We start from the raw sequence: 57,671 nt of genomic DNA on the forward strand, positions 1-57,671 counted from the left end.
CCCGGAGCAGCCGCCACCGACCCCACCAACGTCACCAAATGCCCCGCCAACCGCTCCACCGACACCCGATCGAACAAATCCGTCCGATACTCCAGGACAGCGCGCAGCCCGTCCGCCGACTCGACCGCCGTGAGCGTCAGGTCGAACTTGGCGACTCCGCGCTCGATCTCGACCGGTTCGGTCCGTGTGCCCGCCAGCTCCCATTCCTGGCCGTCCGCGCTTCCGGGCGCCTGAAGGACGAACATCGTCTGGAAGAGGGGGTTGCGGGAGAGGTCGCGGTCGGGGGCGAGTTCCTCCACGAGGCGTTCGAAGGGCAGGTCCTGGTGGTCGTACGCACCGAGCGCGGTCTCCTTCACCCGGCCCAGCAACTCGACGAAGGTCGGGTCCCCGGCGAGATCCGTCCGCAGCACCAGCGTGTTCACGAAGAAACCGATCAACTCCTCCGTCTCCGCCCGGTTCCGACCGGCGACCGGGGTGCCCACCGCGATGTCGTCCTGCCGGCAGTAACGGGCCAGAACGATCTGGAAGACCGCCAGCAACGCCATGAACAGGCTCGCACCCTGCCCACGCGCCGTCACCCGCAGCGCCTCCACCACCTCCGGCGGCACCGAGAAGGTGACCACGTCACCGCTGCCGCTCGGCTCCGTCGGACGCTGGTGGTCGGTGGGGAGTTCGAGCGGTGCCACATGGGCGAGGCGGCCGCGCCAGTACGCGAGCTGCCGCTCCAGGAAGTCCCCGCTGAGCTGCTCCCGCTGCCAGGCGGCGAAGTCCGCGTATTGAAGGGACAGTTCGGGAAGCGACGCCTCACGCCCCGCCACGGCGGCCGCGTACAGCTCACGCAGCTCACGGGCCAGGATCCCGGAGGACCATCCGTCCGACACGATGTGATGGATGGTCAGAAGAAGGAAGTGGTCGTCCTCCGCGAGCCTCACCACGTCGGCCCTCAGCAGCCGTCCGGTCTCCAGATCGAACGGGCGCGTCGCCTCCCGGCGCAGCACCTCGCCCGCGCGGGTCTCCGCGTCCGGCTCGGCCCGCAGGTCGTGGACGGTGACCTCCACGGGCCAGGGGGCACCGATCGCCTGTCGCGGGGCGCCGTCGCCGTCCGCCGGGAAGGCCGTGCGCAGCACCTCGTGCCGGGCCACCAGGCCCGAGAGTGCCGTGCCGAGCGCGGGTACGTCGAGTGCGCCGCGTACCCGGAGCACCGTCGGCACCAGGTACTCCGCGCTGTCCGGCGTCAGCCGGTCCAGGAACCAGAGTCGCTGCTGCGCGAACGACAGCGGCAGCGGTCCGTCCTCCCGGTCGGCCCGTACGATACGGGCCGCTTCCGCGCTCCGCTTCATACGGGACAGCAGCCGTGCCTCGACCGAGCTCTCGCCCATGATGTTCCGTCCTCTTCGTCGTGTCGCGTGGGGAGTGGGGCCGCTGTTCAGGAATGCTGTTCCTGCGCGTCGAACAGTTCGATGAGCTGTTGTTTGATGCCGGTGACGGTCGGCGACTGGAAGAGACGTCGCAGTCCGATGCGGACTCCGGTCGCCGACTCGATCTGGTTGACGAGCTGGAGGGCGAGCAGGGAGTGTCCGCCGGCGTCGAAGAATCTCTCGTGGACGCCTACGCGTTCCACGCCGAGCACAGCGGCCATGATCCCGGCGATCTCCGCCTCGATCTCGTCGCGTGGCGCGGTGTAGCCGGCCGTGCTGTCGCCGGTGTTCCCGGGAGCGGGCAGTGCGGCGTGGTCGACCTTGCCGTTCCGGTTGAGCGGCAGTTCCGGCAGGATCGCGATCCCGGACGGCACCATGGCGCGGGGCAGGCGTTCGGCGGCCCATTCGCGCAGCACGCCGGCGTCCGCCGTGGCGTCGGGCGCGGGCACGCAGTAGGCGACCAGACGTTTGTCGCCCGGGGTGTCCTCCCGGACCACCACCGCGCAGGCTCCGACCGTGCCGTGGGTGAGGAGCGTCGCCTCGATCTCGCCGAGTTCGACCCGGACGCCGCGGAGTTTCACCTGCCGGTCCATCCGTCCCAGCAGGTCCAGTTCGCCGTCCGCGGTGAACCGGCCGAGATCGCCGGTACGGTACATCCGGCCGCCCCGGAACGGGTCGGCGACGAAGCGTCCGGCGGTGAGGTCGGGCCGCTGGTGGTAGCCGCGGCAGACACTGTCGCCGCCGAGGTACACCTCGCCCAGGATGCCCGCGGGCACGGGCCGGAGGTCCGGGTCCAGGACGTACACGGTCTGGTTGACCATGGGGCGGCCCGCGAGGACCGGTGCGGCGGGGTCGGTGCGCGAGGCCCGCCAGTACGTGGTGTCGACCGAGACCTCGGTGGCGCCGTACAGGTTGATCAGGTCGCCGGGGAAGCGTTCGGCGAACCGGCTCACCAGCGTGGGCTGGAGCGGCTCGCCGCTGGCGAAGGCGTACCGCAGGTGGGTGCAGTCCTCGGGCCGTACCCCGGAGACGAACAGGTCCAGCAGGCTCGGCACGAAGTGCAGGCCGACCACGCGGTGGGCGCGCATCAGGCGGGACACCTCGGCCATGTCGAGCCGGTCGGATCCCGGCACCAGCACGACCGTGCCGCCCTGCCACAGGGGCCAGAAGATCTCGTACGCCGACACGTCGAAGGAGAGCGGTGTGGCCTGGAGGAAGCCCTCGCCCGGTGCGATCGGGAACGGGTGCTGCATGCCGGCCAGGTAGTTGACCACGCCGCGGTGTTCGGCGCGGACGCCCTTGGGGCGGCCCGTGGAGCCGCTGGTGTAGATCAAGTAGCAGAGGTCGCCGGGGGTCGCGAGGGGTTCCGGCGCGTCCGTGAGCAGGGTGTCCGGCAGATCGGCCGGGCGGTCCACGATCAGCAGGTCCGGGCCGTCCGGCAGCAGTTCGGCGTGGGCGGTGTCGGTGACGATCAGCGGCGTGCCGGAGTCCGCCACCAGGTACGCCAGCCGTTCCGCCGGGTGCTCCGGGTCGAGTGGTACGTACGCGGCCCCGGCCTTCAGGATGCCGAGCAGGGTCCACACCATGGCGGGAGACCGTTCCAGGCAGACACCCACGGGTACGTCCGGACCGATGCCGGGCACGGCGCGCAGGCGGTGGGCCAGTTGGTTGGCCCTCTCGTCGAGTCGGCGGTACGTCAGGGTCTCGGTGCCGCAGACGACCGCGACCGCGTCCGGGGCCTGTGCCGCGCGCTGCTCGAAGAGCTGGTGCAGTGTCGTCGCCGGTACGGGTGCGGCGGTGTCGTTCCACTCCGCGAGGACGCGGTGCCGCTCCGCCGCGTCCATCATCTCCACCTCGGACAGCGCACAGTGCGGGCGGTTCGTGGCCGCCGCCAGCAGGTGGGTGAAGTGGCCGACGAGGCGGCGCGCGGTGTCGTCGGCGAAGAGGTCGTCCGCGTAGACGAGAGCACCGTCCAATGTGCCGTCCGCGGCCTCGGCGAGGTACATCGCCAGGTCGAACTTGGCGTCCCGGGCGGGGAGCTCGACGGGCTCCGCCGTGAGGCCCGGGAGGTTCCAGGCATCCGCGCCCGGCGTGTTCTGGAGCGCGAACAGGGTCTGGAAGAGGGGGTTGCGGGAGAGGTCGCGGTCGGGGGCGAGTTCCTCCACGAGGCGTTCGAAGGGCAGGTCCTGGTGGTCGTACGCACCGAGCGCGGTCTCCTTCACCCGGCCCAGCAACTCGACGAAGGTCGGGTCCCCGGCGAGATCCGTCCGCAGCACCAGCGTGTTCACGAAGAAACCGATCAGCTCCTCCGTCTCCGCCCGGTTCCGACCGGCGACCGGGCTTCCCACCGCGATGTCCCGCTGCCCGCTGTAGCGGGACAGCAGGAGCTGGAAGACGGCCAGCAGGGTCATGAAGAGGCTCGCGCCGCTCTCCGCGGACACCGCTCGGGCGCGGGCGGCGACCTCGGCGGGGACGGAGAACCGGACCATCTCGCCGCGTCCGCCGCGTTCCGCCGGCCGGGGGTGGTCGGTCGGCAGTTCCAGCGGCTCCAGCTCTTCCATCTGGTTCCGCCAGTAGGAGAGTTGCCGCTCCAGCGGCGCGCCGTCGAGCCAGGCGCGCTGCCACACGGCGTAGTCGGCGTACTGCACGGGCAGCGGGTCCGGGCCGGGTGCGCCGGAGCCGTGCGGGAGGGCTTCCGCGTACCGGGCGGACAGCTCGCGTACCAGCACCCCCACCGACCAGCCGTCGAAGGCGATGTGGTGCACGGTGACCGCCAGGACGTGCTCCTCGTCGGCCAGCCGCACCAGCAGTGCGCGCAGCATGGGCCCGGTGCCGAGGTCGATCGGTCGCAGTCCGTCCTCACCCAGTGCCTTCGCGAGGGCGTCCTCGCGGGTGGTCGCGTCGCCCGTCCGGCGCAGGTCCCGGACCAGCATCCGCACCGGCCGCGGCGGGTCGATGAGCTGTGCCGGGGAGCCCGTCGCATCCGTGACGAACCGGGTACGCAGGACCTCGTGGCGTGCCACCACCGCGGTGAACGCGGCGTTCAGGGCGTCGATGTCGAGCGGACCGTGGACCCGGAGAGCGAAGGGAAGCAGATACTCGGCGCGGCCCGGCTCCAACTGGTCGAGGAACCAGAGGCGTTGCTGGGCGAAGCTGAGAGGCGGCGGGCCGTCGTGGCGCGGTGCCGCCGGAATGCGGTCGGCTCCCGTGCCGTCGAGTCCGGTCACGGCGGCGGCCAGCAGTGCCGGGGTCGGTGCGCCGAACAGGGTACGCACCGGCACGTCGGCGCCCAGTCGTCGGCGCAGCCGCGACGCGACCTGGGTGGCCAGCAGCGAATGCCCGCCCAGGGCGAAGAAGTCGTCGTGCACGCCGATCCGGTCGACCCCCAGCACCTCGGACCACACCTCGGTCACCGTGCGCTCGGTGTCCGTGCGCGGCTCGGTGTACGCGGCGTCCAGCCCGGACCGGTCGGAGGCGGGGGCGGGGAGGGCCCGGCGGTCGGTCTTGCCGTTCGGGGTGAGCGGGATGCGCTCCAGCGGCACGAACGCCGTGGGCACCATGTAGTCCGGCAGGTCGCGCTGGAGGTGGGCGCGGAGCGCGCTCGCGTCGAGGGGGCCCACGGGCACCACGTACGCCACGAGCCTCTGCACGCCGGGGACGTCCTCCCGCAGGACGACGGTGGCGCCGTTGACCGTGGGGTGGGTGAGCAGCGCCGCTTCGATCTCGCCCGGTTCGACGCGGTAGCCGCGCAGCTTGACCTGGTTGTCGGAGCGGCCGACGAACTCCAGCCGCCCGTCCGGCATCCACCGGGCGAGGTCGCCGGTGCGGTAGACACGTCGCGGTGTGCCGTCCACGTCCACGACGGTGAACTTCTCGTCGGTCAGCTCGGGCCGGTTCAGGTAGCCGCGGGCCAGCCCGGGGCAGCCGATCCACATCTCGCCCGGGACGCCCACCGGAACCGGCCGGCCGTGGGGGTCGACGACGAACACCTTCGCGTTGGCGACCGGCCGGCCGATCGGGACCCGGTCGACGGGGCCGTCGATCCTGGCGGTCGTCGCCTCCTGTGCGGCCTCCGAGGGGCCGTAGCCGTTGACCAGGGGCACCGCGCAGTGCCGGAACCACTGCCGGACCTGCTCCCGCTGGAGCGCCTCGCCGCCGAGCCGGACCAGCCGCAGCTCCGGGCCCAGCGCCTCCGGTCCGTCCAGGTCGGCGGCGAGCGCCCCGAAAGCCGACGGGGTGAGCCAGGCCACCGTGACCCGGTGCTCGCGCAGCGCCCCCGCCAGCCGGCCCGGGTCCCAGGTGTCGTCACGCAGGACGAGGCCCGCCCCGGAGACGAGCGGGGCGAACATCTGGCCCACCGACGAGTCGAACGCGATCGAGGCGAACTGGAGGACCCGGTCCTCGGGGGTGAACCCCAGCTCGCGGCAGGTCTCCCGCATCCGCGCGCGCAGCGCGCCGTGGGTGATCTGCACGCCCTTGGGGCGGCCGGTGGAACCGCTGGTGTAGATCACGTAGGCCACGTCGTCCGGACCGGCCTGGACCACCGGACCCGCGAAGGTCTCCGGGCCGGGCGGAGCGGTGTCCGGCCGGTCCCCGTCCAGCAGCAGCGTCGGGACGCCGGAGGGCAGGCGGCCGGTGTGCGTGGTCTGGGTGACGATCAGCGGGGCGCCGCTGTCCTCGACCATGTAGGCGAGCCGGTCCGTGGGGTAGTCCGGGTCCAGCGGCAGGTAGGCCGCCCCGGCCCGGTGGATGCCGAGCAGCGCGCACACCATGTCCGTGCCCCGGTCCAGGCAGACCGCGACCAGGGTGCCCGGTCCGGCGCCGCGCTCGCGCAGCCGGTCGGCTATCCACCCGGCCCGCTCGTCGAGACGGTGGTAGGTCAGCCGTTCGGTTCCGCAGATCACGGCTGTGGCGTCGGGCCGCCGGGCGGCCTGCTCCTCGATCAGCCGGGGCACGGTCACCGTGTCCGGGGCGTCGGTGTCGGCGCCGTTCCACTCGCCGAGGATCGTCCGGCGTTCGGCGGCGGTCAGCATCGTGAGCTCGGAAAGCCGGGCGTCCGGGGTGGCGCAGGCGGATTCCAGCAGCGTCCCGAAGTGCCCGGCAAGGCGCTCCATCGTGGCTTCGTCGAACAGGTCGGTGGCATACACGATGGTGCCGTCCAGGGCGCCGTCGGCGGCCTCGGAGGTGTAGAAGGTGAAGTCGAACTTGGAGTCCTGGGCCGATACGTCGAGCTGCCGTACGGTCAGGCCCGGCAGGTCCCAGGACCGGCTGTCGGGGGTGTTCTGGAGGACGAACATCGTCTGGAAGAGCGGATTGCGCGACAGGTCCCGTCGTGGAGCCAGCTCCTCCACCAGGCGCTCGAAGGGCAGGTCCTGGTGGTCGTAGGCGCCGAGCGCGGTCTCCTTGACCCGGTCCAGCAGCTCGGCGAAGGTCGGGTCGCCGGACAGGTCGGTGCGCATGACCAGCGTGTTCACGAAGAAACCGATCATGTTCTCGATCTCGGCGCGGTTGCGGCCCGCGATCGGGGTGCCCACCGCGATGTCCTCCTGGCCGCTGTAGCGCGACAGCACCGTCTGGAAGACCGCCAGCAGGGTCATGAACAGGCTCGCACCGGTCTCCTTGGAGACCCTGCGGGCGCCGTCGGCGGTCCGTGCCGGTACGCGGAAGGTGAGCATGGCGCCGTTGCCGCTGCGCCGCGCGGGGCGGCGGCGGTCGGTGGGCAGTTCCAGCGGCTCGGTGCCGGTCAGCCGGGCGCGCCAGTAGTCCAGCTGTTCCGCCAGCACCTCGCCGGTGAACCACTCGCGCTGCCAGACCGCGAAGTCGGCGTACTGGAGGGGAGGTTCGGGGAGGTCGGCGTCGGTGCCCGTGGTCCGCGCGCCGTAGAGGGCGGACAGCTCCCGGGACAGCACCCCCACCGACCAGCCGTCGAAAGCAATGTGATGCACCGTCAGAGCAAGCAGGTGCTCCTCGTCGGCCAGCCGGATCAGCAGCGCACGCACCATCGGTCCGGTGCCGAGATCCATCGGCCGGAAGCCCTCGGTCTCCACGAGTGCGGCGGCCGCCGCCTCCCGCGCGTCCGGTCCGGCGACGGACCGCAGGTCGTGCACGGCGAGCGGCAGCGGCCGGGGCGGGTCGACGACCTGGCCGGGATCGCCGTCGTCGTCGCCGACGAAGCGGGTACGCAGCACCTCGTGCCGGCTCACCAGCTCGGAGAGGGAGGCGCGGAGCGCCGGGACGTCCAGCGGGCCGCTGATGCGCAGTCCCATGGGGATCAGGTACTCGGCCCGGCCGGGATCCAGCTGGTCCAGGAACCAGAGCCGGCGCTGCGCGAACGACAGCGGCAACGGCTGCCCGGACCGGGACGCACGGGGGATGGCCGGGACGTCGTCCGGCGCCCCGGGTGCCACGAGGGCCTCCATGGCGTCGGTCGCGCTCTCGGCGTCGAAGTCGGCCGACTCGAACAGCCTGCGGGCCCGCAGCAGCGCCTCCTGGGCGAGGAACGACGCCACCGACCGCACCGTCAATGGTTCCGGCAATTCTTCCGCGCCGAATTCCGAACCGAATTCCTCCGCGATCCGGTGGGCCATTTCCGCCGCCTGCGCACGGGTGCCGCCGAGCCGGAAGAATTCGTCATCCGCCCCGTTCGCCTCCGCCCCGGTCGCCCCGGCGCCGAGCACCGCGTTCCACACTGCCGCGACGCGGGCTTCCGCAGGAGAGAGACCGCCCTTTTCGGCCCTCTGGCCAAGGGCCGCGGCCGCCATCGGCTTCGTCGTCATGTGTCCACCAGTTCCTCGTCGTCGACCGTCTGCGAAAACCCTTGGAAACTCAGCCGAATCCGATGCTCGCAGAGCGCTCTGGAGGAATGAACTGGTCACTTGTGCCCGCCGGGCGTGGCCGCTTCTGCCCTGGCCGCCGGGTACGGGAGCGGGGCCGTACGGACGGTCCACCGCCCGTACGGCCCCGCTCCGACCCGGCCGCCTACGCGACTTCCCCGACCGCCTCCTTGGCGGGGGCCGGGGTCTCTCCGGGCGCGCTCGCGTCACCGTGCTCGCCCCCGGTCCGGGCGGGGCCCGCTGCGGGCGTCGTCCGCTTGCGCATGCCCGCCCACTCCCGGTTCATGGCCGGGACGCCGATGGCGACGAGGTAGAGTCCGCCGACGATCCACAACGCGCCGGAGGTGCCCACCGCCGTCACCAGCCCCGCACCCAGCAGTCCGCCGAAGGGGATGCCCGCCCAGGTGACGGCCTGGGCCAGCGTCTTGACCCGGCCCAACAGCGGAGTGGGGATCAGCTCGTACGTCACGGCCCCCACGATCGGGTTGACGAAGCCGGAGCCGAGGCCGCCCACGGCGAGCACCGCCAGGACCAGCCACAGGGGGGCGCCCGTGGCCATGGCGACAAAGCGTGGGACGCCGCCCAGCGTCAGGCCGATCAGGAAGACGGCCCGCCGGGGCAGCCGCTCGGCCACCCCCGCGGCGACGAGCGCGGCGACGATCGACGTGGCGGCGAAGACACTCACCACCAGGCCGATGGCGCCCGCTCCGTTGCCCGTCTCCTTCGCCCAGACCGGCAGCAGCACGGACATGAACGCCTGGTCGAGCAGGTTGGTCACAGCGAGCATGCACACGATGGACCGCAGCAGCTTGGCGTCGCGCAGGAACACGGCACCCTGACGCAGCCGGGAGAAGTAGCCCTCGACCTCGTCGACCGGCGTCTCGTGCGGCTCGGGCACCGGATCGCTGAGCGTGGTGGAGACGATGAGCGCCGACACACCGAACAGGCAGGCGGTGATCCACAGGGCGTAGAGGCTGCCGAAGGAGGCGACGACCACACCGGCGATGGCCGGTCCGATGGTCGTCGCGGTCCGTTCGACCGCCGTCGACAGTCCGGTGCCCCGTTCCAGCGGCACCCGGGCCGCGCGGGTGGCGGCGGGCACGAAGAGTCCCTTGGCCCCGTTGGCCGGGCCGTCCGCCGCCCCGACCACCGCCAGCAGCCCCAGCAGCAGGCCGAAGGACAGGTTTCCCGACATGTAGAGCAGCGGGGCGGCGGCCGTCGCCACGGTGGAGGCCAGGTCACCGGCGATGCTGATGCGTTTGGGGCCGACCCGGTCGATGATCGGCCCCGCCAGCGCCTGGGCCACCACGTAGGGGACTATCTGGCAGAAGGCGACCAGGCCGGTCTTGCCGACACTGCCGGTCGTCGTCAGGACGAACCAGGGCAGCGCGATCGAGAGCACACGGTTGGCCGACAGGGACGCCGCGTTGGCCGACAGCATGCCGACCAGTCCGCGCCAGACCCGGGGCCCGCCGTCCGGGGCGTCGGAGGTCTCCGGGGCGTCGACGGCGTCCGGGGCCGGTGGAGCGGGTGGGGCCGGTTCGGGGGTGTCGCTGTCCGCCGCCCGCTGGGCGGCCGCGTGCCGAGAGGTCATCTTTCTCACTCCGAGTCGGTGGGGTGGGAGACGTGCCGGTCTGCGCTGGTGGGGAACAACTGGAACTGGAAGGCGACCCGCTCCGCGCCTTCGGGGATCGGCGAACCAGCGGGCCGGGGCGGGGAGTTGCGTCGCCGGAGCAGTCGGTGGATCTCGGCCGACAGCTCCTCGGCCTCGGCCGGGGTCAGGGTGAGCACGTAGTCGCCGAAGTCCTGGGCGTCGCGCCATTCGGGCGACAGCGCGGGGGTCGCGTCGATGGCGGCCGTCATCGCGTCGGACCAGACCCGGCCCAGCGCCTGCAGATACGCGGCACCGAGGCCGTCCTCGCCCTCCAGCGCCGGATCGTCCGGGAGCACGGTATTGACGTGCGCCGCCTGCCACCAGCGTTCCCGGCGGCCGCCCCGGGACGGCGCCTCGACGATGAAGCCGTACTCGGCGAGCTGGCGCAGGTGGTAGCTGGTGGCCCCGGTGTTCGCGTTCAACCGCCGGGCGAGTGTGGTGGCCGTGGCCGGCCCGTCCGTCCGCAGGACCGTCAGCATCCGCACCCGGAGCGGGTGGGTGACGCCCCTCAAGTTCCGTGCGTTCAGCTTGACTTGAGGTGACTGCTCGGGAAGTTCCATGAGCTTCACGGTAGATGACAAAGGTTCCTGTGCACAGGAATCTGTGCACAAGAACCTCTGCAATCGTCGGGATGGCTGAAACACAACCGCCCGCGGGCTGCTCCCGACGTCGACTCACGGCCCGGCGCGACACCGCCGGCCGGTCCCGCTCCAGGACAGCCGCGACCGGGGCGCCGAGGTCACCGGCAGCCGCCGCGCAGCCCCGACTCCACGTCCTCCAGCGCCGCGACGAGCTGGGGGCCCACACGGCTCCGTACCCAGGTCAGGTCGGCCTCCCCGGCCTGCCGGGGCTCCACCTCGACCAGCGTGATCAGATAGAGATAGGCCCGGTGGAGCGCCAGCCGCAGACGCACCGGGCCGTCGAACACCACTGCCCGGCCCGCATCCGCGTAACCGGCCAGGAATGCCGTGTCGTCCTCCATGTCGGCGAAGAGTGCCAACAAGAAGAAATCGGCCACCGGATCGCCCCAGAACATTCGCTCACCGTCGATGAGGCCGCTGACACGACGGTCACCGGGCTCCCCGGCGAGGAGCAGATTGCCCTGCCAGAGGTCGAAATGGACCAGCGCGGGCCGTGTGACGTCGTCCAGTACGCCGGAGGCGGCGGCGAGCACGGCCCCGATCTCCGCGAGGGGGCGCGGCAGCCATGCCGCGTACCGCTCCGCGTCGTCCATGCGACGCGCGGGGCACGTCCCCGTACTGCCCTCACCAGCACACGGACGGGTCCGGGCCATGGCACACGTGACCACACCGCCGATTTTCCGGAACACACGTCACCCCCGCCCAAGAACAACTTCGCCATTCCCCCACGATCTTTCCCAAAGCCCCTCTAAGATCGCGGCCGAGGCGGTTCTCCGCATCTCTATGTACTCCCTCACGAGCAGGGCATCAGGCCCTTCTGAACGCTGAGAGCGGGAGATGACAGCTACGAATGATCAAGTGAACGGGGCCGCGCCCGAGCCGCGTCGGCGACGGCGGGGCGCGCCCGGCCGTCGGACCGTCGGCAGCCTGGCCGCGCTCGCCCTGGGGATCGGCGGCAGTTCGCTGGCCGTCGCGCCTGCGGCCCACTCGCAGACCGAGGACGGTTCGGTGACGGTCCGGGTGATCCGGGCCGTCGACAACACCGGAGTGTGGACACCCGCGCTGGAACCGGGTCTCGCGGGCGTCAAGGTGACGCTCACCGACGACTCCGGTAAGGGCGTCGAAGGGGTCACGGCCGCCGACGGCACCGTGACACTGACTCCGACCGCCGGCGGCTCCACCAACGGCAAGTACCGCGTGCAGGTGGTGAATCCGAAGCCGGGCGTCCTGTTCCCCGCCTTCGCCTCACGCCAGGGGCTCGACGGCGCACCCAACCAGTTGAGCAGCAACGAGGAGTTCGTCGACCTCTCCGACCAGAAGAACGTGGCCTACACCACGGGGTTGTGGAACCCAGCCGACTACTGCCAGAAGAACGCACCTCTGGTGACGACCTGCCAGCCGACCACCCGCGAGGGCGGGTCGCAGCGCACCCTCGTCTCCTTCCCGTACGGCGCGCGCGGCCAGGACGGTGTCGACGTCAACGTCACGGACGTCGCCACCAACTCCGAGACCGGCACACTGTTCGGCATCGCGTGGAACAAGGCCGACAAGCGGGTGTTCTCCGCGGCCGTGGCCAAACGCACCACGGACTACGGTCCGGGCGGCGCCGGAGGCATCTACGTGACCGACCGGGCGCAGAAGAAGACCACCCTGTTCACCGTCGTACCGGACGCCGGAACGACGGCCCACGGCCAGGGCACCGACGACGCCTTCCTCGCGACGCCCGGCAAGGAGAGCCTGGGCGGCATCAAGATCACGGACGACGGCAAGGACCTGTTCGTCGTCAACCTCAACGACCGCAAGCTCTACCGCTACAACGCCACCGCCGACACCGCCTCGGCGCCCGAGTCCGCCAAGGCGATTCCGGACCCGGGCTGCCCGGCGGCGGTGGACTGGCGCCCGTTCGGCCTCGGTCTGCACGACGGGGTCGGCTACGTCGGCGGGGTGTGCTCCGGCGAGTCCACCGGGAAACCCGCGGACCTGCGTGCGGTGGTCCTTCCCTTCGACCTCGACACCGGTGCGTTCCACGAGCCGGTGCTGGACCAGCCGCTGGACTATCCCCGCGAGTCCACGGTCGGCGGGCCCCCGTGCGACGGTCCCGGCTGGTTCCCCTGGACCAACACCTTCCCGACCTCCCAGAACGGTCAGACCTGCCGGAACTATCTGGCCCAGCCCGAACCGGAGTTGGGCGAGATCGACTTCGAGACCGACGGGTCCATGCTGCTGGCCTTCCGCGACCGCTTCGGCGACCGCGCCCCGGCCGGTCCCACGCCCGGCTCGGTCGGCAACGTCCTGTCCGGCGGCGACCTGAACAAGGCGTGCCCGGTGGACGGGCGCTATGTGATGGACACCAACAACGGCTGCGGGCTCTCCCCCCGGGGCACCCGGTTCTTCGACACCAGCCGCATGGGTTCCCACCACAACGCCTCCTTCGCGGGCATGGCGTTCTCCCGGGTCGAGGACACCATCGCGACCGGCGGATTCGACCCCAACAGCACCGCCTTCGGCTACGGCACCACCTTCGTCAAGCGCGACGGCACGCAGGACCCGCAGTCCGGCCTGCGCCTCAACCCGCCCGGAACCGCCGCCCCGTTCGGCAAGGGCGCCTCGATGGGCGACCTGGAGGTGCTCTGCGACCAGGCCCCGCTCCAGATCGGCAACCGGGTCTGGTACGACCCCGAACGCAAGGGCATCCAGAGCCCGGGCCAGCGCCCGGTCGTCGGCGCGACCGTCCATCTGTACGACGGGGCGGGCAAGCTCGTGGGAACGGCCGAGACCACGGCACGGGGCGAGTACTACTTCGACGACTCCAACGTCACCGGCGGCCTCCTGCCCAGGACGAAGTACACCATCCGCCTCGACGAACCGGCCGACTACGCCAAGGGAGGCCCGCTCCACCAGTGGGTGCCGACGGAAGCGGATGTCGGCGACAACCACTTCGTCGACTCCAAGGGCGTCGTTCCGCGCGACGGCCGCTTCCCGGAGAGGGAGTTGACCACCGGCGGCCCCGGCGAGAACGACCACACCTACGACTTCGGCTTCCGGCAGCAGGAGGGCGAGCTGCGCCTGATCAAGCACGATCAGGACGGCAAGGCACTGGCCCGGGCGAAGTTCCAGCTGTGGAAGGAGACGAACGGCTCCGACGAGCTCCAGACCGAGGGGACCGATCCGGACACGAAGGTCGGCGAACCGTGCGTGACCGGGACCGACGGTCTCTGCCACGGTACGGGCGCGCCCGGCACCTACTACTGGCAGGAGGTGAGCCCGCCCAAGGGCTATGCCGCCCCGGACGTCTCCGTGTTCGGGCCGCTCGTGCTGACCGCCGAGAACCTCGACGACGGGGTCTCGGTGACAGCCGTCAACAAGCGGCTCCCGGGCACCGAACCGACGCCCACGGCATCCGCGACACCAGGCAAACCGGGTTCCCCCGGCGCACCAGGGGCTCCGGGCACACCGGGTCACACCTCCGGCTCCGGCCTCGCGGCCACCGGTACGAGCCCGCTGGTCCCCCTGGCCCTGGCGGGCTGTGCCGCGCTCACCGTCCTCGGTGCGGCTCTGGTCGTCCTGATGCGCAGGCGAAGGGCGCAGCACCGCTAGAGGGAGCCTGAGAGCGAGACACGCCCCGACCCCGTGTCGGGGCGACCGGCGCCGGTGACCGGCCGGGCCGGTTCGGGCGGGTTCGCGGACCAGCGGTCCGCGGGCCCGCCCTTCCGTGCGAACGACCGATGGGAGAAGGCGACCACATGGCTCGGAAGAGGAAGGCCGACGACCGGACACCGCGTCGGGCCCTCTGGCGGAGAACACTGATCGCGATCACGGTGTGCGGCGCGGTGGTCGGTGGCCTGGTCCTCTACCGGGTCCGGTCCGACGACACCGCCACCGCCGCCGAGCGGCCGGTGACGATGGAGGAGGCGTCCAGGCTGGCCCTGTCGCGGCTGAATCTGTACGAGGCGAGCCCCGTGGCGGTGACCCTGACCGCTTCCGAGGGCGGCGGGGTCGTGGTCCGGGTCGAGGGCGTCGTGGACTACCGGAAGCACCGGGCCGTGGGAAGCTACCGGATCACCGGGGCCTCCGGCACCTCCGGCCCCGCCACCGGCCGGCTCGACCGCGGGCTGGTCGTCTGGGACGGCGGCGGCCTCGGTCTGGCGCCGACGTCCGAGGACGACGGCAGCCCGCCCTGGCGGCAGGCCGAGCACATCCCGCGCTCGGGCTGGTCCCCCCGCTCGTACACGGCCGATCCGCTGGATGCCGGGCTCCGGCTGTTGATCGAGCTGGGTGCCGACCGCCCGGACAACCCGCTGCTGCTCGCCCAGTCCGGTGCCCGGCTGCTGGGCCGCGACCGGATCGACGGCCGCGGGTACGACCGGTTCGCCGGGCCGCGCGCCCAGGGCTCCACGCCCGGCGCGGAACCCGGCGGCGGACGGTCGCCGCTGACGTACTGGGTCGACGGTGACGGCGGGTTGCGCCGGGTGACGATGCGGATGCCCGGTCTGGGTACCCCGACGACGGTGGAGTTCTCCGGGCGCGAGAGCCGGGCGAAACTGCCCGAGGCGCCATGGAGCGCCGGCTGACGGCATCGGGGCCCCCGGCTCCGCCGCCGTGTGGGCCCGTGGTCAGTGGGTGCGCGGCACGGCGTCCACGTTCTTCGGGAGGGGGTAGTCGGCCATGTCGACGGCGCCCGGCAGCCCGGTCGCCGGGCGCCCCGGGACCGTCGGATCCGGCATGGACGGCTGGGCCGGTGGGGCCGGGACGCGGCTGAACGGCATCCCCGGCGGTGCCTGCACCGACGCGGTGCGGCCCGCGGGCAGCGCGCCCCGGCCCCGGGTGCCGCAGCCCGCGCGGTTCTCCAGGGAGGCCGGGCTCTGGGTGCCTGGGCGGTTGCCCGCGAAGCAGTTGCCGGGGTCGGTGGAGGCCAGCACGAGGTCGACGCCGTTGCCGGCGGCACGGTTGTCCTCGACGCGGTTGCCGCTCGCCGGATGCCCCGGCGGGTCGGTGACGATCACTCCGGCCGCGTGGTTGCCGCGTACCAGGTTGCGCTGGACGCGGTTGTCGGTCCCGCCTCCGATGCCGATTCCGATGCCGAAGCCCCCGTCCGCCTGCTCGGGTGTGTCGGCCGCGTTGTTGTCGACGACGGCGTTCCCGGCGATCACCGCACCGTGCTGCGGGGCGAGGGCTTCCAGATCGTTGGAGTTGACCGTGACCCCGACCCGGTTGCGGACGACGCGGTTGCCCACCACCGACAGGTTGTCGGAGGCGTTGGTCAGTTCGATGCCGACCGCGTTGCGCTCCACCGTGTTGCCGCGGACCAGGGTGTTGCAGGGCTTGCACTGGCCCACGTAGACGCCCGAGTCGGCGTGCCCGGAGGCGTAGGAGTCCTCGATCACACCGTCGCGCGCGTCGAAGGCGTAGATGCCGTACAGGCCGTTGTTGTACGCCGTGACCCGGCTCGCCCGAAAGCCCCGGACCGGAGGGAAGCGGGTGGTGTCCAACGGGTCGTAGGCGGAACCGCCGGCACCCCGCCGCTGCAACCGCTCGTCGGTGACTCCGGTGAACAGGACGCCGTTGGCGAGGTATCCGTGCACGGTGAGGTTCTCCACCACTGATCCGGCGCCGGTCACGGTGACGCCGTTGGCCCGGCGCAGACCGCCGTCGAGGACCACCTTGTTGCGGTCCGTTCCACGGAGCACCAGGCGGTCCTTGGTGATGCGCACGCTCTCCCGGTACACACCGGGTCCGACCAGCACCGTCTCGCCCGCGCGGGCGACGTCCACCGCCTGCTGCACCGTGCGGAAGTCCTGCGGGACCCGCAGCACGCTCCCCGCCGGATGTCGCGCGTCCTCGGACTTCGGCCCCGCGCCGGAACATCCGGTGGCCGCCAGCACGGCCGAGACGGCCAGTGCCGACAGCCTCAGCGTCGCCCGGAACGCCGCTTTCCGTACTACCGCGCGGTTCAACAGGCTTGCTGTGAACAGGGTTTGCATGGCAGATGTTTTATCGTCTCCAATAGGGCCATGCCCACGGAACAGGGAAATGCGCAGGATCCGCCCCACCCCCCGGCAACCGGTTTAGGGCGGCGGCGGGCCCTGTTCGCGGCCGGGGCGGTGCTCGCCGCCGGGGCCGGAGCGGCGGCCGATGGACTGGTGAGGGACGACCGGGCGGCCGACGGTGCCTCCGGCGCCCCGGCGGCGAGCGCCGCGATTCCCTTCCACGGCGTCCGGCAGGCCGGGGTCACGGCTCCCCAGCAGCCGACGACGCAGTTGCTCGCCCTCGACCTCCCCAGGGCCTCGGCCGCCGCCGTGCGGAAGGCGCTCCGCGGTGTCCTCGGTGAGCTGACCGGGGTGCTGGCCACCGCGGCCTCCGACACCCCGAAGGACCTGCGGCTCCAGGGCGGTGGCACGACCCGGCTCACCTCCCTGGTCGGCATCGGCCCTGCTCTCGCCGACCGGCTCGGGCTCGATGTCCCGTCCGTGCTGCGTGAGTTGCCGCCGTTTCCCGGCGACCGCCTCGACCCGCGCCGCAGCGGCGGCGACCTGCTGGTCCAGCTCTGCGCGGCCGACCGCTGGACGCTCACCGTGGTCGCCGAACTCGTCGTCGGGGCCGCGCGCACGGCCGGGGCCGTGCTCCGCTGGGGCCAGTCCGGCTTCCTGCCGCCCACGGCCCCGGGCACCACTCCGCGCAATCTCTTCGGTTCCAAGGACGGCACCGCCAACCCCGATCGCGCGGCGGCCGAGCAATGGGTCTGGGGTCCTCCCGGAGCACACGGGAACGGAACCGTCCTCGTCTACCGCAGGATCCACATGGACGTCACCGGCTTCGCGGCCCTCCCAGAGAGCCACCGCGACCGGGCGGTCGGCCGCCGCACCCGCGACGGCGTCGCCCTCGGCGGCACCGCCGAGCACGACGAGCCGGACATCTACGCCAAGCACCCCGACGGTTCCTACGTCCTTCCCGCCACTGCCCATGTGCGCCTGGCCAGCCCCCGTTTCGACGGCGGTGCCCGGATGCTCCGCCGCAGCTACAGCTACGACGACGGGCCCGACGACCGGGGCCTGCTCTTCTGCGCCTTCATGCGCGACCCCGGCCGGTTCACCCGCGTCCAGAACCGCCTGGCCGACCGTGACGCCCTCAATCCGTTCCTCCAGCACCGGGCCTCGGCCGTGGCCTACGTCCTGCCGGGCGCGGCACCCTCCGGATCCCTCGGGGACCAGCTCTGGACGTGAGGCCCGCTCCGGCCGGGGCGCCGATCCCTGGCCCCCGCTGTGGCCGGACTCCTCGCCGCCGAAGGGATCCGGCGCGGCCTCCGAACGGGAACCTGCTCCGGCGGTTCCCCGAGGCGGCGGCCCGCATCCCGGACCGGTGTGCGGGCCGCCCCGGTCAGTCCGTTCCGTCGGTGGTGGCGGGCCCGTCGTCGCCCGGGGCCATGGGCCAACGGTGGTCGGTCTCGTCGTGCCAGAGCGGCCGGTGGTCGACGCGCAGGCCGAGGATCTCCGGTCGTGCGTAGTGGCCGCGCGAGTCGACCCAGACCTTGACGGCGTTCAGGTCGTCGAGGTCGATCTCCGCCGTGACGAACCGCTCCTCGGGGCCGGTGTGCGGGCCCGCGAGGTACTGGGTGAAGGGGTGGATCACCGCCGACCAGCCGCCGCCCTCGGTGATGTGCTTCTGCGGGCCGAGGTTGGCCGCCATCCAGTCCAGGCATGTCCGGTCGACCGGATTGCCCGCGGAGATCACGAACGCCTGGGCGGTGAGGGCGTGGGTCTTCATCATCGCGTCGATCTGTACGTCGGCGACCTCCTCGAATCCGGCCATGGTGGACAGTCCGGGCCAGGCCGCCGCGTGGATCTCCTGCCCCTGGGCGACCAGGGCCTGCCGGGCCAGGTTCATGGTGTGCTCCCAGCAGGCCAGACCGCCGATCCGGCCGAGCTCGCTGTCGAACACCCGGAGCGTGGCGCCGCCGCCCTGGGCCCACACCATCCGTTCCGCATAGGTGGGCTGGAGCTTGCGGTGCACTCCGAGCAGGGTCCCGTCGGGGTCGATGAAAACCTGGCTGTTGAAGCAGGTCCGAGTGGATTCGAGGCGTTCGCTGACGCCGAGGACCACCCCGGTACCCGCCCGCCGGCAGGCCGACCGGACCCGGGCGATCTCGGGGCCCGGCACCTCGACGGACGCCCCCGCGTAGGCGGCGTCGGCTCCCTGCTGGTCCAGCGGGGCGTACGCCTCGATCCAGTACGGGTAGCCCGGTACGAAGGTCTCCGGGAACACCAGCAGATCGATGCCCTCCCGGCCGGCCCGCTCGATGAGGGCGACGGCCTTGTCGACCGTCGCCCCGGTGTCCATGAACACCGGGGCGGCGTGGACCGCGGCGACCGTTCGTTTCCTGGTGGCGGGAGCGGGCATGGGACCTCCTCGGGAGCGGCACGGCCGGCACGGGCCGGTGGCGCGCAGTGTGCCACGGTTCACCGCCGTGCGCGGGCGGCTCCGCCCCGGTCCCCGCTCACCCGCCGTTCCGTGGACGCGGCGGGGCGGCCCGTCATTTACGGGCGACGAAACCCCACTGGTCGACCGGCTCGGAGATGTCGTCGCCCGGCTCCGGGCGCCACAGCGAGATGGAACCGAACCCCGGCTCCACCAGCTCCATCCCGTCGGCGCTCGCGAGGATCTCCTCGGGCCGGCGCACCAGGTAGGGCGGGGTGTCCCCCGCCGCGTACGCCTCCTGGGCCGCCACCGTCTGCGGGGTGGCGACGGTGTCGCACAGCACCAGGTGGCTGCCCTCGGGCACACCGGCCAGGTACCGGCGCATGAGGTCGATGCCGGCCTGCGGTTCGACGTGGCCGAGGGTGGACAGCACCATGACGGCCACCGGCCGCGTCATGTCCAGGGTCTGGGCGGCTTCCTGGAGCACCCGCTCGGCCTCGAGCATGTCGGCGTGCACGTAGTCCGTCACGCCCTCCGGCGCGCTCGTCAGCAGGGCGCGCGCGTGGGCCAGGACCAGCGGGTCGTTGTCGACGTAGACGATGCGCGCCGTCGGCCGGACGCTCTGGGCGACCTCGTGGGTGCTGTTCTGCACGGGGAGGCCGGTTCCGATGTCGAGGAACTGGGTGATTCCCGCCTCACCGGCCAAGTACCGCACGGCACGGGCCTGGAAGGCACGCGACGCCCGGGCGAGATCCCGGGTCTGGGGATAGCTGGCGATGACCTGGTCCCCCAGCTCCTGGTCGACGGGGTAGTGGTCCTTGCCGCCGATCCAGTAGTTCCACACGCGGGCGGAGTGCGGTATGCCGCTGCGGATCTCGGCTTCGAGCTCGGAGCTGGTGTTCATGTACCTTCTCGCTTCGTGTCGTGCGCGTCGCGGTCCAACCCGATGAGGGTGTCGTAGCCGTCGCGACCGGCGTGCGGTTCGTCCTCCGTACGGCCGAATCGTATGCCGTGCCACGTGCTGGCGATGCCAACTGATCCTACGACCCCGTGAGTTCGTTTCGGCCGGCCGGTCGCCGCTTGCCACGGCCGGGCCCACTGCGGCCACCTCCGTGGCTCCCGCCGCCGCCACGGCCACCACCTCGGACTCGGGTACGTGGGCGCAGAGGCAGAGCAGCGGATCCCGCGCGCTCACCGCGCTCTTCCCTCCGCGCCGAGCCACTCGTGGACCGTGCCCGTGCCCCGCGTGCGGTCGCGCACGAGCCCGACGCCGCCGTCGCCGTCGCCTCGAAGGCGTTGAGCGGCCTGGGTCTGTCCGCGGCGGTGGCTCCTGCTGGAGCTTCTCACCGAGCGCGCTGTGCGGCCGGAAGTACGCGGTGATCACCTGGTACCCGAGCTCGGGCGACCGCAGTACTCATCCTGGGCGGCCTCGCACTGGCCACCGGAGGAACGCTCCTGGCCAACCGGATCGGGCCGAACCCCCGTCGGCGGACCTGACCGGCCGGCTCCCGCACTGCGCCGGGTTCCACCCGGTGTCCCACGGCAGGATAGGTTCGGGCACGGGCCGTTCCGATCTCGCTCGGGCCTCGTTAAAGGAGCAGAACCCCGCCGACCCATGTGCTCGTCCGCCGGCCTGGTCCTTGACTCTCATGGCCATGCCGGACAACCGTCAAGAGGAACCAGAATTGACCTCGGCCGCCACGACCGAACCGCAGACCTCCACGCCGGCGCACTATGCCGAAACAGTCGCCAAGGCCACTGCCTGGGCATGCCTCTACTTCACCGACGAGGACGACCGGCCGCTCCAGGTCCACTCCGTCTACTCTCCCGCCTACCCGTGGCAGTTGGTGGGCGGCACGATGGACCATGGCGAGCATCCCTGGCAGACGGCCGTGCGGGAGTGCGAGGAGGAGACCGGGATCAGGCCGGCCGGGCAGCCCCGGCTCCTGGCCACGGTGTACAGCCCGCCGGGCGGGGGCTGGCCCTACAGCACGCTCGGCTGCGTCTTCGACGGCGGCCGGCTCACCGCCGCGCAGATCCGCGGCATCACGCTCGACCCGGCGGAGCACGACGAGTTCCGCGTCCTCTCCCTGGCCGAGTGGCAGGAGTTGATGCCGCCCGGCGACTTCGACCGCCTCACCGCGGTGGCGGAGGCGCGCCGCTCCGGCGTGACGGCGTACGTCGACTCCTGGGGATGGGGAACCGGCTGAGCACCGCCCGCACCACGGCCGCTCGGGCGACCAGGAGCTTCTCGTGCGCGCGGGTTAGTACGTCCGCGTCCGGAGACACCCGAGGGCCGCCCGGTCTTCCGGGCGACCCAGGGATGCGGTCAACTCACGCGAGGTGGCGTGGCGTTCACGCGGCCTTGGTCAGGGAGGACCGACTCCGGCCCGACAGGTGCCAGGCGGTCGTGGCGTCCGCCCGCGGGGCTCCACCGCCGTCGTGGCGCGGCCACAGGAGGAGCGCGGCGACCGTTCCCGTCACGGCGAGCGCCGCGAGGGTGGACCAGGCGGGGGTGAGACCGGCGTTGGTGCCGAGCACTCCCGCGACGGGGTAGGTGATCAGCCAGGCGAGGTGGGACAGGGAGAACTGGGCGGCGAACGCCTCGGGGATCGCGTTCCGTGCGACGGAGGCCCGCAGGACCTTGCCGGTCGGTGTGATGATCAGGGCCATGCCGACGCCGATCACCGCCCAGGTGACCGCCGTGCCGGTCCAGGTGGTGAGGCCGGTCGCGGTGATCGTCACCGCGGCGGCGGTTCCGCCGACCAGGACGCCGGCCCCGGTCGTCATGACGGTGCGGGCGCTGATCCGGTCGAGCAGGCGGGGCAGGACGAGCGCGGCCAGCAGGGTGCCGGTACCGGAGGCGGCGAGCATCCAGGCGACGTCCTGCTGGGTGCCGCCGAGCCGGTCACGGACGTGGTTGACGGTGCTGACGACGACGATCGAACCGGCCGACGCGACCACGAGGTTGAGCGCCATGACGCCGCGCAGGCGTGGTGTGGCGAGGAAGGTCCGTATGCCGCCCACGGCCTTGTCCCATGCCGTGGTGCGGGCGCTGGGGCGGGCGTCGGGGATGCGGGTCGACAGGACCAGCACGGCGGAGGCGGCGAAGCCGATGGATGTGCCGAGGAACAGCCGGTCGAAGGTCAGGAAGGTGAGGGCGACGGCTGCCAGTACGGGGCTGAGCAGGCTCTCCATGGTGGAGGCGACCTGGGAGGCGGACAGGGCCCGGGTGTAGGCGGCCTCGTCGGGGACGATGTCGGGGATGACGGCCTGGAACGTCGGGGTGAAGGCCGCGGAGGCGGCCTGGAGCAGGCCGATCAGTACGTAGATGTGCCAGACCTCGGTGACCAGGGGCAGCGCCAGGACCACCGCGCCTCGGATCACGTCGAGGAGGACGAGAAGCGTCCGTCTGGGAAGCCGGTCGATGGAGGCGGCGGCCAGCGGGGCGATGATCACGTACATGACCATCTTGATGGTCAGGGCGGTGCCGAGGACCATTCCGGCGCGCGGGCCGGCGAGGTCGTAGGCGAGCAGTCCGAGGGCCACGGTGGTCAGCCCGGTGCCGAACAGGGCGATGACCTGGGCGCCGAACAGGTGGCGGTAGTCGCGGACGGAGAACAGTCGCATGGCGGGTTCCTTCCGTGTCCATGCGGCGGGGCACGGCCCCGGGGCGGGGTCCATGCCCCGCGGGTACATGCGGGGTCACTGCGCACCGGTGTCGCTCCTCGGTGCGGGACGGGCGGGACGGCCGGCGGCACGGGCCGCCGGGTGGGGCAGGGGGCGGGGCGGACAGGGCATGTCGTCTCCTTCGCCACGGGGTGTGCGGGTGGGGTCAGTGGTGCGCGTGGGCGCCGTGTCCGGACGGCGTCCGGTGCGCCGGGGCTTGGCGGGGCTCCGCCCCGGTCGTGTGCACGGTGAACTCGGCGGTCCGTACGACGCCGTCGTGCTGGAAGTCCAGGTACAGGCGGTAGGTGCCGGCCGTGGGCGCGACCGCCATGAACGTGATCCCGGGCCCCGGCGCGGTGATGCCGTCACCGGGCGCGCCGTCCGGGTGGACGTGGAGGTAGCCCAGGTCGCCGACGCGCAGCGCCACCAGGTGCCCGTACGCGGCCAGGTAGGGCTGGAGGTCGGTCACGGGGCTCCCGTTCCGGCCGATGGTGAGAGTCAGTTCGCTCGGCTCGCCGGGCCTGAGCGTCCCGTCGAGGGTGACGGTGTAGTCGTCGATCCGCGCGGTCCCGGTGGCGGCGGGCAGTGGTTCCGGGGCGTACGGTCCGGCCACCGAGGCGTCGATGCCCAGCGTCATGGTGGCGTCGTGGCCCGCCGGGTGGATGTCGGCGAAGAACCGCCAGTCGCCCGCTTCCAGGTTCAGTTCGGTGCTCCAGTTGCCCTGGTCGTCCCTGACCGGGTGCACGTGCTGGAATCCGGACGTGTCGCGCCGGACGGCGATGAAGTGGAGTTCCTTCTCGTGCTCGGGGACGAACCGGGTCACCGGGCGCCCGTCGGGGCCGATGATCCGGAAGCCGACCGGCCGCGTCCCGGCGGTGAAGAGCGTGGTGTCGAGTTCGAGGGTGTAGCCGTGCTCGGAGACCGAGAGTCCGCCGGGGCCGCCGGCGGCGTGGCCGGCATGGCTGCCGTGTCCGCCGTGGTGGGCGTCGCTGTCGTGGTCGGCGTGACCGCTGTGGGCGGCGTGGCTGCTGTGGCTGTGGGCGGCGTGGCTGTTCATGGCGTCTCCAGGGTGGGTCGGGCTTTTCGGCATCTCCTGTTTCCGCACGCAGCCTAACCCCTATACCCCCTGGGGGTATAGGGGTTAAGGCGATGGAATTTCTCGCGAGGCCCTGCCCGGACGTCCGCGCCGGAGGTTAGGAGGCGCTCCGCAGCCCCGCGATCACCGTACGGATGTCCGTACGGGGCCCGCGGTTGTACGGGAGCTTGGAGAGCAGGACGCCCATGGCGCAGGAGTTGCTGACCGCCGCGTAGACCAGGCCCGCGCCGACCGCCGTTCCGACGAGGTGGACACCGGGCACGAAGATGCCGGCGATGCCGGTGGCGAGGACGATCGACCCGGCGACGAGGCGGACCTGGCGTTCCATGTCCCAGCGCTCCGGGCCCCGCTCCACGGGGGCGCCCGCCATCTCCCAGGCGTTCATCCCGCCGCCCAGGACCCGCAGGCCGGGCAGGCCGGCTTCGGCGAGCATCTGCTCGGCCCGGGTGGCGCGGGCCCCCGAGCGGCAGACCAGCACGGTGTCCTCGTCGAGGTGGGGGCGGAGCTCCGCGCGGTGCTCGCGCAGGGCGGGCAGCGGCACGTTGTACGCGCCGGGGATGTGGGCGGCACGGAACTCGGCGGGGGTGCGCACGTCGAGCAGGCGCGGTGTGCGGCCTTCCTCGGTGAGCCCGCGCAGCACGGCGGGGGAGATGGACGGGACGGTGCGCTCGGCACTCATGCATGACTCCGGAGAAGGTGTGCCCGTGGGGGCGTGTACGGGTGGGCGGGGGCTGCGGTCAGGCCTCGGCGGATTCCGCGAGGGCCCAGGCGGCGTAGCCGCCGAGGATGTCGGAAACGTCCTGGGCGCCCCGGTGACGCAGGAGGCTGGCCGCGATGGACGAGCGGTGGCCGCCGGCGCAGTGCACGACGAGCGGGCGGTCCGTGGGAAGTTCGTCCGCACGCGCGGGGAGCTCGCTCAGCGGGATGTGCAGGGCCTCGGGGATGAAGCCGACCGTCTGGCGCTCGCCGCAGGTACGGACGTCCACGACGACGGGCGGGTTGTCGCCCGCGAGCGCCGCCTTGAGCTGTGCGGCGGTGACGCGGCTGGCGGGTGCGACCTCGTCCGGCAGGGCCGTGAGGGCGTCCTCGGGGTTGCGGAGGTAGCCGGCCACCCGGTCGAAGCCGATGCGGGCGAGGCGGGTGACGACTTCCTCCTCGCGGTTCTGCGGGGCCATGACGAGCAGTTCGTCGGCCGGGTCGAGGACGGTCCCCGCCTGTTCGGCGAACCGCCCGTCGGCGGGCAGGTTGACCGCGCCCCGGAGGTGCCCGGCGGCGAACTCCTGCGGGTCGCGGGTGTCGACGACGACCGCTCCCCCGGCGCGCAGCGCGGTGAACGCGTCGAGGGCCAGCGGGCGGGCCGCGGCCGTCGCGTCGTAGCGGGTGCGTTCCTTGCGGTTGAGGTCGGCGTCGTAGGCGAAGTAGCCGGGCGCGGCCGACTGCCCGGCGGTGACGAGTGCGACGAACTCCTCGCGGCTCATCGGGGCGCAGGCGTAGTTGGTGGCGCGCTGCTCACCGATGGTCGACTGCTTCTCCGTCGAGAGGTTCTTGCCGCAGGCGGATCCGGCGCCGTGCGCGGGGAAGACACGGACCTCGTCGGGCAGCGCCATCAGCTTGTTCTGGACGCTGTCGTACAGCATCCCGCCCAGCTCTTCGGCCGTCACGCCCACGGAGGCCAGCAGGTCGGGGCGGCCGACATCGCCGATGAACAGCGCGTCGCCGGTCAGGACGCCGTACGGGACGGTGTCGTCGGACCGCTCGTACACGAGGACGCTGACCGACTCGGGGGTGTGCCCGGGGGTCTCCATGATCTCCAGGACGACGTCGCCGAGGGAGATCCGCTCGCCCTCGGCGAGCTTGCGGATGGGGTACTCGGTCTCGGCGCGCCGCCCGTAGCCGATCCAGGCGCCGGTGGCGTCCGCCATCTCCAGGTGCCCGGCGACGAAGTCCGCGTGGAAGTGGGTGTTGATGACGCCGACGACGGTGAAGCCGTGCGCCCGGGCGTCGGCCAGGTACTCGGAGACGTCCCGGCGCGGGTCGACGACCACCGCCTGGCCGGTCTTCTCGTCGGCGATCATGTACGACGCCTGGGAGAGGCAGTCGAGGTAGTACTGGGTGAAGAACACGGCGGATCCTTCCTGAGAAACGCTCACCCTCGTCGGGTGCGAAAGACTGTGGGTACGAAAGGCCGGGTCACGGGGCGTACGGGCGGCGGGCCCGGGGAGTGGCGGCGGTCAGGCGGTCGTTCCGCTCGCCAGCGGCCGGCCGGTGCGGGCCCAGCCCTTGGTGCCACCCGCGACGGAGAGCGCGTCCACGCCCCGGGCCGCGAGCCGGTCCGCCGCTCGCAGGCTGCGGTTGCCGGTCGCGCAGATCACGTACACCGTCCGGTCGGCGGGCAGCACGTCGAGGACGGAGTCCAGCGCGGACAGTGGTGCGCTGTGGACGCCCGGCACATGTCCGGCCACGTATTCGTCGGGCTCGCGGACATCGATGACGAACGCACCGGCGGCCATGTCCGCGGCGAAGCTCTCCAGGTCTACTTCACGCATCGAGGCATCCCTCGCTCTCGGGTACCCCCAGGGGTATTTACTGGTTCGACAGTAGGGCGCTCCCACACGAGAAGTCAAATACCCCCGTGGGTATCTTCCCAGGCGTGGCGACATCGACTGCGCGCATCGGGTGAAAATACCGGCGGGGGTATATTGAACTGGGCGTACGCGGCCTGCGCGGTGCGGAGCACTGCCGCTCACCGCCGTCACCCGACGTGACCCACGCACCGTTGCCCGCAGCTCGGGCGAGTGCCTCCGCCGGACCGGCTCCCCTCTCCCAAGGACATCCGCCCGTGAACGACACCACCACCCGCCCCGCCCGCCCGGCCGACGGCGCCACCGGCCCCGTACGGCTGGGGCTGCGCGAGAACGCGGCCCAGTTCGCCCTGCTGGTCGTCGTGAACGTGGCCGTGGGCGGCCTGGTGGGCCTGGAGCGCACCACCGTCCCACTGATCGGCTCGGAGACGTTCGGTCTGACCAGCGATACGGCCGTCTTCTCCTTCATCGTCGCCTTCGGCCTCACCAAGGCGTTCACCAACCTCGCCGCGGGGGCCCTCACCGCCCGCTTCCGCCGCAAGCAGCTCCTCGTGGCGGGCTGGCTGATCGGGGTCCCCGTCCCCTTCGCCCTCGCGTACGCGCCCTCGTGGGGGTGGATCGTCGCGGCCAACGTCCTGCTCGGGCTCAACCAGGGCCTGACCTGGTCGATGACGGTCAACATGAAGATCGACCTCGTCGGCCCGGCCCGGCGCGGGCTCGCCACGGGCCTGAACGAGGCCGCCGGATACACCGCCGTCGGCGTCACCGCCATGCTCACCGGATACCTCGCCACCGGCTACGGCCTGCGCCCCGTCCCCGAGCTGATCGGCGTCGTCTTCGTGGTCGCGGGCCTCGCCCTGACCCTGGTGGTCCGCGACACCGCCGCGCACGCCGCCCTCGAACTGGCCCGTCACCCCGGACCCCCGCCCACCGGCGGAAACACCGGCCCGAAGGCGGCGTTCCTGCGTACCTCCTGGCGCGACCGCTCCCTGCGCGGTGCCAGCCAGGCCGGGCTGGTCAACAACCTCAACGACGGTCTGACCTGGGGCGTCTTCCCCCTCCTCTTCACCGACCACGGCCTCGGCCTCGCCGCCGTCGGCCTCGTCAAGGGCCTCTATCCGATCCTGTGGGGCCTCGGGCAGATCCCCACCGGCCACCTCGCCGACCGCATCGGCCGCAAGCCCCTGATCGTGGCCGGCATGCTCGTCCAGGCCGGCGGATTCGTCCTCGCCCTGACCCTGATCGAGCAACCACTGCTCGCCGGGATCCTCTCGGCCGTCGTCCTCGGGCTCGGCACTGCGATGGTCTACCCGGCCCTCATCGCGTCCGTCTCCGACCACGCCCACCCGGCATGGCGCGCCAACGCCCTCGGTACCTACCGGTTCTGGCGGGACATCGGCTATGCCGCCGGGGCCCTCGTGGCCGGCGTCCTCGCGGACCGGGTCGGTCTCGAGGCCACCGTCGTCGCGGCGGCCGTTCTCACCGCCGTGTCCGGGCTCCTCGCCGCCCGCTGGATCGCCGAGCACCGGCCGCCCGCCCGGTGAGGAGCCGGGCGGCCGGATCGGCGGAGGGTCACCGCGAGGCGCGGCGTTCCAGGTGGATCGCGGTGAACACGGCGACCTTGGCCCGCAGGGCCCAGGGGTCGAAGGGCTTGCTGATGTAGTCGACGGCGCCGGCCGCATAGCCCCGGGCGGAGTGCTCGGAGTCCGCGCCCATCGCGGTGAGGAAGATGATGGGAACGTCCCGGTCGCGGGGGCGGCGCTTGATGTGCGCGCAGGTCTCGTAGCCGTCCATCTCCGGCATCTGGACGTCCATGATGATGACGGCGAAGTCGTCGTGGTCGAGCAGCGCCTTGAGCGCTTCGCGCCCGGAGGAGACGGTGACCAGCTCCTGGTCGAGGGAGGCCAGCACCGCGGTCATCGCGAGGAGGTTGCCCGGCTGGTCGTCGACGACCAGGATCTTGGGCAGGTTCCGGGCCGCGGAGACGGGCAGCGGGGCGGTCGGCTCCTCGACGGCGTCCAGCTGCCGTTCGAGCAGGTCGCAGCGGCTCTCGGCCGCGATCCGCAGCGCCTGGGCCTCGCGGAGTTCCGCCGCCAGCCGCCGCACGTCGAGCCGGAGCGCGTCGCGCTCCCGCAGGAGGCCGGACACGTCGGGATGGGCCGCCGCCAGCTCGTCGGCCCGCCGCCGTTCCGCGATCCGGTCGGCCTCCAGCTGGCCGAGGCGCACCTCCAGGTCCGCGATGCGGTGCGTACGGTCCAGCAGCGCGTCGCCCAGTACGTCGCCACGGACGCTGGACCTCCGCGAGATCCGGTCGGCGTCGGCGAGCTGCTGTTCCAGGATCTCCACAGCGTGCTTGGGCGAGGCCCCGGCGTGGACGGCCTCCCCGTACAGCCCGCGGACGAACTCGATGGCCTCGGTGGTCATCGCGAGGCCCCGGTGTTCGGCGAGGTCGGTGAAGAGGTCCATGATCACCTGCCACGGGGGTAAGCGGGTGCCGTTCAGATAGCGCGAGAACGTTCCCGGGTCGCGCTGGTGCCGGGCCGCGTACCGGCGCACCGATACGTCCAGGCCCTCGAACAGCTTCCGCAGGGCCTCGGCGAGGGCGCGGGAGGCATCGGTGAGCTCGCTGCCCAGCGGCCGGAGCTCACCCACGCCCTTCCCCCCGTCCGGTGCCGGCGCCGGAGCGGTCGCGCCGCCCGGCCCGGCCGCCATCGGCGTCGGCGTCGATGAGCCGGTCGAAGAAGGGAACGGCCAGTCCAGCGGCGCCGAGGCCCGCGAGCAGGCTGCGCGGGGCGCCTTCCCCCGCGAGCACGGCCAGCCCGCCGGCCGCCGCGCCGACGAGCAGAGCCAGCAGGAACACCAGGGTTGTTCTGAGGGAGAGCAGCGGCCGGTCCATCCAGGCCTCCATGTGTCCGCCCCATCACATGGATGGGGGATCCTGTCACCTGTCACCCGTCCGGTGGAACGCGGAAGGGGAACCACAGCATGGAGGAGACGGGACCCGTTGCGCTCCGCGACGGGGAGGCGGACGCAACACCGGTCCCGGCGCCGCACCCCCGCCATCGGCCCGTCGGCCGGTGTTCCGGCTGGTGGCGGGGTTGGGACCGGTGCGGGCGACGGGACCGTTGCGCCGCAACACCACGGGAGGTCCGCAACGCGTGTTCGCCCCGGTTCGCGGGGAAGGTACGGGGCCGTCCCGGCCCGGGAAACGGCCTGGGGATACGGCCCGGGGATACGGTCAGGGGCGCAGGATCAGCCGGATCGGGTCGCCGGTCTTGTTCTCCAGCCGCTCCACCGCCTCGGCGGCCTCCGCCAGCGGGAACTCGCCGCTGATCGACCCGGAGAAGTCCAGTCGGCCGCCCTGGAGCAGGGTCAGCAGCTCGGGCAGCGCCACCGGCATGTCGGAACCGTAGTGGCCGAGGATCCGCTGCTGGAGGTAGCTGAAGCGGGTGCCGTCGGCGACGGTCAGCGGCTGGTCGGTCAGGCCCACGAGAACCAGGCGGCCCTTGGGCGCGAGCACCGACAGCGCCTGCTCACGTACGGCCGGCACCCCCGCGAAGTCGAAGGCCGCGGCGAGACCGGCACCGCCGGTGACCTCGGCGACGCGCTCGCGCAGCGCCGGGTCGCCCGGGTCGAGCGCCAGGTCCGCCCCCTGGGCGAGGGCGCGCTCGCGGGCGGTCGGGTTGGGGTCGATCGCGACGACGGGACACGCGCCGACGGCGCGCAGCAGCTGGATCGCGTGGACGCCGAGGCCGCCCGCGCCCCAGACGCCCACGGCCTCGGCGGGCTTCACGGCGCCCGTGACGGTGATCGCGCCCCAGGGCGTGGAGACCGCGTCCGGGATGATCGCGCCCTGGTCGAAGGGGATGGTCTCGGGCAGCTCCGTGAGGGCGTGCTCGGCGGAGAGCGCGTACTCGGCCCAGCCGCCGTCGTAGTCCACACCACGGGTGTAGGTGACCCCGTCGCGGACCTCGCCCGCGTACAGCACGACGCGCTGACCCGGGGTCCAGCGGGTGACGCCCGGACCGGTCTCCGCGATGGTGCCGGACACCTCGTGGCCGAGGGTGACCGTGTCGCCGCGCAGGAGCAGCGGGGTGAGGGTGCCGTCGATGAGGTGGACGTCCGACAGACAGACGCCCGCGGCCTCCACCTTCACCAGGACCTGGCCGGGACCTGGGGCGGGCTTCGCCACCTCCTCGATCCGCAGCGTACGGCTCGGCACGTGCAGCCGGGCGGCGAGCATCTGCTCCATGACATGACCTCCTTGGCATGACGGCGACCTCGGGCCCGAAGCCCCCTAACGCAAGTCACCTTGCAATGAAACGTACGTCCGTACTCCAGGTAAAGCAAGTAGAGCTGCGTTAAAGTGGAGCATGACCCCGCCCGACCAGAAGAACGCCCCTCCGCTGCGCCGCCGCGGGGCCCGCATGCGCTCCGCGGTCCTCTCCGCCACCGTGGACGTCCTGGCGGAGCACGGACTCGCCGGGACCACCGTCGGCGCCGTCGCCCGCGCGGCCGGCGTCCACGAGACCTCCGTCTACCGACGATGGGGGACCCGCGAGAAGCTGATTCTGGAAGCGCTGGCCGAGCAACTCGACACGGCGATGCCGATCCCGGACACCGGGCGGGTCCACGACGACCTGGCCCGCTACTTCGGCGCATTGGCGCGACTGCTCGCGACGCCCCAGGGCGAGGCGCTGCTGCGACTGAGCACCGAGCGCGACGACACCCTGCCGGATCACCGCCTCCCCTACTGGACCGAGCGTCTGGAGCGCGGCGCCGTGATGGTCCGCCGGGGCATCGAGCGCGGCGAGCTCGCACCGGGCACGGACCCCGGTCTCGTCATCGAGGCGATCAGCGGCGCCCTGTTCACCCGCGCCCTCGTCAGCGGGGCCCCGCTCGACGAGAGCCTGGCCGAGCGGCTCGTCGCCCTCACGCTCACCGGCGCACTCCCGCGCACCCCCGCCTGACACCGGACCGCGCTCGGCCCCCTCCCGCGAAGCCTGCCGCAACTCGGTACCCCCCAGGGGTACTTGACGCGCGCACCGCTCACGCCTTACCTTCATCACACGATACCCCCACGGGGTATAAGCGATCTGGGAGGAGACACCCTCATGTGCACCACTTCCGCCGCATCGCAGAACGCGCCCGCCGTCGTCCGCGCGGGCGCCGGTGACGGGACGCTGCCCGACTGGCACCTGCGGGGGGAGTGGTTCGACGTATGCAGCTGCTCCCTGCCCTGCCCCTGCACCTTCGCCCAGGCCCCGACCCACGGGGACTGCCTCTTCACCCTCGTCTGGCAGGTCCACGAAGGGCACTTCGGAGACGTCCGCCTGGACGGTCTGGGTGTGGTGGCGCTGGGCGAGTTCGCCGGGAACATGTGGGTCGTCGACCCGGACGCCACGATGAAGGTGATGCTCTACATCGACGCCAGGGGCGACCAGGCGCAGCGCGACGCGCTGGAGCGGATATTCGCCGGCCATGTCGGCGGCTGGCCGGGCCAGTTCGGCTCGCTCATCAGCGAGCTGCGCGAAGTACGGTACGCCCCGGTCCAGTTCGACGCGGCGGAGGACCTCTCGTACTGGCGGGCCCGGGTCGGCGACTCGGTCTCCGTCGGCGCGACCGCCCTCACCGGCCCCACGGCCGACCCCTCCCGCCGTGTCCAGCTGGTCAACGCCCCGGGCGCCGAGGTCGGCCCCGGCCAGATCGCCACCTGGGGCGTCGTCGAGAACGACCACGCGGAGGGGTTCGACTTCTCCCACGAGTACCACGGGGGCTCCAGCAAGCACTTCCCGTTCGACTGGCGCCCCTGACCCCGGGGCGGGGCGTGATGGTCCGGCGCCCGTCGGCTTCGGCGTCGCGTTCCGTCATCCACCACTGGCACCCGCACCTCGTCCGGTCGGCGTTCCGACCCGGTACCGGCCTCCGCCGGCACCGGGTCCGACGCCGGCCCGGGCGCCCCGGACGGTGGACACGGGCACGCGGTCCACCTCGACGGGCGTCCGATGTCGCGCCCGCTCCCCCGCCCGGATCAGGTGGCGGACCGGCTCGCCAGGTACTCCGTCAGGCCCTCGCCGGTGAGGGGGTAGTAGTCGGAGAGGCGGCCGCCCTCGTCCAGGCGGCGGCGGGCGAACTCCTCCCGGTCCTGGTGGAGGAGGGAGTCCTCGGCGAGCGGGATCGCGTTCGCCTGCGGGACGACCACGGCTCCGTCCTCGTCGGCGACGATCAGGTCGCCGGGCGTCACGAGCGAACCGCCCACCCCGACCGGCACGTTGAACGCGGACGGGAACAGGTCGGTCTGCGAGGCGTAGTGCGGGGTGACCCCGGTGCACCAGACGGGTACGCCGAGGGCGCGGATCCGGGCGGCGTCCCGGACCCGGCCGTCCACCACGATCCCGGCGCCGCCGCGCAGCTTGAAGTAGCGGACCAGCATGTCGCCGAGGCAGCCGGTGAAGTGGCTGCCGTGGGCGGAGACGACCAGCACGTCGCCGGGCTGGACGGATTCGAGGACGGCCCACAGCGCGGTCTTGCGCTCGATGTCCTCCTGCTCGGCGCCGTTGAAGACGTCCTCGCGCTGCGGCAGGAACTGGAGGGTCACCGCTCCGCCGGTGATCCTGACGTCCGGCTCGCGGTGCAGCGGCACCGGGCCGTCGATGAACGTCCGGGTGATCCCCATCTGGTGCAGCTTCGCGCAGGCCGTCGCGGCGCTCACGTTCTTGAGCGCGTCCACCATCCGCGCCGTGGGCCGTACGTAGTCCGAGGTGTGGACCGGTGCTCGCATCGACTCGTAACTACGGTTCTGTTCCTCGCCGTTGCTTCGGGTCTCCCCCGTCGACGGCGTTTCCTGGTCCCGAATCGGGTGCATGCACGTGCCCTTCCGCGTGCTCACCGCACGCAATGCCAGTGACATCATCGCCTATCGATGGTAGATAACAGCCAATCGATTAGTGATGTCAATGTGTCTGGAGTCCTCCGTGACCGGTGCTTCTCCCCACTCCCCCGACGCCACCGGCTGGTTCGAGGCGGCGCGCTTCGGGATGTTCGTCCACTTCGGGCTGTACAGCCTCGCCGCCCGGCACGAATGGGTGCGCAGCCGGGAGGCCATGTCCCAGCAGGAGTACGACCGTTATCTGTCCCGCTTCGACCCGGACCTCTTCGACGCCCGGCAACTGGCCCGTACCGCACGCGAGTCCGGCATGCGGTACGCCGTACTGACCACCAAGCACCACGACGGATTCTGCCTCTTCGACTCGGCCCTGACGGACTACACCTCGGTCCGGGCGAACGGCCGTGACCTGGTGCGCGAGTTCGTCGAGGCCATGCGCGCCGAGGGACTGCGGGTCGGCCTGTACTACTCGCTGCTCGACTGGCACCACCCCGACTTCCCGGTGGACGAGCACCATCCGCTGCGCGGCACCGAGGCGTGCGACGAGCCCCGCGACATGGCGCGCTACCGGGCGTACATGGAGGGGCAGATACGTGAACTCCTCACCGGGTACGGCGAGATCGACCTGCTCTTCTTCGACTTCAGCTACCCGGAGAAGGGCCCCGGGGAGTGGGGGGCCGAGCGGCTGATGGCGCTGGCGAAGGAGCTGCGCCCGGGCATCCTCGTCAACGACCGGCTCGGCATCCCCGGTGACTACGTGACGCCCGAGCAGTACCAGCCGGACCGGCCGCTGGAGCGGGGCGGCGAGCGGGTGCGGTGGGAGGCCTGCCACACGCTCAACGGCTCGTGGGGGTACGACCGGGACAACCACGACTACAAGGACCCCGCGCTGCTGGTCCGGATGCTGGTGGAGTCCGTCGCCTGCGGCGGCAATCTGCTGCTGAACGTCGGCCCCACCGGCCGCGGCGCCCTGGACGCCCGGGCCCGCGCCACGCTCGGGGCGATCGGCGAGTGGACCGCGCTGCACGGGCGCGCCGTGCACGGCGCCGGGCCGAGCCCGCACCCACCGCCCGCGAACGCGCTGTACACCCGGTCCGGCAACCGGCTGTACCTGCACCTGCTGGCCTGGCCGCTCAAGCACCTCCATCTGCCCGGGCTGGCCGGGCGGGTGCGGTACGCGCAGCTCCTGCACGACGGCTCGGAGATCCGCTTCCAGGAACTGGACGGCGCGCGGCACGAGCACAACAACCTCGCCCCGCCGGACCAGCCGGCCGGCACCCTGACGCTGACCCTGCCGATCGCCCGGCCCGACGTGCTGCTCCCGGTGATCGAGCTGGAGCTGGACGGGGAGGAATGAGCGCCGGGACGGGACCGCTGGGCACCTGCCTCGCGGCGGTCCTCGCGGCCGAGGACGATACCGGGCTGGTACGGCTGCTCGGCACTCCGGCCGCCCGGACGGGGGTTCCGGACATCACCCGCCGCGAGGTCTGGGACGCGGTCCCGGAAGAGATACGGGACCGGATGCTGGCCGACGCGGAGGCGGAGCTCGGGCGGCCGGAGCCGCGGTTGACCGCCGGGGCGTGGGCCCGCGCCTTCCGCGACGGGAACCGCGGCGCGTACGAGGACGCCGCGTGGGCGCTCCAGGAGCGGGTGTCGCTGCTGGTCCTGGCGGCGGTACTGGCCGACGAGGACGCCGGGGCGGCCGACGGTCCGGGAGCCTGCCCGTTCCTGGACGCGGCGATCGACGGGCTGGTGTCCTTCACCGAGGCCAGTACGTGGTGCTGGGCGCCGCACGACCGTTTCACGGCGGACCGCGGTGAACTGGTGCCCGATCCGGACGACCCCTGTCTCGACCTGGGCGCGGCCGAGGTCGCCTCGCTCCTCGCCTGGGCGGACCACGTCCTGGGGCCGCGGCTGGACCACCGGATGCCGGGGCTCCGGCGCCGGTTGCGCCGGGAGGTGGAGCACCGGGTACTGCTGCCGTTCGAGCGCCGCCGGGACTGGCGCTGGATCGGCACCGAGGGCGACGCCAACAACTGGAACCCGTGGATCCATGGCGCAGTGCTCACCGCCGCGCTGCTGCTCTGCGGGGACGACGCCCGGCGGGCCCGGCTGGTGCGTCTGGTCGTGGCGGGCCTGGACCACTATGTCGTCACGCTCCCCGACGACGGCGGGATCGACGAGGGGATCGCCTACTGGTGGGTGGGGGCCTGCCGGCTGATGGAGATTCTCGACCTGCTGGCCGGGGTGGGCGGCCCCGCGCTGGACGCCCGGCGGCTGCCGCTCCTGGGCGAGCTGCTGAAGTATCCGCAGCGCATGCACTTCGGCGGCGACTGGTACGTGAACGTGGGCGACGCCCCGGCCCGGCTCTCCCCCGAACAGCCCTGGCAGGTCCCCTTCCGCTGGGGTCTGCGGCTGGGGCAGCCCGCCACGGCCGCCCACGCCCTGGCCGGGGCCCGGCGCCGGCGCGACGCCGCTCCGCCCCGTGCGGGGCTCGGCCGGGCCCTGACCGCGCTCGCCGACCGGCGCTGGTGCCGCGCGGTCGTGGCCGGGCCGCCGGAACCCGCCGCACCGGAGCCCCCCGCTCCCTGGCTGGCGGCGCACACCTGGCTCCCCCGGCTCCAGATCCTGCTCGCCCGCGAGCGGGCGTCCAGCGCCGAGGGGCTCGCGGTCGCCGTGAAGGCCGGGCACAACGGCGAGCACCACAACCACCTGGACGTCGGCTCCTACTGGGTGGCGGCCGACGGGCGTCCCCTGGTGGTGGACGTCGGCCGGCCCACGTACACCGTGCGGACCTTCGGACCGGACCGGTACGCCGACTGGCCGTTTCGCAGCGACTGGCACAACGTCCCCGATCCCGGCGCCCCGCAACAGCCCGGCCCCGGCCACCGGGCGCGGGACGTCCACGTCGAACTCGGCCCCGGAGCGGCGGGGATGACCGCCGAGATCGGCGGCGCCTATCCGTCCGGCACGGTTGCCCGGTGGCACCGCACCGTCCGACTGGTGCGGGCCGACGGGGAGGCGGACGCGTACGTGAGCGTCGAGGACCGGTGGGAGGACCCCGGCGCCGGGGTGGCGCTCCACCATGTGCTGGCCGGTCAGGTCGCGTACGGCGAGGGCTGGGCCACCGTCACCGGCCCCGGGGGCTGCGGTCTGCTGATGCGCTGGGATCCCCTGGTCGCGGACGCCCACGTGGTCCGCAGGGAGATCGACGACCCGGAGCTGCACCGGAGTTGGGGCGATCATCTGAGCCGACTGACGCTCACAGTGCGCACCCCGGCACCCCAAGGCCACATCACCGTACGGTGGTTGCCGCACACCCCCGGCCGGCCGGGGCATGAAAAACCGACCGCAGAGGTTTGTGGCAGCACTCTTGAAGAAGCGGAGTGCCACCCCTAGCATCAGCAATCGATAGACGATAGACACAGGGGCGAGGACCTCAACCGCCTCCATCTCATCGCAATCGCACCACCCCCGCCGGGCGTTCACCACCCAGGAATGCCCACGGAACCCCGCCGCCGTTCCTCCCGGGGATCTGCGGCTGAGTATCACCTATCGATTATTCACGACTACGCAACGGAGCGTGTCCCATGAAATCAGTGTGGCGCCGTACCTGCGGACTCGCCTTGGCTCCTTTGGTGATGGTCTCCGCCGTCGCCTGCGGCGGCGACTCCGACCAGGCCTCGGAGGGCACGACCCTCCGCGTCATCGTGAACATCACGCCGAACCTGACGGAGAAGTACTGGAACGACCTCTTCGCCAGGTACGAGAAGGCCCACGCCGGTGTGAAGATCAAGCTCGAACTCACCGGCACGATATCCGCCGACGCGAAGCTCCGGCAGGACCTGGCCGCGGGCGACCCGCCGGACGTGGCCCAGCAGATCATTCCGAGCGCCGAGACCGCCAAGCTCTTCGCCGACCTGTCCGACCAGGACTGGGCCGGGAAGACCCCGCTGGCCGATCAGTACACCGTGGACGGCAAGCGCTACGTGGCGGGCGTCGGCGAGCAGATCCAGTCCCTCGTCTTCTACAACAAGGCCGCCTTCGAGAAGGCGGGCGTCGATGCCACCAAGATCCGGACCATGGACCAGTTCACGACGGCCATGGGTGATCTGAAGAAGGCGGGCTACACACCGCTGCAGACCGCCGGGCAGTGGGTGACCGGGGGCCAGTTCTCCATGATGGCCGACGCCGGTGTGCTCACCGCCGACCCGGACTGGACGGCCAAGCGCAAGAGCGGCAAGAACTCCTTCGCCGAGAGCGGCTACCTCCCCTACCTCCAGACCTACAAGAGCTGGATCGACAAGGGCTACCTGCAGAAGAGCGCGCTCGGCCTCACCTACGCGGACGGTCAGACCAACTTCCTCAACGGCAAGTCCGCGATGTACATGATGGGGTCGTTCTTCGTGCCGGCCGCGGACGCGGCGAAGAAGAGCGACGAGGTCGGGGTGTTCACCATGCCGACCGACGGCGCCTACCCGTCGGGCCAGTTCGGCAACCTCTCCAACCCGTACGTCGTGGTGGACAAGTCCCGCCACAAGGCCGAGGCGATCGAGTTCGTGAAGTGGGCGACCACCGACCCGGAGGCCATCAAGAGCCAGCTCGCCTCGGACGGCAACCTGCGCAGCGGCTTCACGTACGACACCTCCAGCCTCGGCACCGCCGTGCAGCAGATCCTGGACAAGGCGCCCTCGGTGCTCGTGAAGTCCGGTGACCGCCAGCCGATCGCCGGGTTCAGCGACGAGCTCAACAAGCAGGTCCAGTCCCTGTACACGGGCTCGTCCGCCGCGGACGCCGCCAAGGGATTGGACAAGTGGTGGAACTCGCAGGGCTGAACTCCGGCCGGCGGCAGCAGCGACGGACACGGCTGCGGGAGTCGGCCGTGTCCCTCGGGATGATCGGTCCGGCCGTCCTGCTCTACACGGTGATGACCGTCGTACCGGTGGGCGTCGCGGTCTACCTCAGCCTGACCGACTGGGACGGCTTCTCCACCGCCGCGTTCATCGGGCTCGACAACTACAAGCACCTGTTCGACGACCCGAGCTCCTCGGACGCCTGGTACGTGACCGGGCTGATCTCGGTGGTGGGCACCGCGCTCATGGTGGGCCTGGGGCTGGTGTACGCGCTGGCCCTCAAGGGCCGCTCGCGCTCGAACTCGTTCTTCCGGGCCGTGGCGTACTTCCCGCACGTCATCAGCGCACTGATCCTGGGCTACCTCTGGGCGGCGATCCTCGGCACCAACGGCGCCATCAACAACACGCTGGCCAAGTTCGGGATCGAGCCGATCGGCTTCCTCTTCGACGAGAAGTTCGCCCTGATCTCGCTGATCGGCGTGATCGTGTGGGCCGGGTTCGGCTTCAACGTGGTGCTGTTCGTGGCCGCCCTGCAGACGGTGCCCGCCGAGCTGCTGGAGGCCGCGGCGCTCGACGGCGCCTCCCGGCGGCAGATCAACACCCGCATCGTGATCCCCATGATCGCGCCCGTGGTGACGGTGGCGACCGTACTCAACCTGGTGGGTCTGATCCGGGCGTACGACATCGTGGTCAGCCTCACCGGCGGCGGGCCGGCCGGCTCGACCCAGACGTTCACGTACCTCATTCTCGCCCGGTCCTTCGAGGGCACCAAGGTCGGGTACGCGACCGCGCAGGCGGTCTTCCTGATGGTGGTGTCCGCCGCGCTCGCCCTCCTCGTGACGGCGCTGCGCAACCGTCAAGACCAAGCAGCGACAGGTCAGTGAGGAGCCGGTGGTGGTGGTACTAGAGGCAGAGGTCCGCGAGAGGGCCGAGGCCCGGCCGGCCAAGGGTGACGACACCCGGGGGACGGAGGAGAAGGAGCCGCGCTCACCCGTGCGGTGGGTCCTGCTCGGCGTGCTCTTCGTCGCCATGATCGTGCCGATCTACCTGCTGGTGGTGAACGCCTTCAAGTCCCAGCAGGACATTCTCGACAACCCGTTCTCGATTCCGCTGGGCGGGCTGACCTTCGAGCACATGTCGGCCGCGATCAACAGCCCGCAGTTCAACGTGATCGGCGGATACGGCTTCACCCTGTTCCTCGTCGTGATCGTGGACGTGTTGTGCATCCTGCTCGCGGGTCCCGCCGCGTACGCGATCGCGCGCAGTCTCAAGCGGCGTACGCAGTTGGTGCTGCTGTACTTCCTGGCCGGGACGTTCATCCCGGGCGCCGCCGTGATCATCCCGGTGATCTACGTGCTGCGGGAGATCGGTCTGGCGAACACCGTGACCGGTCTGGTCGCCCACGACGTGGCGTCCACACTGCCGGTGAGCATCTTCCTGTTCGTCGGCTTCATCCGCACCATCCCCGTGGACATCGACCACGCGGCGACGATCGACGGGGCGGGCCGGTACCGCACGTTCTGGTCCATCATCTTCCCGCTGATGCGTCCCGCGGTCGTCACGGTGCTCATCCTCAACTCGATCGGGATCTGGAACGACTTCGTCTCCCCGCAGATCCTGCTCAGCCCGTCCTCCGGGCACTACACGGTCACGACGGCGATCTACGCCGGCATCAGTCAGTACTCGACCGACCTGACGAAGGTGTTTCCCAACCTTCTGCTCGCCATCGCACCCGTCGTCATCTTCTTCATCTACATGCAGCGCCACATCATCAGCGGTCTCACCGTCGGCGCTGTCAAAGGATGAGCCGGTGGACGAACCGGCAAGGGACGACCGGGTTCGACGTTTCCCCTCCGAGAAAGAGTAGAGAAAGGACCACAGCGTGATGAGGAGTCGGAGGCCATGGTCCCGCAAGGGAACCTGGTCCGCAGCCGCCCTGCTCACATCCCTGATGGTGGTGGCGGCCGGTCACCCGGCGGTCGCCCAGCCGGACCGGGCCAGGTCGGGACAGACGTACTACGTCTCCCCGACCGGCCGGGACCAGGCCGGGGGCAGGACCCAGGGATCCGCGTTCCAGCACATCCAGCAGTGCGCGGACGTGATGGTGCCGGGCGACACCTGCCTGATCCTGTCCGGCACGTACGAGGAGACCGTCGTGCCGGCCCGCTCCGGCACGGCCGCCGAGCCGATCACCTACCGGGCCGCTCCGGGGGCCCAGGTCACGGTCAGCGGGGCGTCGAAGGTCGGCGGCTTCCGCAAGGTCACCGGTGCCGACGTCACCCGGATCGCCGAAACCGACCCGTTTGCGGCGGACTCGCCGTTCAGCGAGGCGGTCGCGGCCGGAAACGTGTACAGCACCGATGTCGACCTCGGCCAGGACGTGACCACCGTGCAGGTGTTCACCGACAAGAAGATGGACATCGAGGCGCAGTGGCCCTACCCCGGGCTCGACCTGCTCTCCCCCACCCTCCAGTACGCCGGCGCGGGCAGCGCGGAGGCCACCATCGCCGACCCCGCCCTGACCCGCCCGGCGGGGTACTGGGACGGGGCCCGCGCCCTCACCGGCTACTGGTACATCTCCGCCACCACCACGGTGAAGAGCTCCGTCCCCGGCTCGGTGACCCTGAGCGAGGCGCCGGTCTGCTCCCACAAGGTGGTGCCCAAGGAGACCCGGTACGCGCTCTCCGGCAAGATCGGTGAGCTGGCCCGCCCCGGCGAGTGGTTCTACGACCCGACCGCCAAGCGCCTGTACCTGTACTCCACCGACGACCCGAGCGGCCACACCGTCGAGGCGAAGCGCCGCACCTACGGCTTCGACCTGGCGAACGCCAGCCACACCACGGTCCAGGGCATCGGCCTCTTCGCCACCACGGCGCGGACGGGTGCCACCAGCACCGGCGTCACCCTGGACGGCATCACCGGCCGCTACCTGTCGCACTACACGGACATCACCCGGGGCGGGACGGACTGCGGCTCCACGGTCACCCGGGGCGTCGGCGACACCGGCATCATCCTGGACGGCACCTTCAACAAGATCGTCAACAGCGATCTGGCACTGAGCGCCGGCAACGGCATCGCGCTGCGCGGGCAGAACAACACCGCCACCGACAACGTGATCCGCGACGTCGACTACATGGGCACCTACGCGGCGGGCGTCGCCGTCCAGGGCAACAGCCAGACGGTCACCCACAACACGATCGCCGACGTCGGCCGCAGCGGTATCAACCTCCAGTGGAACGAGGTCCCGGGGCTCACGCCCGGCAAGGACGTCATCGCGTACAACGACATCTCCGGCTACGCCCGCCTCAGCCTCGACGTAGCCGCGATCTACACCTGCTGCAGCGCGTGGATGATGGGCACCTCCATCGACCACAACGTGCTGCACGACCCGAAGCCCGCCACCACCTCCACCACGTTCGGGATCTCGGGGGTCTACGCGGACAACGGCCAGAGCGATCTGGTGATCGCGAACAACGTGGGCTGGGGCAACCGCGAGGGCACGGTGATGCTCAACGGTCTGGGCACCGGCTCGCACAACAACAGCGTGTACAACAACACCGGCGGGATGACGCTGTTCTACGTGAAGGAGCCGAACGCGTCGACCGGCACCAAGATCTACAACAACATCGGCGAGATCCGCGGCCTGGCCGGCGCGACCGACGGCGGGCTGGTGCTCTCCAACAACCTCCCCACGGGGACCGACCCGCTCTTCGTCGACGCGGCCGGGCGCGACTACCGGCTGAGCGCGGAATCCCCCGCGCGCAACCAGGCGATCCCGCTCCCGGGGATCAACGACGGCTCCACGGACGCGACGCCGAGCCTGGGTGCCTACCAGTACGGTGCTCCCCGCTGGATCGCGGGCGCCCGTAGGTAACCGCGTACGAGAACGGCTGTGGGCCCGGTCCGGAGATCTCCGGACCGGGCCCACAGCGGTCCGGTCAGTCCGACGGTGACGCCGCGGCCGCCGGCTTCCGGGCGGCCGTCTTCCGGGCCGTCGTCTTCTTCGCGGCCGGTTTCTTCGCCGCTGTCTTCTTCGCGGCCGCCTTCGCCGGGCCGGCCTTGCCCGTGCCCGTCTTCTCCGTGCCCGCCTTGTCCGTCGCGGCGCCCCCGGCGGGCTGCTTGGCCTCCCGCGCGTCCGGGACGGGCCCCCGGCCCGCCGCGTGGTCGGCGAACGCCTCGGCCGCCCGGTCGGGGTCCCTGGCCCGCAGCAGACCGACGAGACGGCCGTGCTCGTCGGCCATCGCGCACCGGTCCCCGTCGAAGAGCGGATCGGAGATGGCCCGCAGCGTGCGCAGACTCGGCTCGATGACCTCCCACATCCGGGCCAGGAACGGGTTGCCCGCGTACCGGCTGACCAGGGTGTGGAACTCTATGTCGGCGTCGCGGAACCCGCTGACGTCGCTCGCGGCCACCGCCTCGTGCATCCGCTCCACGAGGGCGTCGAGCTCGGCGAGCTGCTCCTCGGTGATGTGCTCGGTCGCCAGCCGGGCGGCCAGCCCCTCCAGCGGCTCGCGCACCTGCCGGGCGTACTCCGCGTCCTGCGAGGAGATCTCGACGACGAAATGGCCCCGGCGCGGGACATGGGTCAGCAGACCCTCACGGGCGAGCCGCTTGACCGCCTCGCGCACCGGGGCCTGGCTCACCCCGAGCCGACGCGCGATCTCCGACTCGACCACACGGTCGTTCGGCGCGAGATCGCCCTCGACCACGGCCTGGCGGAGCAGCTCGTACACCTGGTCCGAGATCAGCGTCTTGCGGAACCGGTCCTTGTTGGTGGCCAGTGTGGAGACGAATCCACCCGACGCGTTAGATGCCATGAATTCCCAATCCAGCACAGGGGCACGTGAGTTGCGACATAATACGCGCCCGTCTTCTCTCGACGGAATCACACCGAGGGTGGCGGCCGCCCGGCCGGTCAAGGCCGTGCGGCCCCCTCGGAACAGCCCCGGCAGGCGCCTCGTGACGGCCCCGCGGGGCCCGGGGCGACTCTCGACGGACGGGTCGGACAGTATTCATCGCCTATCGATCATCGAGAGAATCGAAGCAGGGGCGTTCGAGCACTGTCAACCACGCCCGGTCAGCCGGTGAGCCCGTACACCCGGACCGCGGTGGTGTGCAGGACGCGCCGCAGCCCGTCGTCCGTCAGGTGGGCGAGTCCGGGGCGGGGCGCGGCCAGCGCGTCGGCCCGGCCGCCCCGGGGCAGACAGATCGGCCAGTCCGAGCCGACGAGGCAGCGGTCCGGGCCGAACGCGTCCACGGCGTACCGCACCAGGTGCGCGACCCGCTCGGGCGGGACGCCGTGCTGCTGGGTGAGGAGGCCGGAGATCTTCACCACCACGTTCGGGTGCGCCGCGGCGCGTTCGACGTCGCGGTACCACTCCCCCGCCTCCGGCGCGCGGGGGTCCGGGGCGTTGCCCAGGTGGTCGACGACGACGGTCAGGCCGGGGTGCCGGTCGGCGGCCTCGGCGGCGGCGGTGAACGCTCCCCGGTACAGGTTGAGTTCGAGCACGGTCCCGGTCTCCGCGAGCAGCGGGACGAGCGTACGGGCCTGTTCGGGGGTCCCGTCCCACTCGGCTCCGCCGAGCCGCATCCCGTTGGGTCGGCCGGGCTCCCGGAGCAGGTCGCGGAGCGCGGCGGGGCCGGCCGGTGCGTGGACGTGCAGATTGGCCACATAGCCGACGACCAGGTCCGGTCGGCGCAGGCTCAGTTCGCGCAGCACCCGGGTCTCCCCGGTGTCTCCGCGCGAGGCCTCCACCAGCACGGCCCCGGTCAGGCCGAGACCGGCACCGGAGCGTTCCAGGTCGTCCTCGCCGAAGGCCCGGTGGTGTGGATCACCCGGCTTGATCCAGGGGAAACCTTCGGCCGGATCCCACAGGTGGACATGGCAGTCGATCACGGTGTGCCTCCTCGTCGGGGCTTGCGGGGCCGCTCCGGAGTATTGACACGTCGGCTCCCCGCCAGTGAGTCTAACCATCGGCTATCGATGGGCGATTGTTAAATCGAATGTGACGAGGGAGCGGGTGTACTCGATGCTCAGGCCCGAGCGGACCGACGGCACACACACGACGGGCGAGCCGCACGGCCCTCTACTGAAGGCGACCCGGCGCGTCACCGACGTGCCCGCGTGGGCGCGCCTGGAGCGGGAGCTGTTCGCCGCCCAGGAGAAGGCGTGGCGGCTCTTCGCCGACCGCTACACCGAGGGGGACGGCCGGCTGGTCTTCCGGGACACCCTCGGGCAGGGGATGGACGGCCGGGACGGGGTGGACGACTTCTACGAGCCGTTCTTCAACTGGCCGACGCTCTATCTGCTCGGCGGGAGCCCGGAGTTGCTGGCCGCCTCGCGGCGCCACTGGGAGGGGGTCACCGCCCAGCTCACCGGGATGGGCATGCTGGTGGACGGCCTGGAGCGCGGCTACGACTGGTTCCACCAGGGCGAGGGCCTGCTGCTGTTCTACGGGCTCTGCCTCGCCGACCCGGACGACCCGGAGCTGCGTGAACTCGCCCGCCGGTTCGCCGACTTCTACCTTCCCGGCGGCCCCAACTACGATTCCCAGCACCGGCTGCTGCGCGCCCCGCACAACGGCTCGACCGGGCCGCGCTACGGCTTCAGCGACGAGGAACCGTACTTCCCGTGGAGCCTGGCGCTGCACCCGTACGGTCTGCCGCTGGACGGGTTCGAGGGCGTCACGTCCTTCGAGCAGCTGGCCGCCTCGCCCGAGCTGGCGCGCTCCTACGGCCGGGCGATGTGGGACCGGATGGGGCGCGGCGACACCATCGCCAACCTGGGCGCCACCGGGCTCGCCACCAACGCCTTCCTGCTCAGCGGGGAGCAGCGGTACGCCGACTGGGTGGCCGAGTACGTCTCCGCCTGGCAGGAGCGGCTGGCGGGCCGCGAGGTGGTGCCGGACAACGTGGGCCTGGACGGTGTGGTGGGCCAGTACCTGGACGGCCGCTGGTACGGCGGCCACTACGGCTGGTCCTGGCCGCACGGCCTGTCGCCGGTCGGGAGTTCGACCGTGGTCGGCGCGGCCAATGCGACCCTCCTCACCGGGGACCGCGGCTTCCTGGACCTGGCGCGCAACCCGCTCGACGCGGTGCTGGCCCACGCCGAGCAGCGCGGGTCCGACCAGATGGGCACGCTGGGTGAGCGCTGGGAGCCGCACCTGCGGTCGATGGCGGCGGAGCGGACGTTGATGGTGCCTCAGCGGCACAACGACTCCGGCTGGTTCGACTTCACCGTCATGCCCGGCCAACTGCCGCTCTCGCTCTGGCACTTCAGTCGTGACGAGGCCGACCGGGAGCGGATCGAACGGCTGCGCGCGGGCTCGAACTGGGACTGGACGGCCGTGCACACCCAGCGCATCAAGGACGAGGCCGGTCACGAGGAGCCCTGGTACGAGTTCCTGCACGGCCGGAACCCGGACTTCCCCGAGCGGATGCTGCGCAGCGCGCTGGCGAGCTGCGCCGAGCGGGTGGCGGCCATCGAGGGCGACACCACCGACCCGGCGGTCGGCCCGGACGCCCTGGACATCCATCACTGGCAGCATCTCAACCCTGTGGTGACCGAGGCCCTGTTGCAGCTGACCACCGGCTCGCCGCAGGTGCTGTACAACGGCGGGCTGACCCATCTGCACGTGCGCTACTTCGACGCGGACGCCCGGCGCCCCGGTCTGCCGCAGGACGTCGCCGCGCTGGTCTCGGACATCCGTCCGGACCACACGGTGGTGGAGCTGGTGAACCTCGGCGCCGAGGCCCGTGCGCTGCTGGTGCAGGCGGGTTCGTTCGCCGAGCACCACGTCGCCTCGGTACGCGTGGACGACGGACCCGAGCAGCCGGTCGACGGGCCGCACTGCCGGGTCGACCTCGCCGGGCACTCCCGTATCCGGCTGACCCTGACCATGACGCTGCGCGCGGGCCGCGCGGCCTGTTCCTCCCCGTGGGAGACGGCATGACCGAGACCGCCGCCACCGGCCGGCTCCCCTTCGACCTGCCCCGCCTCGGCATCGGCACCGCCCCGCTGGGCGGCCTGTTCGAGGAGGTCGCCGACGCGGAGGCCGCCGCGACCCTGCGGGCCGCGGCCGAGGCCGGGATCAGCTACTTCGACACCGCGCCGCGCTACGGGCACGGACAGGCCGAGGAGCGGCTGGGCCGGCTGCTCGGCCCGGCCGGGATCACCGACCCGGTCATCTCCACCAAGACGGGCTGGCTGCTGCGGCCCCGGCCGGACGGCTCCCCCGGCGAGGTGGTCACCGACTGGACGGAGCGCGGCATCCGGGAGTCCCTGGAGTCGAGCCTGACCCGGCTGGGGCGCTCCAGCGTCGACATCCTGTATCTGCACGACCCGGACGACTACCCCGAGGAGGTCCGCCGCACCGCCTATCCGGCGGTGCGCAGGCTGCGGGAGGAGGGGCTGATCCGGGCGATCGGCTTCGGGATGAACCACAGCGGTCCGCTCGCCTCGTACGTGGCGGAGTTCGACGTGGACGTGGTGCTGATCGCGGGCCGCTTCTCGCTCCTCGACCACCAGGCGCTCGACACCCTGCTGCCGCTGTGCGCGAGGACGGATACGGCGGTGGTCGTCGGCGGGGTCTTCAACACCGGGCTGCTGGCCGATCCGACCCCGGGCGCCATGTTCAACTACCGGCCGGTCCCCAGCGAGGCGCTGGAGCGGGCCCGGCGGTGCCGGGAGCTGTGCGCGGAGTACGGGGTGCCGCTGACGGCGGCCGCGATCCAGTTCCCGCTGCTGCACGGTGCCGTGAGTTCGGTGGTGCTCGGCTGCCGGTCGGCGGCCGAGGTCACGGCGAACGCGGCGGCGGCCCGGTTCCCGGTCCCGGACGAGCTGTGGCTGCGGCTCGCGGAGGCCGGGTTCGTACCGGAGCAGCTGCTCGGGTGACCGGACCGGGCGGGCCGGGGACGAACGGTCCCCGGCCCGCCCGGTTCTCCGGGACCGGCCGCGCGCCGGTCCCGGAGAACCGGTTCAGACACGGTGGTTCAGGCGCCGTCGGTCAGGCGCGGCGGTTCAGGCACGGCGGTAGAACTCCACCTCGCCGACGGCGATCGGCCGTCCCTCGCCCTGACCGGCGGCGGCCTTCAGCACCATCCTGACGGAGACCGCGTCGCTGATCCGGGTCCGCTCCGTGAACTTGCCGGGCTTGTCGTTGAGCTTCAGCCGCACCGTCTCGGTCCCGCCGTCCTCCTTGGTGACGACCATCTCGATCTCGGTGGGCCGGGCCGTCCGCCCGAACTCCTCGGGCTCGGTTGACGCCCCCGGGTAGACGACGACGCCGACCATGCGGAACGGCCGGTCGAAGGTGAAGGTGAGGGAGGCCCCCAGGCCGGGCGCCGCCCAGTACCTGTTGCTCAGTCCGTCGGTGACGGACTTGGCCGGGTGGCCCGGGGAGTCGGTGCTGGCGGTGACCCTGCTGGGGGCGATCTCCGCCGTCTTGCCGAGCTTGTCGCGTACGTCCTCGTAGACGTACCGCCCGGCCGGCACGAGCAGGTAGCCCCCGATCAGCACGGCGACGACGGCCAGGGCCATCAGCGCGCGCCGCAGTGCCCGGCCCGAACTGCTCCTGACCCGGCGGCGGAACGGCCACACGGTCCGCCACCAGGGCAGCGGCGCCGCCTCCTCCTTGGGCTGGAGGGGGGCCGCGCAGCGGCGGCAGAACCGGCGCCCGGGCAGATTGGGCGTGCCGCAGGCCGGGCACGGCGGCCCTTCGGGTTCCTCGTACGCCGCGACCGGGCGCACCACGGGCCGCCGGGCGACCGGCTTGGCGGGCTGTACCGCGCCCACGGGCCCGTCCGCCTCGTCCGGCTCCGTCGGTCGCGGGGCGGCCGGCTCCGAGGCCGTCACGGGCCTGGCCGGGCGCACCGGGGCGGGCGGAGCGGGCTCCGGCGCCGGTGGCGGTACGGGGGCCGGAGGCGGGGGCGGCGTGACGGGTTCGGGCGCACGAGTGGGCGCCGGGACGGCCGGAGGTTCGGCGGCCGAGGGCGCCGGTTCGAGGGCGGTCGCGGACGCGGGCGCGGACCCGTCCGCCGTCGAACCGCCTGTCGAACCGCCCGTCGAACCGACCGCGGGGCCGGGCGCCGGTGGCGCGGGTGCCGCGGTCTCCGAGGTGGTGGGCTCCGGAGTGGTGGGCTCCGAGGTGGTGGCGGGGGTGCCGCTCGGCGGCCGGGAGGACCATCCCAGGTAGGAACCGCAGTTCCCGCAGAATTCGTCGTCCTCGCGGTTGGCCGCACCGCACGCCGGACACGAGCGCATCGTGTCAGTCTCCTGTCTCGTCCGGTGGGCCGGGCAGGATCTCCACCCGGTGGGTCAGGTGTACGGGGCAGGACGCGGCGACGACGGCCCGGACGCGGTGCGCGTCCACCGGTCCGCCGTGCGGCGCCCATACCCGTACCAGCAGTTCCCCGGTGGGTGCCGGGGGGAGGGCGGTGCCCGGTTCGTTCGACCAGGCGGCGCCGCCGCCGTCCCGGATGTCCGCCTCGACGCCGAAGCAGAGCCGGAGGTGTTCGGTCAGCCCCCGGCGGGTCCCGCGCCACCGGTGCAGTTCGACGGCGCGGGCGATCACGGCCCGGCGCAGCTCCTCGGGCCAGGCCGGGTCGACGTCGGCCGCCACCCAGGTCGACAGCCAGGGCAGGAAGTCGGCCGGGGCGAGCGCGGGGTCGAAGTAGGCGGGCAGGTTGTCCAGGGTGGACAGGACGGGCGCCAGCACGGTGTCGAGGCCCGCCGTGAACCGCTGCGCCAGGTCGTCGTCCGCGTACAGCGCGGGCAGCAGCCCGCCGATCGGGTAGCGGCTGGGGAGTCCGGGTACCGCGGCTCGGGTCATGCGCCGTCACCTGCCCCGCTCACGGTGACCTCGATCTGGTGCTGGTGGGAGAAGACCAGGGCCCCGGGCGCGACGTCGATCCGCTGCACCGCCGCCCCGCGCCTGCCCGTGATCGGGTCCGCCGGGAACATCCGTACGTCCTCGACCAGGGCGACCCCCGGCACGTTCTGGAGCACCGCGAAGATCTCGCCGTACTGCACGGGGCGGCCGAAGGGCCATCCGGTGCCGTCGGCGCCGCCGCGCAGCGGGTCGATGTGGCGGAACAGCGCGGCGACCGCGTCGGTGCGGACCCGGTCCGGGTCGTCGCCGGTGGTCACCAGCCGGGCGACCACGGTGACGCCCTGGTAGGCGGGCGGTTCCACGACGAGGCGGGTGCCGACCAGGCGCCGTTCGTCGAGCCGTTCGGTGACCGCGGCGAGCACGGCGTCGGACGGGATCAGCTGTTCGAACCGGAGCTGGCCGCCCCGGTCGGGGACCGCGTCGGGCACCACCAGCACCCGAACCGCCCCGGCCTCCCCCGCCACGGCGGGCAGGCACCGGACCCGGCGCAGGGAGGGGGCGGCCTCGCGGGCGACGGCCTCGTAGTCCCCGGCCGTGACCGCGCGTTCCTGGACCCGAAGAATGTGGGGCGCCCGGGTCTTCGCGTTCTCCACGGTCTCGCCGTCGACCCCGCCCCGGGCCGCCTCGCGGTTCTCCACCCCGGCCACGTACGGCACGGAGCTGCGCAGCACGCTGATGGCGCCCCGGGCGACGTTGCCGGCGGAGCCGCCGCCGGTGCGGTACCGGGGCACCCGCAGTTGTGCGCCCTTCTCGGGCACCGCCCCGTAGGCGCGCATCGTGCCGTCCGGCTCGCGGACCTCGGGCGGGAAGGCGAACTCGCCGGAGACCGCGTCGATCCGGACGTGCCGGTCGTTGGGGGCGGAGGCGCCGAAGTGCTCCACCGGGGTCCAGACCTGCCAGCCCTCGGCGGTGGAGACCTCGACGACCGGGGGGTCCCCGTCCGTCAGCAGGGGGGCCCGGCTCACGGTGAACCGCTGTCCGGCGACGCCCTCGGAGGTGCCGAGCGGTACGTCGAGGACGGTCTCGGCGTGTTCGACGTCCATGGTGCCGCCGACGGTGAAGACCTCCGCCTCGCGGATCGTCGGCGACTCGGAGTAGAACGGCTGCCCCGGTTCGGGTGCGGTGACGCGGCAGCGCAGCCATCCGGCCCGTACGCCCGCCGTGACCGAGGCGGTGTGCCCGGCCGGGACGAACACGATGACCTCGCCGGGCCGGTTGAGCCCGCCGGTGCTGTCGGTGCCGGTCTCGCAGACCACCCAGCGGGCCCCGTCCCACGCCTCCCACACCAGTGGCGGCTGGCGGGGGTCGACGCCGACGCCCTCGACCCGGCTGTCCAGCCGTACGGCGACGATGCAGCGGGGTACGGCGGTGGGCAGCCCGAAGAGCAGGGCGTCGCCCGGCTCCGGCCGGGACTGGAAGCACGGGATGTCCTTGCCCGCGCCGAGCGGTGCGGTGCGGTCCGTCTGGTCGCCCGAGGCCGGTGCGGTGACGAGCCTGATCAGCGAACTCGGCACGATGGCCAGTTCGTCGACGGTGGAGAAGACCACGGACTCCTCGGTCTCGCCGCGCGCGGTGGCGACCTCGGTGCCCGCCGGGAGGCGCACGGTCTCCGGCTGCGGCGCGGAGAGCCGGAAGTCGACCTCGGCCCGCGCCACGGTCGGCGGGAAGAGGGTGACGCCGAGCAGGTCGAGGAAGGCCGCGTAGTTCTTGTCCGGCACCCGGTTCAGCCGGTAGAGCAGCTGGTCGACCATGTAGGCGAAGGTCTCGATGAGGGTGACCCCGGGGTCGGACACGTTGTGGTCGGTCCACTCCGGGGAGCGCTGCTGGACGTACCGCTTGGCCTCGTCGACGAGTTGCTGGAAGCGCCGGTCGTCCAGGTTGGGTGAGGGCAGGGCCATCAGCGTGCTCCGGCTTCGTCGGATCCCTCGGAGGACGGGATGGTGTAGAAGGGGAAGACGAGGTTGCGCAGGTCGTTGGTGGCCCGCACGGTGTAGTGCACGTCGATGTACAGGGTGCCCTCCTCGATGGCGTCGAACGCGATCACCACGTCGGTCACCTCGATGCGCGGTTCCCACCGCTCCAGCGAGGTGCGGACCTCGTGGGCGATGCGTCCGGCGGTCGCGCCGTCGCCGGGCGCGAAGACGTACTCGTGGATGCCGCAGCCGAACTCCGGGCGCATCGGCCGCTCGCCGGGGGCCGTGCCGAGGATCAGCCCGATGGCCTCCTCGATCTCCCGGTCCCGTTCCACCATGCCGATGCCGCCGGTGGCGCCGACCCGCAGCGGGAAGCCCCAGCCGCGTCCGATGAATCCGCTGCCGCTCACATCGGGCCCCCGATCAGGACGTTCAGCGCGCCGCTGATGATGGGGGCGCCGCAGGTGGTGTTGTCCCGCATCCGGGCGGCGGGCAGCCCGCCGATCAGGACCTGTCCGCCGAGCGCGGCGGCCGGGTTGGGCATGATCATGTTTCCCGGTCCGAGCGCGGCGTGCGGCGGTACGACGCACACGTGCAGGCTCCCGGTGACGGCCGCGGGCCGCCCGCCGATCAGCACGGTGGCGACGGCCACCGCGCCCGGGGGCGGGGTGCCGATGACGCCACCGTGGGCGGTGCTGTCGCCCGTACGGGCTGCGGGGGGCATGGTCGGTGTTCTCCTCGGCGGTGAAGGTGTTGGTGAGGGGGGTTCGGGGACGTCGGGTGACGCGTCCCGTGGTCCGGGGGCCTCGGGTCGACGGCCGGTCAGTTGATCCTGATGAGCTTCGCCTTGAGTACGCCGAGCAGTCCACCGTCGATCGTGACACCGGTTCTGCCGTTGACGGTGACGGAGCTGCCCTTGATGTTCACGTCGCCCGTCCCCGCGTCCAGTGTGATGCCGGAGGAGGAGAGGGTCACGGAGCTGAGCGCCCGGCCGCCGCCGCGTGCGTACACGGTCAGGGCGATCTCGCCCTTGCGTTCGTCCAGCCGGACGTCGAGCCGTTTGTCGCCGGTGGCGATGCGGACGCCGGACGGGCCGCGCGGCGCGTCCAGCAGTTCCAGCCGGTTGCCCGAACGGGACACCAGGGAGCGCCGGTTGACCTTTCCGCTGGTCGCGTCGACCAGGGGGACGTCGTGCGGGGAGGGCTTGTCGACGCCGTTGTAGAGGCCGCCGATCACGTACGGGCTGTCCAGCAGGCCCTGTTCGAAGCCGACCAGCACCTCGTCGTTGACCTCGGGGCTGAACACCCCGCCGCCGCCCTGGCCGCCCCACTGCACGGTGCGGACCCAGTCGGTGACGTAGGTGTCGTCGAGCCAGGGGAACTTCAGCTTGACCCAGCCGCGTTCGGCCTGGCCCTCGCGGATGTCGGTGACCACGCCGATCGCGAGTCCCGGCATCCTCGGGCCGCGCGAGGGCGCGTTCGCGCCGCTGGCCAGCCCGGTCAGGGAGCGGTCGGGGGCGGCGCTGACCAGGACCGTCGTCCGGTAGCCGCCGTTGGGTTCGAGCACGTGGTGGGCGGCGGTCGCCGTGTAGCGCCCGGCGAACGCGGGGCCGACGTTGCCGAGGGCCACCGGCTCGCCCGCGCGCAGGTGGGGGTTGCCCTCGGCGACCGCCTCGATCTCCCCGAACCCGGAGCCGACCGAGGCGGCGACCGCCCCGGCCACCGCCGTGGCCTCGGCCTGGGTGCGGTACGGGGTGTCGGCGACCGTCATCGTCGCGCCCCCGCCGAACGCCCCGGCCACCACCGACGGGCTCATCCCGGGGACCACCGTGTCGCTGCGGACGGACTGTTCGCGGGCCACCAGCCGGGACTTGGTGTCGACGTTCCAGCCGCGCACCTCCACGTTGTCCGCCCCGTCCGCGCCGGTCAGCACCGCGCGCAGGGCGAGGAGGTTGCGCCCGTACTCCAGGACCATCGGGTGGCGGCTCGCCGGGGTGCTGGGCGCGGGGGCGGAGGAGGCCGGCTTCGGCTTCACGAACTGGAGCAGCCCCTGGTCGTCCACCCGCACCTGGGCGCCGCTCTCCCCCGCGAGGAACTGGAGGAACTCCCAGTCCGAGACGTTGGGCTGGGTCAGCTGCCGGTACGTGACCGGCGCGGCCTCGATCCTCCCGCAGGCCAACCCGGCACCGGCGGCGACCTTGCGGACGATGTCGGCGGCCTTCATGTTGCGGAAGGCCACCACCTTCCGGCCTCGCTGGAGGCGGTGGGCCCGGGAGAACGCCCGGACCACGGTGAACGATCCGGTGGTGTCGCTGTCCAGCTCGATCGCGGTGACCTCACCGGTGAACAGCCGCTCCCGCGCCCGTTCCTGCACGGTGACCACGGAGATCTTCAGCGGGTTGCCGATGGTGATGCCGGTGGCGGTGAGCAGTTTGTGGTCGGGGTCGCGGTAGGTGAGGACGGCGGTGTCGGGCAGGCCGACGTTCTCGTCCACCACACAGCTCACCAGCTGGGCGGCCCAGGCGGCCGGCAGTTCGGCGGGGGCCTCGACGATCGGGTCCGCGGCGAAGGAGCGGCCGGGGGCGGTCATCGGCCGCCCTCCGGGACGTGTGTCTCCAGACCGGGCACGACCAGTTCCGTACCCGGGACCAGCTGCATCGGGTCGTCCACGTCGTTGGCCTCCGCGATGGTGCGCCACGCGGTGGCGTCGCCGTACTCCCGCCAGGCGAGCAGCGGCAGGCTGTCCCCGGCGACGACCCGGTGGGTGCGCCGGGCCTCCCGCGAGCCGGAGGTGGGGTTCTGGCCCGCCGGGTCGACGCTCGCCTCCTCGATCGACAGGGAGCAGGTGGCGCGCAGTGGCTTCCCGTCGACGTCGAACAGGGTGTACGTGACCGAGAAGTTGGAGAGCACGCCGTCGAAGGAGGTGGTCTTCGAGGTGCCCCAGTCGAAGCGGACCCAGGGGCTGGCGGGGGTCTTGCGGGCCAGGCTGCTCGGGGTGGGCACGCAGGCCAGCATCATCTGCTCCACGGCCTTCTCGACCGAGTTGTCATGGGTGGCGGTGGAGTCCAGGAAGACCTCCAGGGACAGCGACCGGGGGCCGCTGCCCACGAACTCGGGCAGCGCGGACTGCCCGGCCATCCGGGACGGGGTGCGCCGCCACTCGGTGCTCTTGCTCAGCGACAGTTTCGCGGGGTTGAACTGCAGGGTGATCCGGGCGAGGTTCCCGCCCGGTTTGGCGCCGACGGTCGACGGCGGTTCCATGATGGTCAGCTGGGCGCGAGCGCGGCTCGCGCGGACAGCGGGTGACATTGCGCTCCTCCTCCCGGTTCTCTCCGGGGTCTACGGTCGGTGCCGTCCGGCGGTACGGGGGTTCATCAGGACGGCTCCAGTCCTTCGTGGGCGATCTCCAGTGTCTCGATCGCCGCCTGGGAGTTGGCGGGGTCGAAGGACGGCCCCTGCCAGCGGACCGGCACGATGCCGTGCACCTGCCAGCTGATGATGCGGCTGAGGTCCGGGCGGAGAGCCACGATCTCGCCGTCCTTGGGCTCGACGCGCTGGATCGTCTCGTTGAGCCAGCGCGCGATCTTGAGGGTGTCGGCGGTGACGGGGCGGGTCAGTGTGATGTTGGTCCAGGTGATCCGGCCCGGCAGCTGCCAGGTGAAGCCGTTGTTGCCGCCCTCGGCGTACTGTTCCATCTCCACCTCGGCGCCCAGTCCCGAGCAGGTGTGGAAGGCGCCCAGGTCGCTGCCCCCGATGACGAGTTTGAAGAACACGCTCGTCGCGAAGATGTTGTGCGTCATGTGCTTCTCTTCTTCCCGGCTTCTTCCAAGTTCCTTGCTGCGTAAGGCCGTTCGTGGCCGGTCAGCGACGGCCGTCGTACAGCCGTCCGGTGCGTTCCCGTCCTCGGCGCAGGTCCGCGCGGATCAGCCGGCTCACCGGGTCGATCAGCCGTCGGGCCAGCTCCTCGATGTCCGCGCCGGTGATCCGGTTCTCGGCCCGGGCGTCCGCGGCGGCCGGCCCGGCGGGTACTGCCGGGCCGGGGTGCCCCGGCACGGCGGGCTTCGCCTTCGGCTGGACGGCCCGCACCGGAACACCAGTGATCCCGGCGTCGGCCACCGCTCGCTGGATCGCCTCGGCGGTGTGGGCGGAGGTGCCGGGGCGTGGTGGCGGAGCGGGGACGTCGGCGGGAGTGGCGGTGGCCGGTGCGCGGCGGGGGACGCGCACCGAGAGGGCCGGTGGCCCCGGCGGCATGGGACCGGGACCGGCCTGCGGTCCCACGGGCAGGGCGGTGGCGGACTCGGGCACCACCGGCAGCGGCGCGCGCTGTACGGGGGTGACGGGCGCTCCCGGACCGCTCCGGGCGGGCGGGTGCGGTCGCACCACCGGAACGGCCGACCGGGGCGCGAAGGAGGCCGCAGCCCCGGCTCGGGGAGCCGGTCGCGTCACCGCGGGCAGGGGCGGGGACGGCTGCTCCGGACGGTGTGCGGCGGGTCCCGCCTGCGGGCGGTCGTCGGGCCCGGTCCTCGCCCCGCCCCCACCTACCGAGCGCTGCACGAGCCGCAGCAGGGAGCCGCCACCCGCCCCGCGCTCCGCCCGGCCGGTCCGCGCGCCCGGCCCCGGCACGGATCCGGCGGTGGATGCGGGACCGGACGCGGGCGCGGACGTGCGTCCGGGCGCGGACGTCGGTGCGGGTGTGGACGCGGGCGCGGAGGTACGGGCGACGGTTTCGCCGGGGGCCGGGGACGCGGGGCCGCGAGTCGCCCCGGGCCGGTGCGGCTGGGCGGCCTCGGCCGGGGCGGTGGTGCCCGGTCGGCGGAGGGCCGGTCGGGGAACGGCGCCCCGCGTGGTGCGCTGAATCCCCGGGCCGGGGCTTCCGGTACTCGGGTTCCCGGCACCGACGTTCGCGGGGCCGGGGTCCGGGGATCCGTCCCGGGCGGGTGGGGCGGCCACGGGCTGCGGTGTGTCGCGGCGCCAGGTGGCCGGTACGACCGGTCTGGCCGAGGCGCGTGCCGCCGGGCCGGAGAAGCCTTCGCCGGAGCCGGTGTTCACCTTCAGGGAGCGGTTCGTCAGCAGCGGCCGCGCCCGCTGGACGGAGGGCAGCGGCGGCACCGGTCCGGTCGCCTGTCCCGGTGCCCGGTCCGGGGCGACCCGCCGGATGCGTACCGGACGCACAGGACCGGAAGGTGCGGGGGCGGCGGTCCTCGCGGACGCGGACCCCGGGGAAGTCGCGTGTACCGAAGTGGCCTTCGCGGACGTGGTGTTCCCGGAAGTGGTCTTCGTGGACGTGGTGTTCGCTCCGGTGTCGCTCGCTGCCCGTTGGACCGGCTCGGGGCGGCCCGGGGCCGGGGCGCCGGGGCCCGCGGGCGCGGCGGACGAGCGCACGGGCAGGTCGGCGGGCGCGGTGGGCTGCTGCGGCGCGGGACCGGCCGGGGTGGCGGAGGGGCGCGACGTCCCGGAGCCCGGCGGCGGGGTCGTGGCTCCGGCCCGGGGCCTACTCCGGTCGCCGAGCAGCGGCGCGTCGTTACCGGTCCGGGCCGTGGGCGGGAGCGCGGGAAGGGGCGTGCCGATCCCGCCACGGGCCCGCGCGCCGGACCTGCCGGGCCGCCCCGGCTCGGACCGCGACGGCTGTACGGGGAGGGAGGCCGAGGGGGACGGCGTAAGCTTCGGGGCCGACGTCCGGTTAGGCGTCGATGCCGGTGTGGCCGGGGGCGACGGAGTCGACGGAGCCGTGGCGTCCGGCGTCTGCCGCTGGATCACGGGCATCCCCGGTCCCGCCCCCTCTGGGCCGGACGGCGCGGGGGTGCTCCGCGTGTCCCGCCCGGCGGGGATCGCGCCCATGGGCAGCTCGCGCAGGGGGCGGCCCAGGGCGGGGCGCACCGTCTCCGCGGGACGGGCCGTGGCGGGGTCACCCGTCGATGCCGCCTCCGGCGAGGCGGTCGGGGCGGTCCGGGGGCTCTCCGCGCGCACGGTCGGGTTCGACCGCGACGCCTCCACGCGCTCCGCCCGCTGCACGGCCGGCGCCGAAGCGGACACGGACGAGGACGAGGATGAGGACGCGGTCGGTGCGGGAGCGGTGACCGGCTCGCCGGCCGGCCGTATGCCGGCGATCCTCCGCAGCGGCATCACGGGGCGCCGGGCGACGATCAGGGGCGGCGCGGTCCGTTGCGGACGTACCGCCGCGGGCCGGGCGGGGCGGGTCCGGGCGGGCGCCACCGGTGCGGCTTCCGCCGGTGGCTGGTGCTGCGGGGCGGGCGCGGCTACCGGCTCCGCGGTCGTTGCCGGGGCGGAGGCGGAACGCCGGTCCGGTGCCCTGGTGGCCCGTTGGACGGGGGCCCGTTGGGCGGGGGCCCGTTGGGCGGTGGCAGGGGCGGGCTTCCCGGGTGCCCCGCCCCTGCCGGTCCTGTCGCCCGCCGTCGCGGGCGCCGGTCGGCCCGGACCGCTCGTCGGCTCCTCCTCGGGCGCGGTACGGGCGGCGCGCAGCAGCAGCGGTCCGCCCGGGGAATCCGAGCGGGCGGCGCCGGGGCGGGCGACGCCGTGGATGAGCCCCACCGGTGCGGACGGCAGCACGGCGTGGCCGAGTTCGCTCCCGAAGGAGAGGTCCTGCCAGGAGGCGAGGCCGTCCCGGAACCGGAGTCCGTCGCTGACCCCGATCGACGACCGGGCGACGGTCACCGCCGGAGGCGTCACCCGCCGCCAGCCGCCGTCCCAGTCACCGGCCGTCCGCGCCGCACCGCCGTCGCCCCGGCCGGGCTCGGGCTCCGGCTCCCGCGCCTGCGCCTGTGCCTGTGCCGGTTCCGGGGCGCGACCGGTGTCGGCCCCGTCCCGG

General features: G+C 72.5%; 44 protein-coding genes and 1 pseudogene (1 of these 45 running past the window's edge). 16 read left to right on the forward strand and 29 right to left on the reverse strand.

Annotated elements, in window-relative coordinates:
* The 5 genes from ACWC97_RS00005 to ACWC97_RS00025 all read right to left on the reverse strand — a co-directional run.
* The coding region (locus ACWC97_RS00005; RefSeq protein WP_450646415.1) for a condensation domain-containing protein at window positions 1-1,379 on the reverse strand (1,379 nt) is incomplete at its 3' end.
* A gap of 47 nt (window positions 1,380-1,426) precedes the next feature.
* The gene (locus ACWC97_RS00010; protein ID WP_450646417.1) at window positions 1,427-8,194 is read right to left on the reverse strand and encodes an amino acid adenylation domain-containing protein; all 6,768 of its coding nucleotides are present in this window, start codon (window positions 8,192-8,194) and stop codon (window positions 1,427-1,429) included.
* Window positions 8,195-8,396: 202 nt separating this feature from the next.
* Entirely contained in the window at window positions 8,397-9,845 is a 1,449-nt protein-coding gene (locus ACWC97_RS00015) for an MFS transporter (protein ID WP_450646419.1), read from the reverse strand.
* Between the two features lie 5 nt (window positions 9,846-9,850).
* Entirely contained in the window at window positions 9,851-10,465 is a 615-nt protein-coding gene (locus ACWC97_RS00020; protein WP_352280434.1) for a winged helix-turn-helix domain-containing protein, read from the reverse strand.
* Window positions 10,466-10,644: 179 nt separating this feature from the next.
* The gene (locus tag ACWC97_RS00025; RefSeq protein ID WP_450647436.1) at window positions 10,645-11,199 is read right to left on the reverse strand and encodes a phosphotransferase family protein; all 555 of its coding nucleotides are present in this window, start codon (window positions 11,197-11,199) and stop codon (window positions 10,645-10,647) included.
* Between the two features lie 205 nt (window positions 11,200-11,404).
* Between ACWC97_RS00025 and ACWC97_RS00030 the strand changes: the two genes are divergently transcribed.
* On the forward strand, window positions 11,405-14,143 hold the full coding sequence (locus ACWC97_RS00030) for an SdrD B-like domain-containing protein (protein WP_450646421.1): 2,739 nt from the start codon (window positions 11,405-11,407) through the stop codon (window positions 14,141-14,143).
* Between the two features lie 146 nt (window positions 14,144-14,289).
* Window positions 14,290-15,117, forward strand: coding sequence for a hypothetical protein (locus ACWC97_RS00035; RefSeq protein WP_450646423.1), 828 nt, complete (start codon window positions 14,290-14,292; stop codon window positions 15,115-15,117).
* Between the two features lie 42 nt (window positions 15,118-15,159).
* Here the strand turns inward: ACWC97_RS00035 and ACWC97_RS00040 are convergent, their stop codons facing one another.
* Entirely contained in the window at window positions 15,160-16,500 is a 1,341-nt protein-coding gene (locus tag ACWC97_RS00040) for a right-handed parallel beta-helix repeat-containing protein (RefSeq protein WP_450646425.1), read from the reverse strand.
* 57 nt (window positions 16,501-16,557) lie between these two features.
* Between ACWC97_RS00040 and ACWC97_RS00045 the strand changes: the two genes are divergently transcribed.
* Window positions 16,558-17,766: a Dyp-type peroxidase gene (locus ACWC97_RS00045; protein ID WP_450646427.1), complete on the forward strand. Its 1,209-nt coding sequence runs from the start codon at window positions 16,558-16,560 to the stop codon at window positions 17,764-17,766.
* A 154-nt stretch (window positions 17,767-17,920) separates the two neighbouring features.
* On the opposite strand, the gene ACWC97_RS00050 is transcribed toward ACWC97_RS00045, so the two are convergent.
* Both ACWC97_RS00050 and ACWC97_RS00055 read right to left on the reverse strand, forming a co-directional pair.
* On the reverse strand, window positions 17,921-18,940 hold the full coding sequence (locus tag ACWC97_RS00050) for a carbon-nitrogen hydrolase family protein (protein ID WP_450646429.1): 1,020 nt from the start codon (window positions 18,938-18,940) through the stop codon (window positions 17,921-17,923).
* Window positions 18,941-19,073: 133 nt separating this feature from the next.
* Window positions 19,074-19,862, reverse strand: coding sequence for an SAM-dependent methyltransferase (locus tag ACWC97_RS00055; RefSeq protein WP_352280427.1), 789 nt, complete (start codon window positions 19,860-19,862; stop codon window positions 19,074-19,076).
* A gap of 781 nt (window positions 19,863-20,643) precedes the next feature.
* Here ACWC97_RS00055 and ACWC97_RS00060 point away from each other — a divergent pair.
* On the forward strand, window positions 20,644-21,168 hold the full coding sequence (locus ACWC97_RS00060; RefSeq protein ID WP_352280426.1) for an NUDIX hydrolase: 525 nt from the start codon (window positions 20,644-20,646) through the stop codon (window positions 21,166-21,168).
* A gap of 145 nt (window positions 21,169-21,313) precedes the next feature.
* On the opposite strand, the gene ACWC97_RS00065 is transcribed toward ACWC97_RS00060, so the two are convergent.
* The 5 genes from ACWC97_RS00065 to ACWC97_RS00085 all read right to left on the reverse strand — a co-directional run bounded on the left by ACWC97_RS00065 (window position 21,314) and on the right by ACWC97_RS00085 (window position 26,269).
* Complete coding sequence (locus ACWC97_RS00065) at window positions 21,314-22,588, reverse strand: MFS transporter (RefSeq protein ID WP_450646431.1); 1,275 nt, start codon at window positions 22,586-22,588, stop codon at window positions 21,314-21,316.
* A gap of 205 nt (window positions 22,589-22,793) precedes the next feature.
* On the reverse strand, window positions 22,794-23,684 hold the full coding sequence (locus ACWC97_RS00070; RefSeq protein WP_450646433.1) for a hypothetical protein: 891 nt from the start codon (window positions 23,682-23,684) through the stop codon (window positions 22,794-22,796).
* A 136-nt stretch (window positions 23,685-23,820) separates the two neighbouring features.
* Window positions 23,821-24,402 carry a rhodanese-like domain-containing protein gene (locus ACWC97_RS00075; RefSeq protein WP_352280423.1) on the reverse strand — a complete coding sequence of 194 codons (582 nt, stop codon included), beginning with the start codon at window positions 24,400-24,402 and terminating at the stop codon, window positions 23,821-23,823.
* Window positions 24,403-24,460: 58 nt separating this feature from the next.
* Window positions 24,461-25,846 (reverse strand): rhodanese-like domain-containing protein, encoded by a 1,386-nt coding sequence (locus ACWC97_RS00080; RefSeq protein WP_450646436.1) that lies wholly within the window; start codon window positions 25,844-25,846, stop codon window positions 24,461-24,463.
* Window positions 25,847-25,954: 108 nt separating this feature from the next.
* Entirely contained in the window at window positions 25,955-26,269 is a 315-nt protein-coding gene (locus ACWC97_RS00085; protein WP_352280421.1) for a rhodanese-like domain-containing protein, read from the reverse strand.
* 293 nt (window positions 26,270-26,562) lie between these two features.
* On the opposite strand from ACWC97_RS00085, the gene ACWC97_RS00090 reads away from it, so the two are divergent.
* Window positions 26,563-27,849 carry an MFS transporter gene (locus ACWC97_RS00090; RefSeq protein ID WP_450646438.1) on the forward strand — a complete coding sequence of 429 codons (1,287 nt, stop codon included), beginning with the start codon at window positions 26,563-26,565 and terminating at the stop codon, window positions 27,847-27,849.
* Between the two features lie 28 nt (window positions 27,850-27,877).
* Here the strand turns inward: ACWC97_RS00090 and ACWC97_RS00095 are convergent, their stop codons facing one another.
* The 3 genes from ACWC97_RS00095 to ACWC97_RS00105 all read right to left on the reverse strand — a co-directional run bounded on the left by ACWC97_RS00095 (window position 27,878) and on the right by ACWC97_RS00105 (window position 30,557).
* The gene (locus tag ACWC97_RS00095) at window positions 27,878-28,957 is read right to left on the reverse strand and encodes a response regulator (protein ID WP_392278244.1); all 1,080 of its coding nucleotides are present in this window, start codon (window positions 28,955-28,957) and stop codon (window positions 27,878-27,880) included.
* Window positions 28,950-29,201 carry a hypothetical protein gene (locus ACWC97_RS00100; protein ID WP_450646441.1) on the reverse strand — a complete coding sequence of 84 codons (252 nt, stop codon included), beginning with the start codon at window positions 29,199-29,201 and terminating at the stop codon, window positions 28,950-28,952. Before ACWC97_RS00100 ends, ACWC97_RS00095 begins: the two co-directional genes overlap by 8 nt.
* Before the next feature lie 342 nt (window positions 29,202-29,543).
* A complete protein-coding gene (locus ACWC97_RS00105) occupies window positions 29,544-30,557 on the reverse strand; it encodes a zinc-binding dehydrogenase (RefSeq protein WP_352280417.1) in 1,014 nt (337 codons plus the stop codon).
* 121 nt (window positions 30,558-30,678) lie between these two features.
* On the opposite strand from ACWC97_RS00105, the gene ACWC97_RS00110 reads away from it, so the two are divergent.
* Window positions 30,679-31,275 (forward strand): TetR/AcrR family transcriptional regulator, encoded by a 597-nt coding sequence (locus tag ACWC97_RS00110; RefSeq protein ID WP_352280416.1) that lies wholly within the window; start codon window positions 30,679-30,681, stop codon window positions 31,273-31,275.
* A 144-nt stretch (window positions 31,276-31,419) separates the two neighbouring features.
* Window positions 31,420-32,118: a DUF1326 domain-containing protein gene (locus ACWC97_RS00115; protein ID WP_450646443.1), complete on the forward strand. Its 699-nt coding sequence runs from the start codon at window positions 31,420-31,422 to the stop codon at window positions 32,116-32,118.
* A gap of 218 nt (window positions 32,119-32,336) precedes the next feature.
* Here ACWC97_RS00115 and ACWC97_RS00120 read toward each other — a convergent pair whose 3' ends face one another.
* A complete protein-coding gene (locus ACWC97_RS00120; protein ID WP_352280414.1) occupies window positions 32,337-33,086 on the reverse strand; it encodes an RraA family protein in 750 nt (249 codons plus the stop codon).
* A 175-nt stretch (window positions 33,087-33,261) separates the two neighbouring features.
* Between ACWC97_RS00120 and ACWC97_RS00125 the strand changes: the two genes are divergently transcribed.
* From ACWC97_RS00125 to ACWC97_RS00150, 6 genes are all read left to right on the forward strand, one after another.
* Window positions 33,262-34,548, forward strand: a complete 1,287-nt coding sequence (locus tag ACWC97_RS00125) for an alpha-L-fucosidase (protein WP_450647438.1) — start codon at window positions 33,262-33,264, stop codon at window positions 34,546-34,548.
* Window positions 34,545-36,590 (forward strand): heparinase II/III family protein, encoded by a 2,046-nt coding sequence (locus ACWC97_RS00130; protein ID WP_352280412.1) that lies wholly within the window; start codon window positions 34,545-34,547, stop codon window positions 36,588-36,590. The genes ACWC97_RS00125 and ACWC97_RS00130 overlap by 4 nt, the downstream gene beginning before the upstream one ends.
* Before the next feature lie 191 nt (window positions 36,591-36,781).
* Complete coding sequence (locus tag ACWC97_RS00135; RefSeq protein ID WP_352280411.1) at window positions 36,782-38,026, forward strand: ABC transporter substrate-binding protein; 1,245 nt, start codon at window positions 36,782-36,784, stop codon at window positions 38,024-38,026.
* Window positions 38,005-38,928 (forward strand): carbohydrate ABC transporter permease, encoded by a 924-nt coding sequence (locus tag ACWC97_RS00140; protein ID WP_352280410.1) that lies wholly within the window; start codon window positions 38,005-38,007, stop codon window positions 38,926-38,928. Before ACWC97_RS00135 ends, ACWC97_RS00140 begins: the two co-directional genes overlap by 22 nt.
* A gap of 10 nt (window positions 38,929-38,938) precedes the next feature.
* The gene (locus ACWC97_RS00145; RefSeq protein WP_352280409.1) at window positions 38,939-39,850 is read left to right on the forward strand and encodes a carbohydrate ABC transporter permease; all 912 of its coding nucleotides are present in this window, start codon (window positions 38,939-38,941) and stop codon (window positions 39,848-39,850) included.
* A 79-nt stretch (window positions 39,851-39,929) separates the two neighbouring features.
* A complete protein-coding gene (locus tag ACWC97_RS00150) occupies window positions 39,930-41,918 on the forward strand; it encodes a right-handed parallel beta-helix repeat-containing protein (protein ID WP_352280408.1) in 1,989 nt (662 codons plus the stop codon).
* Window positions 41,919-41,982: 64 nt separating this feature from the next.
* Here the strand turns inward: ACWC97_RS00150 and ACWC97_RS00155 are convergent, their stop codons facing one another.
* Both ACWC97_RS00155 and ACWC97_RS00160 read right to left on the reverse strand, forming a co-directional pair.
* On the reverse strand, window positions 41,983-42,861 hold the full coding sequence (locus tag ACWC97_RS00155; protein WP_352281242.1) for a GntR family transcriptional regulator: 879 nt from the start codon (window positions 42,859-42,861) through the stop codon (window positions 41,983-41,985).
* Between the two features lie 260 nt (window positions 42,862-43,121).
* The gene (locus ACWC97_RS00160) at window positions 43,122-43,940 is read right to left on the reverse strand and encodes an amidohydrolase family protein (protein ID WP_450646447.1); all 819 of its coding nucleotides are present in this window, start codon (window positions 43,938-43,940) and stop codon (window positions 43,122-43,124) included.
* Between the two features lie 133 nt (window positions 43,941-44,073).
* Between ACWC97_RS00160 and ACWC97_RS00165 the strand changes: the two genes are divergently transcribed.
* On the forward strand, window positions 44,074-45,996 hold the full coding sequence (locus ACWC97_RS00165; RefSeq protein ID WP_450646448.1) for a hypothetical protein: 1,923 nt from the start codon (window positions 44,074-44,076) through the stop codon (window positions 45,994-45,996).
* A complete protein-coding gene (locus tag ACWC97_RS00170) occupies window positions 45,993-46,937 on the forward strand; it encodes an aldo/keto reductase (RefSeq protein WP_450646449.1) in 945 nt (314 codons plus the stop codon). The genes ACWC97_RS00165 and ACWC97_RS00170 overlap by 4 nt, the downstream gene beginning before the upstream one ends.
* Window positions 46,938-47,063: 126 nt before the next feature.
* Here the strand turns inward: ACWC97_RS00170 and ACWC97_RS00175 are convergent, their stop codons facing one another.
* Entirely contained in the window at window positions 47,064-47,837 is a 774-nt protein-coding gene (locus ACWC97_RS00175) for a zinc ribbon domain-containing protein (RefSeq protein WP_352276801.1), read from the reverse strand.
* A gap of 139 nt (window positions 47,838-47,976) precedes the next feature.
* Between ACWC97_RS00175 and ACWC97_RS00180 the strand changes: the two genes are divergently transcribed.
* A complete protein-coding gene (locus tag ACWC97_RS00180; protein ID WP_450647475.1) occupies window positions 47,977-48,237 on the forward strand; it encodes a hypothetical protein in 261 nt (86 codons plus the stop codon).
* A 2-nt stretch (window positions 48,238-48,239) separates the two neighbouring features.
* Here ACWC97_RS00180 and ACWC97_RS00185 read toward each other — a convergent pair.
* The 9 genes and pseudogenes from ACWC97_RS00185 to ACWC97_RS00225 all read right to left on the reverse strand — a co-directional run.
* A pseudogene (locus ACWC97_RS00185) lies at window positions 48,240-48,305 on the reverse strand (zinc ribbon domain-containing protein); the annotation flags it as partial.
* A gap of 4 nt (window positions 48,306-48,309) precedes the next feature.
* Window positions 48,310-48,873, reverse strand: a complete 564-nt coding sequence (locus ACWC97_RS00190) for a phage tail protein I (protein ID WP_385218217.1) — start codon at window positions 48,871-48,873, stop codon at window positions 48,310-48,312.
* Window positions 48,870-50,831 carry a putative baseplate assembly protein gene (locus ACWC97_RS00195; RefSeq protein WP_450646451.1) on the reverse strand — a complete coding sequence of 654 codons (1,962 nt, stop codon included), beginning with the start codon at window positions 50,829-50,831 and terminating at the stop codon, window positions 48,870-48,872. Before ACWC97_RS00195 ends, ACWC97_RS00190 begins: the two co-directional genes overlap by 4 nt.
* Window positions 50,831-51,256 (reverse strand): GPW/gp25 family protein, encoded by a 426-nt coding sequence (locus ACWC97_RS00200; RefSeq protein WP_352276786.1) that lies wholly within the window; start codon window positions 51,254-51,256, stop codon window positions 50,831-50,833. The genes ACWC97_RS00195 and ACWC97_RS00200 overlap by 1 nt, the downstream gene beginning before the upstream one ends.
* Window positions 51,253-51,570 (reverse strand): PAAR domain-containing protein, encoded by a 318-nt coding sequence (locus ACWC97_RS00205; RefSeq protein WP_352276785.1) that lies wholly within the window; start codon window positions 51,568-51,570, stop codon window positions 51,253-51,255. The genes ACWC97_RS00200 and ACWC97_RS00205 overlap by 4 nt, the downstream gene beginning before the upstream one ends.
* A 98-nt stretch (window positions 51,571-51,668) precedes the next feature.
* The gene (locus ACWC97_RS00210; RefSeq protein ID WP_352276783.1) at window positions 51,669-53,435 is read right to left on the reverse strand and encodes a VgrG-related protein; all 1,767 of its coding nucleotides are present in this window, start codon (window positions 53,433-53,435) and stop codon (window positions 51,669-51,671) included.
* Window positions 53,432-54,154, reverse strand: a complete 723-nt coding sequence (locus ACWC97_RS00215) for a CIS tube protein (protein WP_366299189.1) — start codon at window positions 54,152-54,154, stop codon at window positions 53,432-53,434. Before ACWC97_RS00215 ends, ACWC97_RS00210 begins: the two co-directional genes overlap by 4 nt.
* A 65-nt stretch (window positions 54,155-54,219) precedes the next feature.
* Window positions 54,220-54,645, reverse strand: a complete 426-nt coding sequence (locus tag ACWC97_RS00220; RefSeq protein ID WP_450646455.1) for a phage tail protein — start codon at window positions 54,643-54,645, stop codon at window positions 54,220-54,222.
* A gap of 61 nt (window positions 54,646-54,706) precedes the next feature.
* Window positions 54,707-57,671: the 3' portion of a hypothetical protein gene (locus ACWC97_RS00225; RefSeq protein WP_450646456.1), read on the reverse strand. The gene runs 32 nt beyond the window's last position; the window shows 2,965 of its 2,997 coding nt (coding positions 33-2,997); its start codon lies off the right edge, out of view; it ends in the stop codon at window positions 54,707-54,709.

The organism is Streptomyces sp. NPDC001108, assembly GCF_053598535.1.

Bases quoted from the DNA above. Each gene is read 5' to 3' on its own strand.
- ACWC97_RS00010 (WP_450646417.1), bottom strand. From the start codon at position 8,194: ATGACGACGAAGCCGATGGCGGCCGCGGCCCTTGGCCAGAGGGCCGAA.
- ACWC97_RS00015 (WP_450646419.1), bottom strand. From the start codon at position 9,845: ATGACCTCTCGGCACGCGGCCGCCCAGCGGGCGGCGGACAGCGACACC.
- ACWC97_RS00020 (WP_352280434.1), bottom strand. From the start codon at position 10,465: ATGGAACTTCCCGAGCAGTCACCTCAAGTCAAGCTGAACGCACGGAAC.
- ACWC97_RS00025 (WP_450647436.1), bottom strand. From the start codon at position 11,199: ATGGCCCGGACCCGTCCGTGTGCTGGTGAGGGCAGTACGGGGACGTGC.
- ACWC97_RS00035 (WP_450646423.1), top strand. From the start codon at position 14,290: ATGGCTCGGAAGAGGAAGGCCGACGACCGGACACCGCGTCGGGCCCTC.
- ACWC97_RS00045 (WP_450646427.1), top strand. From the start codon at position 16,558: ATGCCCACGGAACAGGGAAATGCGCAGGATCCGCCCCACCCCCCGGCA.
- ACWC97_RS00050 (WP_450646429.1), bottom strand. From the start codon at position 18,940: ATGCCCGCTCCCGCCACCAGGAAACGAACGGTCGCCGCGGTCCACGCC.
- ACWC97_RS00055 (WP_352280427.1), bottom strand. From the start codon at position 19,862: ATGAACACCAGCTCCGAGCTCGAAGCCGAGATCCGCAGCGGCATACCG.
- ACWC97_RS00065 (WP_450646431.1), bottom strand. From the start codon at position 22,588: ATGCGACTGTTCTCCGTCCGCGACTACCGCCACCTGTTCGGCGCCCAG.
- ACWC97_RS00070 (WP_450646433.1), bottom strand. From the start codon at position 23,684: ATGAACAGCCACGCCGCCCACAGCCACAGCAGCCACGCCGCCCACAGC.
- ACWC97_RS00075 (WP_352280423.1), bottom strand. From the start codon at position 24,402: ATGAGTGCCGAGCGCACCGTCCCGTCCATCTCCCCCGCCGTGCTGCGC.
- ACWC97_RS00085 (WP_352280421.1), bottom strand. From the start codon at position 26,269: ATGCGTGAAGTAGACCTGGAGAGCTTCGCCGCGGACATGGCCGCCGGT.
- ACWC97_RS00100 (WP_450646441.1), bottom strand. From the start codon at position 29,201: ATGGACCGGCCGCTGCTCTCCCTCAGAACAACCCTGGTGTTCCTGCTG.
- ACWC97_RS00105 (WP_352280417.1), bottom strand. From the start codon at position 30,557: ATGGAGCAGATGCTCGCCGCCCGGCTGCACGTGCCGAGCCGTACGCTG.
- ACWC97_RS00110 (WP_352280416.1), top strand. From the start codon at position 30,679: ATGACCCCGCCCGACCAGAAGAACGCCCCTCCGCTGCGCCGCCGCGGG.
- ACWC97_RS00115 (WP_450646443.1), top strand. From the start codon at position 31,420: ATGTGCACCACTTCCGCCGCATCGCAGAACGCGCCCGCCGTCGTCCGC.
- ACWC97_RS00120 (WP_352280414.1), bottom strand. From the start codon at position 33,086: ATGCGAGCACCGGTCCACACCTCGGACTACGTACGGCCCACGGCGCGG.
- ACWC97_RS00125 (WP_450647438.1), top strand. From the start codon at position 33,262: ATGTGTCTGGAGTCCTCCGTGACCGGTGCTTCTCCCCACTCCCCCGAC.
- ACWC97_RS00130 (WP_352280412.1), top strand. From the start codon at position 34,545: ATGAGCGCCGGGACGGGACCGCTGGGCACCTGCCTCGCGGCGGTCCTC.
- ACWC97_RS00135 (WP_352280411.1), top strand. From the start codon at position 36,782: ATGAAATCAGTGTGGCGCCGTACCTGCGGACTCGCCTTGGCTCCTTTG.
- ACWC97_RS00150 (WP_352280408.1), top strand. From the start codon at position 39,930: ATGAGGAGTCGGAGGCCATGGTCCCGCAAGGGAACCTGGTCCGCAGCC.
- ACWC97_RS00155 (WP_352281242.1), bottom strand. From the start codon at position 42,861: ATGGCATCTAACGCGTCGGGTGGATTCGTCTCCACACTGGCCACCAAC.
- ACWC97_RS00165 (WP_450646448.1), top strand. From the start codon at position 44,074: ATGCTCAGGCCCGAGCGGACCGACGGCACACACACGACGGGCGAGCCG.
- ACWC97_RS00170 (WP_450646449.1), top strand. From the start codon at position 45,993: ATGACCGAGACCGCCGCCACCGGCCGGCTCCCCTTCGACCTGCCCCGC.
- ACWC97_RS00190 (WP_385218217.1), bottom strand. From the start codon at position 48,873: ATGACCCGAGCCGCGGTACCCGGACTCCCCAGCCGCTACCCGATCGGC.
- ACWC97_RS00195 (WP_450646451.1), bottom strand. From the start codon at position 50,831: ATGGCCCTGCCCTCACCCAACCTGGACGACCGGCGCTTCCAGCAACTC.
- ACWC97_RS00205 (WP_352276785.1), bottom strand. From the start codon at position 51,570: ATGCCCCCCGCAGCCCGTACGGGCGACAGCACCGCCCACGGTGGCGTC.
- ACWC97_RS00210 (WP_352276783.1), bottom strand. From the start codon at position 53,435: ATGACCGCCCCCGGCCGCTCCTTCGCCGCGGACCCGATCGTCGAGGCC.
- ACWC97_RS00215 (WP_366299189.1), bottom strand. From the start codon at position 54,154: ATGTCACCCGCTGTCCGCGCGAGCCGCGCTCGCGCCCAGCTGACCATC.
- ACWC97_RS00220 (WP_450646455.1), bottom strand. From the start codon at position 54,645: ATGACGCACAACATCTTCGCGACGAGCGTGTTCTTCAAACTCGTCATC.